The 57,671-nt window shown below is 46.3% G+C and carries 38 protein-coding genes, 8 tRNA genes and 6 rRNA genes (1 of these 52 running past the window's edge); 36 read left to right on the forward strand and 16 right to left on the reverse strand.

What is annotated here, in order from left to right; translation table 11 throughout:
* Window positions 1–430: 430 nt before the first annotated feature.
* Window positions 431–1,771: a CDP-diacylglycerol--serine O-phosphatidyltransferase gene (pssA, locus tag MTR11_RS22250; RefSeq protein ID WP_031780707.1), complete on the reverse strand. Its 1,341-nt coding sequence runs from the start codon at window positions 1,769–1,771 to the stop codon at window positions 431–433.
* Window positions 1,772–1,842: 71 nt separating this feature from the next.
* Entirely contained in the window at window positions 1,843–2,274 is a 432-nt protein-coding gene (locus MTR11_RS22255; RefSeq protein ID WP_243328470.1) for a GNAT family N-acetyltransferase, read from the reverse strand.
* A 101-nt stretch (window positions 2,275–2,375) separates the two neighbouring features.
* Here MTR11_RS22255 and murB point away from each other — a divergent pair, with 101 nt between their 5' ends.
* Both murB and birA read left to right on the forward strand, forming a co-directional pair.
* Entirely contained in the window at window positions 2,376–3,419 is a 1,044-nt protein-coding gene (gene murB / locus MTR11_RS22260; protein WP_046874694.1) for a UDP-N-acetylmuramate dehydrogenase, read from the forward strand.
* Window positions 3,416–4,381, forward strand: coding sequence for a bifunctional biotin--[acetyl-CoA-carboxylase] ligase/biotin operon repressor BirA (birA, locus tag MTR11_RS22265; RefSeq protein ID WP_243328437.1), 966 nt, complete (start codon window positions 3,416–3,418; stop codon window positions 4,379–4,381). Before murB ends, birA begins: the two co-directional genes overlap by 4 nt.
* Before the next feature lie 7 nt (window positions 4,382–4,388).
* Here the strand turns inward: birA and coaA are convergent, their stop codons facing one another.
* Complete coding sequence (coaA, locus tag MTR11_RS22270; RefSeq protein WP_005398335.1) at window positions 4,389–5,312, reverse strand: type I pantothenate kinase; 924 nt, start codon at window positions 5,310–5,312, stop codon at window positions 4,389–4,391.
* 205 nt (window positions 5,313–5,517) lie between these two features.
* Here coaA and MTR11_RS22275 point away from each other — a divergent pair.
* The 13 genes from MTR11_RS22275 (at window position 5,518) to rpoC (ending at window position 19,509) form a co-directional block, all read left to right on the forward strand.
* A tRNA-Thr gene (locus MTR11_RS22275) sits at window positions 5,518–5,593 on the forward strand.
* A 36-nt stretch (window positions 5,594–5,629) separates the two neighbouring features.
* Window positions 5,630–5,714, forward strand: a tRNA-Tyr gene (locus MTR11_RS22280).
* Between the two features lie 35 nt (window positions 5,715–5,749).
* Window positions 5,750–5,824 (forward strand) — tRNA-Gly (locus MTR11_RS22285).
* 13 nt (window positions 5,825–5,837) lie between these two features.
* Window positions 5,838–5,913: transfer RNA gene (locus MTR11_RS22290), tRNA-Thr, on the forward strand.
* A gap of 102 nt (window positions 5,914–6,015) precedes the next feature.
* On the forward strand, window positions 6,016–7,200 hold the full coding sequence (tuf, locus tag MTR11_RS22295; protein WP_012841309.1) for an elongation factor Tu: 1,185 nt from the start codon (window positions 6,016–6,018) through the stop codon (window positions 7,198–7,200).
* Between the two features lie 266 nt (window positions 7,201–7,466).
* The gene (gene secE, locus MTR11_RS22300; RefSeq protein ID WP_005397258.1) at window positions 7,467–7,847 is read left to right on the forward strand and encodes a preprotein translocase subunit SecE; all 381 of its coding nucleotides are present in this window, start codon (window positions 7,467–7,469) and stop codon (window positions 7,845–7,847) included.
* Window positions 7,848–7,860: 13 nt separating this feature from the next.
* Complete coding sequence (gene nusG, locus MTR11_RS22305) at window positions 7,861–8,409, forward strand: transcription termination/antitermination protein NusG (RefSeq protein WP_005384681.1); 549 nt, start codon at window positions 7,861–7,863, stop codon at window positions 8,407–8,409.
* Between the two features lie 164 nt (window positions 8,410–8,573).
* Window positions 8,574–9,002, forward strand: coding sequence for a 50S ribosomal protein L11 (gene rplK / locus MTR11_RS22310; protein WP_005384682.1), 429 nt, complete (start codon window positions 8,574–8,576; stop codon window positions 9,000–9,002).
* A gap of 4 nt (window positions 9,003–9,006) precedes the next feature.
* Window positions 9,007–9,708 carry a 50S ribosomal protein L1 gene (gene rplA / locus MTR11_RS22315; RefSeq protein ID WP_005384683.1) on the forward strand — a complete coding sequence of 234 codons (702 nt, stop codon included), beginning with the start codon at window positions 9,007–9,009 and terminating at the stop codon, window positions 9,706–9,708.
* Window positions 9,709–10,001: 293 nt separating this feature from the next.
* Window positions 10,002–10,496 (forward strand): 50S ribosomal protein L10, encoded by a 495-nt coding sequence (gene rplJ / locus MTR11_RS22320; protein ID WP_005397270.1) that lies wholly within the window; start codon window positions 10,002–10,004, stop codon window positions 10,494–10,496.
* Between the two features lie 57 nt (window positions 10,497–10,553).
* A complete protein-coding gene (gene rplL / locus MTR11_RS22325; protein ID WP_005397273.1) occupies window positions 10,554–10,922 on the forward strand; it encodes a 50S ribosomal protein L7/L12 in 369 nt (122 codons plus the stop codon).
* 252 nt (window positions 10,923–11,174) lie between these two features.
* Window positions 11,175–15,203 carry a DNA-directed RNA polymerase subunit beta gene (gene rpoB / locus MTR11_RS22330; protein ID WP_005397275.1) on the forward strand — a complete coding sequence of 1,343 codons (4,029 nt, stop codon included), beginning with the start codon at window positions 11,175–11,177 and terminating at the stop codon, window positions 15,201–15,203.
* Between the two features lie 103 nt (window positions 15,204–15,306).
* Window positions 15,307–19,509 carry a DNA-directed RNA polymerase subunit beta' gene (gene rpoC / locus MTR11_RS22335; protein WP_005397277.1) on the forward strand — a complete coding sequence of 1,401 codons (4,203 nt, stop codon included), beginning with the start codon at window positions 15,307–15,309 and terminating at the stop codon, window positions 19,507–19,509.
* A gap of 187 nt (window positions 19,510–19,696) precedes the next feature.
* Here the strand turns inward: rpoC and MTR11_RS22340 are convergent, their stop codons facing one another.
* Window positions 19,697–20,188, reverse strand: a complete 492-nt coding sequence (locus MTR11_RS22340; protein ID WP_031780615.1) for an Rsd/AlgQ family anti-sigma factor — start codon at window positions 20,186–20,188, stop codon at window positions 19,697–19,699.
* A gap of 177 nt (window positions 20,189–20,365) precedes the next feature.
* Between MTR11_RS22340 and nudC the strand changes: the two genes are divergently transcribed.
* Window positions 20,366–21,163 carry an NAD(+) diphosphatase gene (gene nudC / locus MTR11_RS22345; RefSeq protein WP_006743187.1) on the forward strand — a complete coding sequence of 266 codons (798 nt, stop codon included), beginning with the start codon at window positions 20,366–20,368 and terminating at the stop codon, window positions 21,161–21,163.
* A 247-nt stretch (window positions 21,164–21,410) separates the two neighbouring features.
* Complete coding sequence (gene hemE / locus MTR11_RS22350) at window positions 21,411–22,478, forward strand: uroporphyrinogen decarboxylase (RefSeq protein WP_006743188.1); 1,068 nt, start codon at window positions 21,411–21,413, stop codon at window positions 22,476–22,478.
* Between the two features lie 239 nt (window positions 22,479–22,717).
* On the opposite strand, the gene MTR11_RS22355 is transcribed toward hemE, so the two are convergent.
* Window positions 22,718–23,290, reverse strand: coding sequence for a uracil-DNA glycosylase family protein (locus MTR11_RS22355; protein WP_243328438.1), 573 nt, complete (start codon window positions 23,288–23,290; stop codon window positions 22,718–22,720).
* A gap of 2 nt (window positions 23,291–23,292) precedes the next feature.
* On the reverse strand, window positions 23,293–24,216 hold the full coding sequence (locus MTR11_RS22360; protein ID WP_243328439.1) for a D-2-hydroxyacid dehydrogenase: 924 nt from the start codon (window positions 24,214–24,216) through the stop codon (window positions 23,293–23,295).
* Between the two features lie 66 nt (window positions 24,217–24,282).
* Between MTR11_RS22360 and MTR11_RS22365 the strand changes: the two genes are divergently transcribed.
* Window positions 24,283–24,870 carry a YjaG family protein gene (locus MTR11_RS22365; RefSeq protein WP_005382520.1) on the forward strand — a complete coding sequence of 196 codons (588 nt, stop codon included), beginning with the start codon at window positions 24,283–24,285 and terminating at the stop codon, window positions 24,868–24,870.
* 79 nt (window positions 24,871–24,949) lie between these two features.
* On the opposite strand, the gene MTR11_RS22370 is transcribed toward MTR11_RS22365, so the two are convergent.
* Window positions 24,950–26,083: a hemolysin family protein gene (locus MTR11_RS22370; protein WP_243328440.1), complete on the reverse strand. Its 1,134-nt coding sequence runs from the start codon at window positions 26,081–26,083 to the stop codon at window positions 24,950–24,952.
* Window positions 26,084–26,336: 253 nt separating this feature from the next.
* Between MTR11_RS22370 and hupA the strand changes: the two genes are divergently transcribed.
* Both hupA and MTR11_RS22380 read left to right on the forward strand, forming a co-directional pair.
* Complete coding sequence (hupA, locus tag MTR11_RS22375; RefSeq protein ID WP_005382524.1) at window positions 26,337–26,609, forward strand: nucleoid-associated protein HU-alpha; 273 nt, start codon at window positions 26,337–26,339, stop codon at window positions 26,607–26,609.
* Between the two features lie 39 nt (window positions 26,610–26,648).
* The gene (locus tag MTR11_RS22380) at window positions 26,649–27,347 is read left to right on the forward strand and encodes a DUF1481 domain-containing protein (RefSeq protein WP_046874617.1); all 699 of its coding nucleotides are present in this window, start codon (window positions 26,649–26,651) and stop codon (window positions 27,345–27,347) included.
* 82 nt (window positions 27,348–27,429) lie between these two features.
* Here MTR11_RS22380 and purD read toward each other — a convergent pair whose 3' ends face one another.
* Both purD and purH read right to left on the reverse strand, forming a co-directional pair.
* A complete protein-coding gene (gene purD / locus MTR11_RS22385; RefSeq protein ID WP_167426156.1) occupies window positions 27,430–28,719 on the reverse strand; it encodes a phosphoribosylamine--glycine ligase in 1,290 nt (429 codons plus the stop codon).
* Between the two features lie 293 nt (window positions 28,720–29,012).
* A complete protein-coding gene (gene purH, locus MTR11_RS22390; RefSeq protein WP_085344624.1) occupies window positions 29,013–30,605 on the reverse strand; it encodes a bifunctional phosphoribosylaminoimidazolecarboxamide formyltransferase/IMP cyclohydrolase in 1,593 nt (530 codons plus the stop codon).
* A gap of 265 nt (window positions 30,606–30,870) precedes the next feature.
* On the opposite strand from purH, the gene zntR reads away from it, so the two are divergent.
* The 16 genes from zntR (at window position 30,871) to MTR11_RS22470 (ending at window position 52,477) form a co-directional block, all read left to right on the forward strand.
* The gene (gene zntR / locus MTR11_RS22395; RefSeq protein WP_005397290.1) at window positions 30,871–31,269 is read left to right on the forward strand and encodes a Zn(2+)-responsive transcriptional regulator; all 399 of its coding nucleotides are present in this window, start codon (window positions 30,871–30,873) and stop codon (window positions 31,267–31,269) included.
* A 163-nt stretch (window positions 31,270–31,432) separates the two neighbouring features.
* Complete coding sequence (cadC, locus tag MTR11_RS22400; RefSeq protein WP_243328441.1) at window positions 31,433–33,001, forward strand: lysine decarboxylation/transport transcriptional activator CadC; 1,569 nt, start codon at window positions 31,433–31,435, stop codon at window positions 32,999–33,001.
* A gap of 698 nt (window positions 33,002–33,699) precedes the next feature.
* The gene (cadB, locus tag MTR11_RS22405) at window positions 33,700–35,043 is read left to right on the forward strand and encodes a cadaverine/lysine antiporter (protein ID WP_053808506.1); all 1,344 of its coding nucleotides are present in this window, start codon (window positions 33,700–33,702) and stop codon (window positions 35,041–35,043) included.
* Between the two features lie 117 nt (window positions 35,044–35,160).
* Complete coding sequence (locus tag MTR11_RS22410; RefSeq protein ID WP_005481757.1) at window positions 35,161–37,296, forward strand: lysine decarboxylase CadA; 2,136 nt, start codon at window positions 35,161–35,163, stop codon at window positions 37,294–37,296.
* A gap of 817 nt (window positions 37,297–38,113) precedes the next feature.
* Window positions 38,114–39,666 (forward strand): 16S ribosomal RNA (locus MTR11_RS22415).
* Between the two features lie 278 nt (window positions 39,667–39,944).
* Window positions 39,945–42,834 (forward strand): 23S ribosomal RNA (locus tag MTR11_RS22420).
* A 93-nt stretch (window positions 42,835–42,927) separates the two neighbouring features.
* Window positions 42,928–43,044: ribosomal RNA gene (rrf, locus tag MTR11_RS22425) — 5S ribosomal RNA — on the forward strand.
* A gap of 316 nt (window positions 43,045–43,360) precedes the next feature.
* Window positions 43,361–44,913: ribosomal RNA gene (locus tag MTR11_RS22430) — 16S ribosomal RNA — on the forward strand.
* A gap of 90 nt (window positions 44,914–45,003) precedes the next feature.
* A tRNA-Glu gene (locus MTR11_RS22435) sits at window positions 45,004–45,079 on the forward strand.
* Between the two features lie 2 nt (window positions 45,080–45,081).
* Window positions 45,082–45,157, forward strand: a tRNA-Lys gene (locus MTR11_RS22440).
* Window positions 45,158–45,187: 30 nt separating this feature from the next.
* Window positions 45,188–45,263, forward strand: a tRNA-Val gene (locus tag MTR11_RS22445).
* Between the two features lie 323 nt (window positions 45,264–45,586).
* Window positions 45,587–48,476: ribosomal RNA gene (locus MTR11_RS22450) — 23S ribosomal RNA — on the forward strand.
* A gap of 93 nt (window positions 48,477–48,569) precedes the next feature.
* Window positions 48,570–48,686: ribosomal RNA gene (rrf, locus tag MTR11_RS22455) — 5S ribosomal RNA — on the forward strand.
* The 16S, 23S and 5S rRNA genes sit together here with 4 tRNA genes alongside, the layout of an rRNA operon.
* Before the next feature lie 46 nt (window positions 48,687–48,732).
* Window positions 48,733–48,809 (forward strand) — tRNA-Asp (locus MTR11_RS22460).
* A gap of 942 nt (window positions 48,810–49,751) precedes the next feature.
* Complete coding sequence (locus MTR11_RS22465; protein WP_005397832.1) at window positions 49,752–51,323, forward strand: ABC-F family ATP-binding cassette domain-containing protein; 1,572 nt, start codon at window positions 49,752–49,754, stop codon at window positions 51,321–51,323.
* The gene (locus MTR11_RS22470) at window positions 51,320–52,477 is read left to right on the forward strand and encodes an MFS transporter (RefSeq protein ID WP_114324040.1); all 1,158 of its coding nucleotides are present in this window, start codon (window positions 51,320–51,322) and stop codon (window positions 52,475–52,477) included. Before MTR11_RS22465 ends, MTR11_RS22470 begins: the two co-directional genes overlap by 4 nt.
* 74 nt (window positions 52,478–52,551) lie before the next feature.
* On the opposite strand, the gene fis is transcribed toward MTR11_RS22470, so the two are convergent.
* The 7 genes from fis to acs all read right to left on the reverse strand — a co-directional run.
* The gene (gene fis, locus MTR11_RS22475) at window positions 52,552–52,848 is read right to left on the reverse strand and encodes a DNA-binding transcriptional regulator Fis (RefSeq protein ID WP_000462885.1); all 297 of its coding nucleotides are present in this window, start codon (window positions 52,846–52,848) and stop codon (window positions 52,552–52,554) included.
* A gap of 23 nt (window positions 52,849–52,871) precedes the next feature.
* On the reverse strand, window positions 52,872–53,840 hold the full coding sequence (gene dusB, locus MTR11_RS22480) for a tRNA dihydrouridine synthase DusB (protein WP_005382505.1): 969 nt from the start codon (window positions 53,838–53,840) through the stop codon (window positions 52,872–52,874).
* Between the two features lie 139 nt (window positions 53,841–53,979).
* Window positions 53,980–54,867, reverse strand: coding sequence for a 50S ribosomal protein L11 methyltransferase (gene prmA, locus MTR11_RS22485; RefSeq protein WP_243328442.1), 888 nt, complete (start codon window positions 54,865–54,867; stop codon window positions 53,980–53,982).
* Between the two features lie 165 nt (window positions 54,868–55,032).
* Window positions 55,033–56,376 (reverse strand): acetyl-CoA carboxylase biotin carboxylase subunit, encoded by a 1,344-nt coding sequence (gene accC, locus MTR11_RS22490; protein ID WP_005397839.1) that lies wholly within the window; start codon window positions 56,374–56,376, stop codon window positions 55,033–55,035.
* Window positions 56,377–56,390: 14 nt separating this feature from the next.
* Window positions 56,391–56,855 (reverse strand): acetyl-CoA carboxylase biotin carboxyl carrier protein, encoded by a 465-nt coding sequence (gene accB, locus MTR11_RS22495; protein ID WP_005397840.1) that lies wholly within the window; start codon window positions 56,853–56,855, stop codon window positions 56,391–56,393.
* 61 nt (window positions 56,856–56,916) lie between these two features.
* Window positions 56,917–57,366: a type II 3-dehydroquinate dehydratase gene (gene aroQ / locus MTR11_RS22500; protein WP_243328443.1), complete on the reverse strand. Its 450-nt coding sequence runs from the start codon at window positions 57,364–57,366 to the stop codon at window positions 56,917–56,919.
* A 303-nt stretch (window positions 57,367–57,669) separates the two neighbouring features.
* A protein-coding gene (gene acs, locus MTR11_RS22505; RefSeq protein WP_006742998.1) for an acetate--CoA ligase crosses the window boundary here: on the reverse strand, window positions 57,670–57,671 show a 2-nt sliver of it. The gene runs 1,951 nt beyond the window's last position; only 2 of the gene's 1,953 nt are visible here; its start codon lies beyond the right edge, outside the window; its stop codon straddles the right edge of the window (only 2 of its three bases are visible, at window positions 57,670–57,671).

Here is a 57,671-nt window from a genome sequence, read left to right on the forward strand (position 1 = left end):
CCATTTCCATATTGAAACCTTGCATCGAGAGGCAGGTTTCCCTCTTCGCTATGCTTTCTAAGCTCTGTCATGAGTGAGGTGGTGCGTAGTTACTGCGGTTTCTGCTGAACCGGCTCCCAGTCTCGAGCGCTAGTTTTGAGCCCCTGTGCTGACTCATTAAAGCTCCCCTTTATTACGTGTTAGAAAGCTTATTCACTAGCGTAGTGTAAGAAAGAGTAAGATCGGAAGACTGAGTTATTAAGCACCTAGCCACTTACGCATGTATTGCCTTTCTAGATTCTAGGTTGTTGCGTTTGGGGTTACGTTGCGTCTCGCAAGCTTATTTACTGAAGTCTACTAATATAGAGGTCTAATAGAGTATTAAGCTGTTGGAGCTAGGAATAATAAAAAAGCCCAGCAGGAAAATGCTGAGCTTTGAAGTTAATTATGCTTACAGGATGCGTTTTAAAACCCCATCTGCTTTTAGGCGGGTTATTTTTCTTACTAACCGCTGCACCCCTATCGGATAATCTTCCACTTTTTCTAACTGTTTATAAGTACAGATAAGATGGGTATGCTCAAGGATACGCGAAACCTCATCTTCGAACTTATCAGTGAGTTTCGCATAATTGTCTTGGATGAGAAGTCCATTTTCTAGATCAAGTGACCAAGCCCGAGGATTTAAGTTATTCCCCGTCAGTAGCATATAGCGTTTATCAACCCAAATGCCTTTGAGATGGAAGCTATTATTGTCATGCTTCCAGAGGTGAATTGACAGTTTACGCGCAGCGATATTCGCTTCATTTGCTTTCGCAAAGCGGCGTAGGTTTACTTCATACAGATATGGAAGTCCGCCAATGGTTTTAAAGTCTTCCTCAGGGGCAATATAAAAGTCGTTTGCTGTCTTGTCGCCCACAACAATAGTTACTTTCACACCGCGTTTCATGGCTCGCTTCACTTCACGATGCAGCGCTTTAGGGAAGTTAAAGTAAGGAGTACAGATAAAAATTTCGTTTTGGGCGGCCGCTAGTAACTTTACAATCTGTTGATTGAGCAGATTGCGGCGTTTTCCTAGACCAACTAGCGGGGTGATTTTTACACTTTCCTCTGTTGCAGGTTGGTCTTCAAACTGATAATTAGCTTGAGCAAGTGAAGCTCTCAGTTGACGAATCGCCGACTTAATTTCTTTGGTTTCTGGCTTATCTTTTCCAGCAAGATCATTGACAGCTGGGTGAGCAATCATCTCTTCCTGAATGAATTGCACCATTGAATTAGCTAAAGACTCATGTCGAATCACATGGTAACGATCAAAGCGATAGCGTTCGTGATAGTGCAGGTAAACGTTATTTAAGCTTGCCCCACTGTAGATGACAGTATCATCGACAATGAAGCCTTTTAAATGCAGTACCCCAAAAACCTCTCTGCCACGCACAGGTATACCATAGACAGGGATCGGGTGTTGGTACTTATTGGCATACGCTTTGTAAAGCGCAGAATTACCCTCAGATGTTTCCGCACCAATCAGGCCACGCTGCGCTCGATGCCAGTCGACACAGATATTGATGTCCAACCCAGGATTGCGCTGTTTCGCTTCATAAAGCGCAGTGAGAATTTCACGTCCAGCTTCATCATCTTCCAGATATAGAGCGACTAGGTAAATTCGCGACGTTGCTTTGCTGATTGCATCCAAAAGACGAGTCCTGAATGATTCTGCTGAATACAGAACATCAAAGTCTTCCGGATTGACAGCGAGACTTGGCAACTGTTCGAATGGATTCCTACTTACTATCATATCGGTATGAGTACCTTAGTTTAGTGCAATATTGCGAACCTGCCATTTTATCAAAGATATGATTTACCTGGCTACAAAAGCGCGCGTTTTGATGTCGTTGAAGAGATGAATTGCATTGGAATGAGATCTTTACCGCTATCTACATAGCGTTGAAATGCCATTTTTAGCGGGTGTGGTAGCTCAGAGCAATCAATGGTTTTGAATCCATGCTTGGAATAATAGGATTCGAGATGTGTAAACGCGAAGCAATAATCGCCATCAGTGAAAACATTTTTTTTACAATGAGTTAGTAGTTCTTTTCCAATGCCAGTTCCCCTAAGTGTCGGAATGACCAGCATTCCCGTCAGCAACCGAGATCTATCTACGGTTTTTAAGCGTAGTAACGCAACAATTTCACCTTTATGGCTCGCTGTAATGATCAGTTCATCCTTTTTGGCTCGACCCGAAGGGTAATGCGCTTTGTACAACCTCTTAATGAGAGGGAGCTTGATAGGATTTAACACTTCTATGATTAATGAGTCAGGTATTGTCACTGCGGTTAAAAGATAACTAATGTAGAATGTCGACAGTTTAAGAGAATCTTATCTGACGTTGCAAACCTACTATGCAAATTAAAACAAATGCAAGCCTTAAGGCTTACCATACTTTTGGGATTGAACAGTCGTGTTCCTATTTAGCCACCATCGAGTCGCTCGAGGAGGTTATTCAACTATTTCAAGACCCGAGATTCACCCATTTACCGAAGCTTTTTTTAGGTAAAGGAAGTAATGTTCTTTTCACTGAGCATTTTGACGGGTTAGTGATCGTTAATCGAATCATGGGTAAAGATGTGACGGAAACGGATGACCAATACCTATTGCATGTTGCAGGTGGTGAAGACTGGCCTGAGTTGGTTTCCTGGTGTGTGAGTCAGGGAATTGGTGGGTTAGAAAACCTAGCCCTGATCCCTGGCTGTGCAGGCTCGGCTCCTATTCAAAACATTGGAGCCTATGGGCTAGAGCTAAAAGACATTTGTGATTACGTGGATGTTCTTGATCTAACTACATTTGAACATAGAAGAATGAGCGCCAGAGACTGTGACTTTGGCTACCGAGACTCCATTTTTAAACACGCTTTGCATGAAAAGTGCTTTATTACCGCACTAGGGCTTAAGTTGGCTAAGCAATGGCAACCGATTAATCAATATGGTCCTTTAAAAGATATTCCGGAAGAACAACTTAGCCCAGCCACAATTTTCGAGCGAGTTTGCCAAGTGCGAACGGAGAAACTGCCGGATCCAGTCAAAGTAGGTAACGCAGGGAGTTTCTTTAAAAACCCAGTGATCACTCAAGATCATTATGATCGGCTCATGAAGCAACATACTAATATCGTGGCCTATCCAACTCCTGGCGGAATGAAAGTCGCAGCTGGTTGGCTGATTGATCAGTGCGGATTAAAGGGGAAGTCTGTGCATGGTGCACAGGTCAATCCTATGCAAGCCTTGGTTTTGACCAACATGGACAACTGCAGTGCCGATGATGTTGTCGCACTTGCTTCCCTAGTGAAGCAGGCTGTGTGGGATAAATACCAAATAGAACTTGAGCATGAAGTGCGATTTCTGAACCGCACCGGGGAAACCAACCTGGCTCAGATCGAGGCGTTAAGATGAGAAAAGATCACTCTACGAAACTTCATATCTTAAAGTCATTAAGTAACGGCGAGTTTCATTCTGGAGAGGCGCTGGGCGAAGCCCTGAATGTATCCAGAGCGGCAATAGCTAAGCATATTAAAGGTCTTAGTGAGTGGGGCATTGATATTTATCGAGTGCAAGGGCGCGGTTACCAGTTGGCATCACCATTGCAGTTGCTAGATGAAGCTCTCCTTACTGCTAGTGCGGAGTCACTTATTGAGCTTGTTCCTGTGATTGACTCAACCAACCAGTATTTGCTTGATAGAGTCGCAGAGTCAGAAAAGGGCCGTGTTTGTATAGCTGAGTATCAAGCACAAGGACGTGGCCGCCGCGGTAGACAATGGATCTCTCCATTTGGCTCTAACTTATACCTATCCATGTACTGGCGATTAGATGCGGGAATGGCCGCGGCAATGGGCTTAAGCCTTGTTATTGGTATTGCCGCAGTGGAAGCACTAGAAGAAATGGGCATACAAGGCGTTAAACTCAAGTGGCCAAATGACCTGTATTATCAAGATAAAAAACTGGCAGGAATCTTAGTGGAGATGTCAGGGCAGGCCGGTGGTGCTGCTCATCTTGTGATTGGGATGGGGCTCAATATTGGAATGCCTGATGAGCAACCTGAGATTGATCAACCATGGACAACATTGAATCAGGTAAACGAGAGTCTCGTGATCGATAGAAATGTCCTAGCGACGACGCTTATCAAGCATTGGAATTCCGCACTTATCGAGTATGAACTGAAAGGACTTACCAGCTTTGTCGAACGTTGGAATCGATTAGATAACTTTCTCAATCGTCAAGTCAAGCTGCTCATCGGACCTAGAGAGGTGCACGGCATCGTACGCGGCATCGATCATCAAGGCGGGATATTACTCGAAACCTCCCAAGGGCTAGAGACTTACATTGGTGGTGAAATCTCGTTGCGTAAAAGCGATTGACGTTCAATTACTTTCGCAAAGATACCTTATCAACCAAGTGGTTGACGCCTTTGTGTAGAATCAAATGGGCTCTTTCTCGGGTTGGAAGAATATTCAGCTCCAAGTTGAGCCCATTAATATCATGCCAAATTTGTTTCGCTTTTTGCTTTGCTTCATCGACTGACAGTTGCGTGTAGTGACTAAAATAAGAACCGGGTTTAGTAAAAGCCCCTTGGCGAAACTTTAAAAATCGTTCCACATACCACTGTTCAATTGTCTCTGTTTCAGCATCGACATAGATCGAAAAATCCAAAAAATCAGAGACAAAGACGCGATGTGGATCATGCGGATAATCCATTCCACTTTGTAGAACGTTTAAACCTTCAATGATAAGAACATCGGGTCTATCCACTTTTCTTAGTTCATCGGTAATGTCATACGTGATGTGAGAATAGATGGGTACTTCAAGATCGGGTTTTCCCGCCTTTACGTCAGACATGAACTCGACTAAACGCTTGATATCATAGGATTCAGGAAACCCTTTACGATGCATGATACCGCGTTCTTCTAGTACCTTTTTCGGATATAGAAAGCCATCTGTAGTGACCAAGGACACTTTGGGATGATTCTCCCAACGAGAAAGCAATGCGGTCAGAATACGAGCTGTCGTACTTTTGCCTACAGCGACACTGCCGGCGATACCAATCACAAAAGGAGGGGCATGTTCTTCCGTATTCAAGAATTGTTGTAATACAGAGTTGCGGCTTTGACGCGCTTGGACGTAAAGATTCAAAAGACGAGACAAAGGAAGGTAGATTTCTACCGCTTCCTCCATGGTTAGGTTTTCATTAATGCCCTGAAGCGCAGTCAAGTCGTCTTCAGAAAGTGTCATCGGTACAGAGTTTCTTAACTCGGCCCAATTTGCACGGTCAAATGACAAAAATGGACTCATGGGTCTCTTTTATCCTTGGTTTAGTAGAAGCAAGAACATACATCAAGCGAACTTTAAAGCAAACGACAAAGGTCGAAGTTTACTTTAAAAAAGCCAAGTTTGTACGAATTTGCAGCAAACGAATCTAAAAAATCGAATTTTATGATTTTTTTTAAAATTACTATTGCAACCTCGAAAATCATTCAATAGAATGCGCACCACTTATGCCGACTTAGCTCAGTAGGTAGAGCAACTGACTTGTAATCAGTAGGTCACCAGTTCGATTCCGGTAGTCGGCACCATTCTTTCCTTTAGTAGTCTGAATGGCTTGAAAATTTGGAGGGGTTCCCGAGTGGCCAAAGGGAGCAGACTGTAAATCTGCCGGCACTGCCTTCGATGGTTCGAATCCGTCCCCCTCCACCATATTCTTTAGGAAATAGCTCTCAGAGTTACGTGTTGCGGGCATCGTATAATGGCTATTACCTCAGCCTTCCAAGCTGATGATGCGGGTTCGATTCCCGCTGCCCGCTCCACTCTAATTTGAGTGCTGATATAGCTCAGGTGGTAGAGCGCATCCTTGGTAAGGATGAGGTCGGCAGTTCGAGTCTGCCTATCAGCACCAGCTCTCAAGTTTATTTCCTTTTGATATTAGATTTACCAATTATCTTTTTTTGGTTGCGTGGTCAATTTGGGCCACCTAAATCCGTACCTAGAGGGACCACTCATGTCTAAAGAAAAATTTGAACGTACGAAACCGCACGTTAACGTTGGTACTATCGGCCACGTTGACCACGGTAAAACAACTCTAACTGCAGCTATCTGTACTACTCTTGCTAAAGTTTACGGCGGTGTAGCTAAAGACTTCGCATCTATCGATAACGCTCCAGAAGAGCGTGAGCGCGGTATCACAATCGCAACTTCTCACGTTGAGTACGACACTCCAACTCGTCACTACGCACACGTTGACTGTCCAGGACACGCGGACTACGTTAAAAACATGATCACTGGTGCTGCACAGATGGACGGTGGTATCCTAGTTGTTGCTGCGACAGATGGCCCAATGCCACAAACTCGTGAGCACATCCTACTAGGCCGTCAGGTTGGTATCCCATACATCATCGTATTCATGAACAAATGTGACATGGTTGACGATGAAGAGCTACTAGAACTAGTAGAAATGGAAGTTCGTGAACTTCTATCTGAGTACGATTTCCCAGGTGATGACCTACCAGTTATCCAAGGTTCTGCACTAGGCGCACTAAACGGCGAAGAGCAGTGGGAAGCGAAAATCGTTGAACTAGCTGAAGCTCTAGATACTTACATCCCTGAGCCAGAGCGTGCGGTAGATCAGCCATTCCTAATGCCTATCGAAGACGTATTCTCAATCCAAGGTCGTGGTACAGTAGTAACTGGTCGTATCGAGCGTGGTATCCTAACTGTAGGTGACGAAGTTGCTATCGTAGGTATCAAGGAAACAACTACTACAACATGTACTGGTGTAGAGATGTTCCGTAAGCTTCTAGACGAAGGCCGTGCAGGTGAGAACGTTGGTGCACTTCTACGTGGTACTAAGCGTGACGAAGTTGAACGTGGTCAAGTACTAGCGAAGCCTGGTTCAATCACTCCACACACTAAGTTCGAATCAGAAGTATACGTACTGTCTAAAGATGAAGGTGGTCGTCACACTCCATTCTTCAAAGGCTACCGTCCACAGTTCTACTTCCGTACAACTGACGTAACTGGTGACATCCAGCTACCAGAAGGCGTAGAAATGGTAATGCCAGGTGACAACGTACAGATGACTGTTGAGCTAATCGCACCAATCGCAATGGACGAAGGTCTACGTTTTGCGATCCGTGAAGGTGGCCGTACAGTAGGTGCTGGTGTTGTTGCTAAGATCTTCGACTAATTCATAGCGAATTAGCGATGCTTTCGGAAAATCTTGAATTAGATTTGACGAACCAGTAGCAAAAAGGGCATCATTTGATGCCCTTTTTCTGCACTCAACATTATTTTTGCTGTTTTCTTGTTCAGAAGTGGGTTGGGCGCAGAGCAAGATTAAGCAAAGATGCTTAATCTTAAGAAGAGTACGCTGATTTTTTCAGCGATATGGAGTTTGCCCTGCAACAGCGGGGTTGTTGTCGTCTATATTAAGACTTGTAACAGGTTGGTTTTATGAAAGCAAATAATGCTGAAACTCCTGATAGCTCAAACGCAGCAGATACGTTTAAGTGGTTAGCCGCTTTCGTATTGGCAGCTGCCGCTGTTGTGGGTAATTACCTGTATGGTGAAATGTCTGTAGTGGTTCGTGCTGCAGGCGTTGTTGTTCTTATTGCAGCTGCCTTAGGCGTTGCAGCAACAACGACTAAAGGTAAAGCAGCGATCAGTTTTGCAAAAGAATCGCGTATGGAAGTACGTAAAGTTGTTTGGCCTACTCGCCAAGAAACCATGCAAACAACACTGATCGTTTTAGCTGTAAGTATTGTAATGGCTCTAGTGCTATGGGGTATTGACGGAATTATGGTTCGTCTAGTAGCTCTAGCAACTGGGGTATAGAGGGTTTTTATTCATGAGTGAAGCTCCAAAAAAACGCTGGTATGTGGTTCAAGCCTTCTCTGGATTTGAAGGTCGTGTAGCTCAATCTCTGCGCGAGCATATCAAAATGCACGGCATGGAAGAGCTATTCGGTGAAGTACTGGTTCCTACTGAAGAAGTAGTGGAAATGCGCGCCGGTCAGCGTCGCAAATCTGAGCGTAAGTTCTTCCCAGGTTACGTCCTTGTTCAGATGATTATGAACGATGAATCATGGCACCTAGTACGCAGTGTGCCGCGTGTCATGGGCTTCATTGGTGGTACCTCAGACCGTCCGGCACCTATCACGGATAAAGAGGCTGACGCGATTCTTAATCGTCTTGAGAAAGCGAGTGAAGCGCCTCGTCCACGTACAATGTACGAAGCGGGTGAAGTGGTACGTGTTAACGAAGGTCCATTTGCTGACTTCAACGGCACTGTTGAAGAAGTGGATTACGAGAAGAGCCGCCTGAAAGTGTCTGTCTCGATCTTTGGTCGTGCGACACCAGTTGAGCTTGAATTTGGTCAGGTTGAAAAGCTGGACTAAGACTCTTCGTTAAAGAGTATAAAAAATCACCTTTTTAGGGTTGTATAAGGCGCGGATTATGACTATAATTTCGCGCCTTTTTACTTCAAGTGAAGTAAAAAGTTTCTTACACAAACGGGGAGCTGATCCGCGATTAGCGTTTGTACCCAAACTTAGGAATTATCATGGCTAAGAAAGTTGAAGCTTACATCAAGCTACAAGTTGCTGCTGGTATGGCTAACCCTAGTCCACCAGTAGGTCCTGCACTAGGTCAACACGGTGTGAACATCATGGAATTCTGTAAAGCGTTCAACGCAAAAACAGAATCTATTGAGAAAGGTCTACCAACTCCAGTAGTTATCACAGTATACAGCGACCGTTCTTTCACGTTCGTAACTAAGACTCCACCTGCTGCTGTTCTTCTTAAGAAAGCTGCTGGCGTTAAGTCTGGTTCAGGTCGTCCAAACACTGAAAAAGTTGGTACTGTAACTGACGCTCAAATCCAAGAAATCGCAGAAACTAAAGCTGCTGATATGACTGGTGCTGACATCGAAGCGATGAAGCGTTCTATCGCTGGTACTGCTCGTTCAATGGGCCTAGTGGTAGAGGGTTAATAAGATGGCAAAACTAACTAAGCGCATGCGCGTAATCCGCGAAAAAGTTGACGTAACTAAAGAATACGAAATCAACGAAGCTGTTGCTCTTCTTCAAGAACTAGCGACTGCGAAATTCGTTGAGTCTGTAGACGTTGCTGTTAACCTAGGCATTGATGCTCGTAAATCTGACCAGAACGTACGTGGTGCAACTGTACTACCTCACGGTACTGGCCGCGAAATCCGCGTTGCAGTGTTCACTCAAGGTGCTAACGCTGAAGCAGCTAAAGAAGCTGGCGCAGACATCGTAGGTATGGAAGATCTTGCTGAGCAAGTTAAGAAAGGCGAAATGAACTTTGACGTAGTTGTTGCTTCTCCAGATGCAATGCGCGTTGTAGGTCAACTAGGTACTATCCTAGGTCCTCGCGGTCTTATGCCAAACCCTAAAGTTGGTACTGTAACTCCTAACGTTGCTGAAGCAGTTAAAAACGCTAAAGCTGGTCAGGTTCGTTACCGTAACGACAAAAACGGCATCATCCACACTACTATCGGTAAAGCAAACTTCTCTGCTGAGCAGATCAAAGAGAACCTAGAAGCACTTCTAGTTGCTCTGAAGAAAGCTAAGCCATCTTCAGCGAAAGGTACTTTCCTGAAGAAAGTAAGCATCTCTACTACTATGGGTGCTGGTGTTGCTGTTGATCAGGCTAGCCTGAACACTCAAGCATAATTTATTTGCTTAGGCGCAAAATTAGTGTATAATTTTGCGCCTAATATTTGTGGTTGGGGCTGAACTTTGGTTCTTTGAACTGTCTCCTAGTTCGAAATGAATTAAGACCCAGTCTCCGTCCAAGACCGTAGGTGTTTGTGTAAAAGCAAACTTAATTATCCTACGTAGATGGTGCCCGAACTGACAGAAAGCTCTATGTAATATAGTTAACTTTCTTCTGGGGAAGCACCTCAATAGCTCTCACTGTCGTGATGATAGTGAGTGGTGTAACGACAACCAGGAGTAAATCCAAGATGGCTTTAAACCTTCAAGACAAAAAAGCAATTGTTGCTGAAGTCAACGAAGCTGCCAGTGGTGCACTTTCTGCAGTTGTAGCTGATTCTCGTGGCGTTCAAGTTGGCGCGATGACTTCTCTACGTAAACAAGCTCGTGAAGCTGGCGTTTACATGAGAGTTGTTCGTAACACTCTTGCTCGTCGTGCGGTTGAAGGTACTGAGTACGAGTGTCTAACTGACACTTTCACTGGTCCTACACTAATCGCATTCTCTAATGAGCACCCAGGTGCTGCAGCGCGTCTTTTCAAAGACTTCGCTAAAGAGAACAAAGATTTCGAGATCAAAGCTGCTGCTTATGAAGGCGCTTTAACTGACGCTGAAGTACTAGCAACACTACCAACTTACGACGAAGCAATTGCACGCCTAATGATGTGCATGAAAGAAGCTTCGGCTGGCAAGCTGGCGCGTACTATCGCAGCTATCCGCGATCAAAAACAAGAAGCAGCGGCATAAGCCTTGCTTTTTACTGGTTGCTTAATAAACTTATTGTTGACTTAAAAGAGAATTGTTATGTCTATTACTAACGAGCAAATCCTAGACGCAGTTGCAGAAATGTCTGTAATGCAAGTTGTTGAACTAATCGAAGCAATGGAAGAGAAATTCGGTGTTTCTGCTGCTGCTGCTGTTGTAGCTGGCGGCGCTGCTGGCGGCGAAGCTGCTGCTGAGCAAACTGAATTCGACGTAATCCTAGAAGCTGCTGGCGGTAACAAAGTTGCTGTAATCAAAGCAGTACGTGGCGCAACTGGCCTAGGTCTTAAAGAAGCTAAAGCTCTTGTAGACGGCGCTCCAGCACCTCTTAAAGAAGGTGTTGAGAAAGCAGAAGCTGAAGCTCTTAAAGCTCAGCTAGAAGAAGCTGGTGCAACTGTTGCTGTTAAGTAATTATTGCATAGTTTCTTAGCCTAACGGCTAATTGGCTGGTGGTTTTTTAACCACCGGCCTTTTTGCGCTGTAGGGTATAGGCGAATTTTCCCGCTGTTTAAGCGCCTGATATCCATGCAAAAAACATTTCATTCTTACGAAATGAAATGTCACTACAGTAAACAGCTATATTAGTCACTGTCCCTTACCCCCCTTAAGTAACTAGGAGCGGGCGGACAGTTTGGGTCACTTATCAGCGAGCTGAGGAACCCCATGGTTTACTCTTATACCGAGAAAAAGCGCATCCGTAAGGACTTTGGTACTCGTCCACAAGTTTTGGACATTCCATACCTGCTATCGATCCAGCTCGATTCGTTCGACAAATTCATCGAACAGGATCCTGAAGGTCAATACGGTCTTGAAGCCGCTTTCCGTTCTGTATTCCCGATTCAGAGCTACAACGGCAATTCTGAGCTGCAATACGTTAGCTACCGTCTTGGTGAGCCAGTTTTTGACGTTAAAGAATGTCAAATCCGCGGTGTAACTTACTCAAAGCCACTACGTGTAAAACTACGCCTAGTTATCTTTGATAAAGACGCGCCAGCAGGTACTGTAAAAGACATTAAAGAACAAGAAGTCTACATGGGTGAAATTCCACTCATGACAGACAATGGTACCTTCGTAATTAACGGTACCGAGAGGGTTATCGTATCCCAGCTGCACCGAAGCCCAGGCGTGTTCTTCGACAGCGATAAGGGTAAGACCCACTCTTCAGGTAAAGTTTTATACAACGCACGTGTTATTCCTTACCGTGGTTCATGGCTTGATTTCGAGTTTGATCCTAAGGATAACTTGTACGTTCGTATCGACCGCCGTCGTAAGCTACCAGCATCGATCATCCTTCGTGCACTAGGTAAGTCGACAGAAGAAATCCTAGATCTCTTCTTCGAGAAAGTGAACTTCGAAGTGAAAGACCAAACTCTATTGATGGAGTTGGTTCCAGATCGTCTACGTGGTGAAACTGCGTCGTTCGACATCGAAGCGAATGGTAAAGTTTACGTTGAGCAAGGTCGTCGCGTAACAGCTCGTCATATCCGCCAACTAGAAAAAGATGGTGTTGATCACATCGAAGTACCAGTTGAGTACATCGTAGGTAAAGTTGCATCAAAAGATTACATCAATGAAGCAACTGGCGAGATCATTGTTAACGCTAACCAGGAAATCAGCCTGGAAGCACTAGCGAACCTATCTCAGGCTGGCCACAAAGCGCTAGAAGTTCTATTTACGAACGATCTAGACCACGGTCCATTCATGTCAGAAACACTACGTATCGACAGCACGGTTGATCGTATTTCTGCATTGGTAGAAATCTACCGCATGATGCGCCCTGGTGAGCCGCCAACAAAAGAAGCTGCAGAAGCTCTATTCGAAAGCCTATTCTTCTCTGAAGAGCGTTACGATCTATCGACTGTTGGTCGTATGAAGTTCAACAGCTCTATCGGCCGTGAAGATGCTCAAGAGCAAGGCACACTTGATGAAACTGATATCATCGAAGTGATGAAGAAGCTGATCGCGATCCGTAACGGTAAGGGCGAAGTGGACGATATCGACCACTTAGGCAACCGTCGTATCCGTTCTGTAGGCGAAATGGCTGAGAACCAGTTCCGTGTAGGTCTAGTACGTGTTGAGCGTGCAGTTAAAGAGCGTCTAAGCCTAGGCGATCTTGACGCAATCATGCCTCAAGACTTGATCAACGCGAAGCCAATTTCTGCGGCAGTTAAAGAATTCTTTGGCTCTTCACAGCTTTCACAGTTCATGGACCAAAACAACCCGCTATCAGAAGTAACGCACAAGCGTCGTATTTCTGCATTGGGTCCTGGCGGTCTAACTCGTGAACGTGCTGGCTTCGAAGTACGTGACGTACACGTAACTCACTACGGTCGTCTATGTCCTATCGAAACGCCTGAAGGTCCAAACATCGGTCTGATCAACTCTCTATCTGCGTTTGCGCGTTGTAACGAGTACGGTTTCCTAGAGACACCATACCGTCGCGTTGTAGATGGCGTAGTAACAGACGAAGTAGATTACCTATCTGCAATCGAAGAAGGCCAATTCGTTATCGCTCAGGCGAACGCTAAGCTAAACGAAGATGGTACTTTTGCAGATGAGCTGATCACAGCTCGTCAGAAAGGTGAATCTGGTCTACACCCTCGTGAGCACGCTCAGTACATGGACGTTGCGACAAACCAGGTTGTATCTATCGCTGCATCGCTTATCCCGTTCCTAGAACACGATGATGCGAACCGTGCATTGATGGGTGCGAACATGCAACGTCAGGCAGTTCCGACACTGAAAGCTGACAAACCGCTTGTTGGTACTGGTATTGAACGTAACGTAGCAGTTGACTCAGGTGTAACTGCAGTTGCGAAACGTGGTGGTGTAATCCAGTCAGTAGATGCTTCTCGTATCGTTGTTAAAGTAAACGAAGAAGAGCTAGTACCAGGTGAAGCTGGTATCGATATCTACAACCTAACTAAATACACACGTTCTAACCAGAACACATGTATTAACCAACGCCCATGTGTGATGCCAGGTGAACCTGTATCACGCGGTGACGTGCTTGCTGATGGTCCTTCGACAGACCTAGGTGAGCTAGCGCTTGGTCAAAACATGCGTATCGCGTTCATGCCTTGGAACGGTTACAACTTCGAAGACTCGATCTTAGTATCTGAGCGCGTAGTTCAAGAAGACCGCTTCACGACAATCCACATTCAAGAACTTACTTGTGTGGCGCGTGATACTAAGCTGGGCTCTGAAGAGATCACAGCTGATATTCCAAACGTAGGTGAATCTGCTCTGTCTAAACTAGACGAGTCAGGTATCGTTTACATCGGTGCTGAAGTTAAGGGTGGCGACATCCTAGTTGGTAAAGTAACACCTAAAGGTGAAACTCAGCTAACGCCTGAAGAGAAGCTACTACGTGCTATCTTCGGTGAAAAAGCATCTGATGTTAAAGATACTTCACTACGTGTACCTAACTCTGTATCAGGTACGATCATCGACGTTCAAGTCTTCACTCGCGACGGCGTAGAGAAAGACAAGCGTGCGCTTGAAATCGAACAGATGCAGCTTAAAGAAGCGAAGAAAGACCTAACTGAAGAATTCCAGATTCTTGAGGGCGGCCTTCTAAACCGTGTTAAAGCTGTATTGATTGAAGGCGGTTACTCTGAAGCGAAACTAGACACTACTGATCGTAAGAAGTGGCTAGAACTAACGCTAGAAGATGACGCACTACAAACTCAGCTTGAGCAACTTGCTGAGCAGTGGGACGAGCTAAAAGCTGACTTCGATAAGAAGTTCGAAACTAAACGTCGTAAGATCACTCAAGGTGATGATTTAGCACCTGGCGTACTGAAGATCGTTAAGGTTTACCTAGCGGTTAAACGTCGCATTCAGCCTGGTGATAAGATGGCGGGTCGTCACGGTAACAAGGGTGTAATCTCTAAGATCAACCCTGTTGAAGACATGCCATACGATGAAAAAGGTCAGCCTGTAGACATCGTACTTAACCCACTGGGTGTACCTTCGCGTATGAACATCGGTCAGATCCTAGAAGTACACTTAGGTCTGGCAGCGAAAGGTATCGGTGACAAGATCAACCAGATGGTTAAAGAGCAGCAAGAACTAGCGAAATTCCGCGAGTTCCTACAAAAAGTTTACGACCTAGGCGACACTCGCCAGAAAGTAGACATTGCTTCTCTATCTGATGATGAAGTACGTACTCTGATCAAGAACTTGCGTGGCGGTCTACCAATCGCGACTCCTGTATTTGATGGCGCTCCAGAAGAGTCAATCAAAGCACTTCTTGAGCTAGCCGATCTACCAACATCAGGTCAGTTAACACTGTTTGATGGTCGCACAGGTGATGCGTTTGAGCGTCCTGTAACTGTTGGTTACATGTACATGCTGAAACTGAACCACCTTGTTGATGACAAGATGCACGCTCGTTCAACTGGTTCGTACAGCCTAGTAACTCAGCAGCCACTAGGTGGTAAAGCTCAGTTCGGTGGTCAGCGTTTCGGTGAGATGGAAGTATGGGCACTAGAAGCATACGGTGCTGCTTACACGCTACAAGAAATGCTAACGGTTAAGTCGGATGACGTTAACGGCCGTACTAAGATGTACAAAAACATCGTAGACGGTAACCACAGCATGGAACCTGGCATGCCAGAATCGTTCAACGTACTGTTGAAAGAGATCCGCTCGCTAGGTATCAACATCGAGCTAGAAGACGAAGAGTAATCCTTTCTCTCTTGATGAAAGTCGAGAGAATCAAAGCGATTATTTGGAAGAAGGTGCTCACTTTAGCGAGTGAGCTCCTTTTAACTCCTTACAGGAGCTGATTGTGAAAGACTTATTAAACTTTCTAAAAGCACAGCATAAGACCGAAGAATTTGATGCAATCAAAATCGGTCTATCTTCACCAGACATGATCCGTTCATGGTCTTTCGGTGAAGTTAAAAAACCTGAAACGATCAACTATCGTACGTTCAAACCTGAACGCGATGGTCTGTTCTGTGCGCGTATCTTTGGTCCAGTTAAAGACTACGAATGTCTTTGTGGTAAGTACAAGCGCCTGAAGCACCGTGGTGTTATCTGTGAGAAGTGTGGTGTAGAAGTTACACAAACTAAAGTTCGTCGTGACCGTATGGGCCACATTGAACTGGCTTCACCAGTAGCTCACATCTGGTTCCTAAAATCGCTACCGTCTCGTATCGGTCTACTAATGGATATCCCTCTACGTGATATCGAACGTGTTCTGTACTTCGAAATGTACGTAGTAACAGAGCCTGGTATGACTGATCTAGAAAAAGGTCAGATGCTTACGGAAGAAGAGTATCTAGATCGTCTAGAAGAGTGGGGCGACGAGTTCACTGCTAAGATGGGTGCGGAAGCTATCAAGGACCTACTAGGTTCTATGGATATGCACGCTGAAGCAGAACAAATGCGTGAAGAGTTAGAGACAACAAACTCTGAAACTAAGCGTAAGAAAGTAACTAAGCGTCTTAAGCTGGTAGAAGCGTTCATCGCATCGGGTAACAATCCAGAGTGGATGATCCTAACTGTACTTCCAGTACTTCCGCCAGATCTACGTCCTCTAGTACCTCTAGATGGCGGTCGCTTTGCGACTTCTGATCTTAACGATCTATACCGTCGTGTGATCAACCGTAACAACCGTTTGAAGCGTCTTCTAGAGCTAGCTGCTCCGGACATCATCGTACGTAACGAAAAACGTATGCTGCAAGAGTCTGTTGATGCGCTACTAGATAACGGTCGTCGTGGTCGTGCGATCACAGGTTCTAACAAGCGTCCTCTGAAATCTCTTGCTGATATGATCAAGGGTAAACAAGGTCGTTTCCGTCAGAACCTTCTAGGTAAACGTGTAGACTACTCTGGCCGTTCTGTAATCACAGTAGGTCCATACCTTCGTCTACACCAGTGTGGTCTTCCTAAGAAGATGGCACTTGAGCTATTCAAACCATTCATCTACAGCAAGCTAGAGACTCGTGGTCTTGCGACTACAATCAAAGCTGCTAAGAAAATGGTAGAGCGTGAAGAAGCGGTCGTTTGGGATATCCTAGACGAAGTAATCCGTGAACACCCAGTACTATTGAACCGTGCACCGACACTTCACCGTCTCGGTATCCAGGCGTTCGAACCAGTACTAATCGAAGGTAAAGCGATTCAGCTACACCCACTTGTATGTGCGGCGTACAACGCGGACTTCGATGGTGACCAAATGGCGGTTCACGTACCTCTAACTCTAGAGGCACAGCTTGAAGCTCGTACTCTGATGATGTCGACAAACAACATTCTGTCGCCAGCGTCAGGTGATCCGATCATCGTACCTTCTCAGGACGTTGTATTGGGTCTGTACTACATGACTCGTGAAAAGATCAACGTGAAAGGTGAAGGCATGTACCTTTCTGGCCCAGAAGAGGCTGAGAAAGCATACCGCACTAAACAAGCTGAGCTTCACGCACGCGTTAAAGTACGTATTACAGAAACCGTTGTAGACGAAGACGGCAACAGCACTACAGAAACCAAGATGGTAGACACCACTGTTGGTCGTGCAATGCTATGGCAAATCGTGCCAGCTGGTCTACCGTACAGCATCGTTAACCAAAAGCTAGGTAAGAAGCAAATCTCTAACCTACTTAACGAGGCGTACCGTAAACTAGGTCTGAAAGACACTGTAATCTTCGCTGACCAAATCATGTACACCGGTTTTGCGTACGCGGCACTTTCTGGTGTATCTGTTGGTATCGACGATATGGTTGTACCAGCAGCTAAGTACACTGAAATCGCAGAAGCGGAAGAAGAAGTACGTGAAATCCAGGAACAGTACCAATCAGGTCTTGTTACTGCGGGCGAACGCTACAACAAAGTTATCGATATCTGGGCATCGACCAACGACCGTGTTGCGAAAGCAATGATGGAAAACCTTTCATCTGAAACGGTAGTTAACCGTGACGGTGAAGAGGAACAGCAAGAGTCATTCAACAGCATCTACATGATGGCGGACTCGGGCGCTCGTGGTTCTGCAGCACAGATTCGTCAGCTTGCGGGTATGCGTGGTCTGATGGCGCGTCCAGATGGTTCAATCATCGAAACGCCGATCACAGCGAACTTTAAAGAAGGTCTAAACGTACTTCAGTACTTTATCTCAACGCACGGTGCTCGTAAGGGTCTTGCGGATACGGCACTGAAAACAGCGAACTCGGGTTACCTAACTCGTCGTCTAGTAGACGTTGCTCAAGACGTTGTTGTAACTGAACATGACTGTGGCACTCACGAAGGTGTCGACATGATGCCTCACATCGAGGGTGGTGATGTTAAAGTTGCACTTTCTGAGCTTGCTCTTGGTCGTGTTGTTGCTGAAGACGTACTAAAACCTGGCACTGAAGACGTTCTTATTCCACGTAACACCCTGATCGATGAGAAGTGGTGTCAAATCATGGAAGAGAACTCAGTAGACAGCATGAAAGTGCGCTCTGTAGTAACGTGTGATTCTGACTTCGGTTGTTGTGCACAGTGTTACGGTCGTGACCTAGCACGTGGCCACCTAGTGAATCAAGGTGAAGCAGTAGGTGTTATCGCTGCTCAGTCTATCGGTGAACCAGGTACACAGCTTACCATGCGTACGTTCCACATCGGTGGTGCGGCATCGACAGCAGCGGCAGAGAACAGTGTTCAAGTTAAGAACAACGGTTCTATCAAGCTACACAACGCTAAATCTGTACTAGCAGATGACGGTAAGATCGTTATCACTTCTCGTGCGACAGAGCTAACTATTATTGATGAGTTTGGTCGTACGAAAGAGAAACACAAACTGCCTTACGGTACGCTACTAAGCAAAGGCGATGGCGATACAGTTCAAGCTGGCGAAACAGTTGCAAACTGGGAAGCGCACACACTACCTATCATTACTGAGGTAGCAGGTCGAATCCAGTTTGTAGATATGATCGACGGCGTAACAGTATCTCGTCAAACTGATGACCTAACTGGTCTATCTTCAAGCGAAGTAACTGACCCAGCAGCTCGCCCTTCAGCAGGTAAAGATATGCGTCCAGCTATCAAACTTGTTGATGAGCAAGGTAACGATGTAATGATCCCTGGTACTGATATGCCAGCTCACTACTTCCTACCTGGTAAAGCGATTGTGAACATCGAAGATGGCGCAGCAGTAGGTGTTGGTGCGACACTAGCACGTATTCCTCAGAAGTCTGGCGGTAACAAAGATATCACCGGTGGTCTTCCACGAGTTGCTGACCTATTTGAAGCACGTAAGCCGAAAGAGCCTGCGATCCTTGCTGAGCACACAGGTACTGTGAGCTTCGGTAAAGAGACCAAAGGTAAACGTCGCCTAGTGATCACACGTGAAAGCGGTGAAGCTTACGAAGAGATGATTCCTAAGCATCGTCAGTTGAACGTATTCGAAGGTGAAAAAGTTGAACGTGGTGACGTGATCGCAGATGGTCCAGAGTCTCCACACGACATCCTACGTCTACGTGGCGTACACGCGGTAACGCAGTACATTGCTAACGAAGTACAGGAAGTTTACCGTCTACAAGGCGTTAAGATTAACGATAAGCACATTGAAACTATCGTTCGTCAGATGCTACGTAAGTGTACTATTACTCACTCTGGTGACTCTGAGTTCCTACCTGGTGAGCAGATTGAGTACTCACAAGTTAAGATTGCTAACCGTAACCTAGAAGCTGAAGGCAAAGAGCCTGCACGTTTCGAACGTGAACTACTAGGTATCACTAAAGCATCTCTAGCGACTGAGTCGTTCATCTCTGCGGCATCGTTCCAGGAGACAACTCGCGTACTAACAGAAGCAGCAGTTTCTGGTAAGCGTGACGACCTACGTGGTCTGAAAGAGAACGTAATTGTTGGTCGTCTGATCCCAGCTGGTACTGGTTTCGCATACCACCAAGAGCGTCAAGCTAAACGTTCTGAAGCGCAAGATGGTCCTTCTGCTGAGCAAGCAACGGACAACCTAGCGGCACTTCTAAACGCTGGTTTCTCTTCTGAAGAGTAAGCCATTTAAAGAGTAATCATTAGAAGCTTAAGAAAAAAGGCACCTTCGGGTGCCTTTTTAGTTTTTATCCTGCCTTTTTCTTCGAGAGGGTTCTTAGAGAAGGTAATAGTGATAAGGCTAGAAACAAAAAAGACCGACGATGATCGTCAGTCTTTTCTATCCTTCAGTCTCTGAATGTTCGCAAACACTAAGCCCCTGGGGGCATAGACAGACTTTCTGCGATCTGCTGTATCAGATAGTCCTCGACTTCAAATCGAGTCTCAAGAATTTCGCCAATGAGACACATATCAGAATCGAAATCATCTAATTCATCATCTTCAGTAACTTCTGAGTACTTATCGTTAAAGTTCAATAGTGGTTCAGTTGTCAGGACTATTTGACCATAAGTTTGATTGATTTCATTGGTCACGACAAAGCCAGTCGCTTTCCAGCGATCCATAACCATGTCATAGATTTTAAAATGGCCCTCGGAGATGTAATCAACGAGATGCTGACAGAAATCCTGCAATTCGGAAGGAGATGGGAGTTCAATAACATTGGTTTTCGAACAAGGTTGCAGTGCTGCAAGCTTACAATATTCAACAATCAGGGATTGTCTTGTCTCTAACCAGTGATCAATGACATCACTTGAGCCACCCCACTGGTCTTGTGTTTGTTTGAATTTTTTTAGCATGACCATGCCCTCATGATCTGATCGCCTGTTGGCGAACGTATCCTTTGCAAAGCAAAGTTAGTAAAGTTATTACAAACTCTTGTCCTTACTAGAATTTAGAGTGCGAATTTACTTAACGACAAACTCTAGTATGAAATTAGATTGCCAGTAAAATGAACGAACTTCAAGCAAAGGGATGGTGTAATGTTAAGAAAAGGTGATGTTAACCGCGCGATAAATGCATACTGGTGTGTTGTTGCAGGAAGTGAAATTTGGCTGGTGGATGGTGCTGTGCCTTTCGGGTCTGCAGAGCAGTTATCACTGCCTGAAGTGAGTGCAAGACCCATTGGTGAGTATTCTGGTTCGCCCGTCATGTGGCTTAATTTGTCTGATTTGGAGCATGATCTACCATTAGTCTCACTACGCGACTGCCTGCATTTTCCTGAGCCATTATTTATGTTGTTAAGTAAAGCGGTTCAGTATGGGCACATGACGCAAAGTCTGCGTTTTTGCCCACAGTGCGGTGGAAGAAACTTTCTTAATAATAACCAGCTAGCTATGCAGTGTGGCGAATGCCGTACCCTCCATTATCCTCGAATATTTCCGTGTATTATCGTTGCTGTACGTAAAGAAAATCAGATCTTATTAGCCCAACATCCAAGGCATCGAAATGGTATGTATACGGTTATTGCTGGCTTCTTAGAAGTCGGTGAGACATTAGAAGAGTGTGTGGCTCGAGAAATTCATGAAGAAACGGGAATTCTCGTTAAAAATATTCGTTACTTTGGCAGCCAGCCTTGGGCTTTCCCATCGAGTATGATGATGGGGTTTTTAGCTGACTATGAATCGGGAGAGTTAAGTCCAGACTACACTGAGCTATCTGATGCACAATGGTTTGGTATTGACGAGATGCCGCCTGTTGCGCCTAAAGGAACGATTGCAAGAGCGCTTATCGAACAAACGCTACAAGATATTGACTCTAATTATCTGATAAATAGATAAAAAAAACCCTCCGAGAGGGAGGGGGTAAGTAAGATGTCGTTATGAGATGCTGAGTACTGGGTACTCAGTTTATAATTGTAGTTTTCGCTAGCGAACAAATTTTTAACACTGATACCGATTGGGTGCAAATTAAGCATTGATTTAAAAGTTAATAACTTGATCCAGGTTGCAAAGCACACAGCTATTGGACTTAAATCAGTGATAGAATACCCCCTTTCACAGAAAGCCTAACAGTTGGAATTACGGAATGACTGAATTAAAAAATGATCGTTATCTGCGTGCGCTTTTAAAAGAGCCGGTAGATTACACGCCAGTATGGATGATGCGCCAGGCAGGTCGTTACCTACCAGAATACAAAGCGACTCGTGCAGAAGCGGGTGATTTCATGTCTTTGTGTCGAAATGCAGAATTAGCATCCGAAGTGACACTTCAACCATTACGCCGTTTTCCTCTTGATGCCGCGATCTTATTCTCGGACATCTTAACGATTCCAGATGCAATGGGGCTTGGTTTGCGTTTTGCTGCGGGTGAAGGACCTGTTTTTGATAACCCAATTACATGCAAAGCTGACGTGGAAAAAATTGGTTTGCCAGATCCAGAAGGTGAACTGCAATACGTAATGAACGCAGTACGCCAGATCCGTAAAGACCTGAAGGGTGAAGTGCCGCTGATTGGTTTTTCGGGTAGTCCTTGGACTCTTGCGACGTACATGATCGAAGGTGGTAGCTCTAAAGCGTTTACCAAGATCAAGAAGATGATGTACGCGGAACCACAAACTCTGCACTTACTTCTAGATAAGCTAGCAGACAGCGTTATCGAGTACCTAAACGCGCAAATTAAAGCAGGCGCGCAGTCGGTAATGGTATTTGACACATGGGGTGGCGTACTGACGCCTCGTGACTACAACCTGTTCTCACTGCAATACATGCACAAGATTGTAGATGGTCTGATTCGTGAAAACGATGGTCGTCGCGTGCCAGTCACACTGTTTACTAAGAATGGCGGTATGTGGCTTGAGCAAATCGCAGCAACGGGCTGTGATGCGGTTGGTCTAGACTGGACAATCAACATTGCAGACGCGAAAGCACGTATCGGTGATAAGGTGGCGCTGCAAGGTAACATGGACCCATCAATGCTTTACGCTTCGCCAGAGCGCATCCGTGAAGAAGTAGCGGATATCCTAGAAGGATTTGGTGATACGGGGACTGGTCATGTGTTCAACCTAGGTCACGGTATCCACTTGGATGTACCGCCAGAAAACGCGGGCGTATTTGTGGAAGCGGTACACGAGTTATCTAAGCCATACCACAAGTAAGTTAGATTTTTTACAATCAAATGCCGGCATTCAGTGCCGGTATTTTTTTTACCTAAAATTCAATTTTTTATCTGAAACTCAAGGCTGTACAGCTCTAGTAGTATTTGGCCTACTATGATCTAATTACTATTTAGTCTGTACGCTTATTGTTTAATCTTATTATAAACAACAGCTTAGCGGTTTGTGTTTGTGTGCTCATTTTCTTGTACAGATAAAAAAGCAATTAGATCATGGGTAACCTAAATCATCGAGTGAGCGCGTTTTTTAAGGTATGGCACGACTTCAGATTCAAACCAAGGATTCTTCTTTAACCACAATGTATTGCGTGGAGAAGGATGAGGAAGCGGGATAAAATCAGGTTCCCAATCCTGCCATTGCTGAACGGTTTGCGTGAGTGTCTTTGGTTTGTTGGTGAGATAGTACTGCTGCGAGTACTGACCAATTAATAGAGTCAGCTCTATATTGGGCAGCTGCTCAAGAATCTTTTTATGCCAAGTGGGCGCACATTCTTTGCGAGGCGGCAAATCACCAGAGTTCCCTTTGCCTGGATAACAGAATCCCATTGGGACAATGGCAATTTTATTTGGGTCGTAGAAAACGCCTTTGTCGATATCGAGCCATTGGCGTAATCGGTCACCACTTGGGTCATTCCAAGGTATCGAGGTTTTGTGTACACGTGTGCCTGGGGCCTGACCGATGATTAGGATGCGTGCCCCTTTTGCTGCTTGTACGACAGGGTTTGCGCCCAAAGGTAAATTATCCGCGCAGATCTGGCAGGCCCTCACTTGCTGCAATAGCTCGTCTAACGACATTCTTAGTAACCCTTTTCGAAGTCCACTTGATAATTTAATGAAAACCCATCACGCCAGCGTAGATAGTTGTCAGCAAAAATCTCGATGACTTGCTCGGGAAAACTCAGCGCAGCAATGTGTGGAGTGATGGTGACTTGCGGTAGTTTCCAAAACGGATGTTCTACCGATAACGGTTCTTGCTCAAATACATCTAAGAAGGCGTGTTCTACCCAACGGTTTTTCAGAGCGAAGAGCAACCCTGCCTCATCCAGTACGTCGCCACGACCTACGTTAAACAATAACGCCTGATTTAGTTGGCTGAGCTTTTGACGATTAAGTAACTGTTGCGTCTCCGGTGTACTTGGTAGGGTATTCACAACAATGTCGGCTTGTTCAAATGCCTTACTTAGTTCACTGATATGAAAGATCTGATTAAATTCACCACCTGAGGTCGGAATACCTGTGCGATTCATACCGATGGTTTTTATTCCCATTGCTTTAGCGGCATTGCCCAAATAACACCCAATGCTACCAGTACCGAGAATCACCATGGTTTTACTTTGTAATGATGTATAGAGGTGAGGCTGCCATTGTTTGTTTTGTTGCTGCTGGTGGTATCGGGCAAAGTGGCGGTAATGGGCAATACTGTAACCCCAAACATATTCAGCAATCAGTGGACCAAAGATGCCTCGAACGTTAGTTAGAGTATAGTCCTGACGAAGGCTAGGGGATGTTAAGGCGTTGACACCAGCAAACGTGGATTGCACCCATTCAAGCTGTGAAAATTCGTCTAAGCTTTGTGATAGTAAGGGCGGGTCCGCTAGTACGATCTGAGCGGCTTCTGGTTCGTCGGTGAGGCAAAGATCGGGCAGATTTTTCTCTGCCAGTAACGTTTTGTAGGTGTCGCGATGCTCTGAGAGCAGGAAAATCTGATTTGAATGCGGCATTAACTTTTTTCCCTGTGATGAATCAAGTACACTTTCGCTGTTTTTTTCTTCAATGATTGAGTGACTATGCTTAAGAATCCTCTTCAGGTTCGTTTAGAAAAACTAGAACCTTGGCAACAAATTACCTTTATGGCGTGTCTATGTGAACGCATGTATCCAAACTATGCGATGTTTTGTGAGAACACAGAATTTGCTGACCCGCGTGCTTACCGAGCGATTCTTGATAGTGTATGGGAAATTTTGACAGTTAAGAACGCGAAAATTAACTTCGAACGTCAATTAGAGAAGTTAGAAGAGTTGTTCCCAAGTGCGGATGAGTTCGATTTTTACGGCGTTTACCCAGCGATGGACGCGTGTCAGGGTTTGTCTACGTTACTGCATGGTCTATTGGACCGCGACTACCTTTTCGATTCAATGCTTAAAGTGAGCCAACAGTCGGTACAAACCGTTGCTGATCTAGAGCAAGCGCAAGGTGCAGAGCCAATAACCAACGACAACCAGAAAGAAAATGAAGCCGTATGTGAAGAATGGGACGTGCAGTGGGCTATTTTCCGTCCACTGCGTGAAGCGGTAGAGCGTGACATCAGCTTGATTAAAGATTTACGTGAAGAGTTACGTGAAGAAGGCGTGAGCAATATCGGTATCGCACTTTAATCGTTGAATAGATAGAAAAAGGCATCCTAAATGGATGCCTTTTTGTTTGCGGCGTTTGAGCGGTTATGCCCAATGCTGATTACGATTCTTTAGAATCTGGTTTTGTCGCTTCTTGAGCTTCTGGCTCCTTGTGATGCTTCTCCAGTTCTTCCTCTTCTTCATCGTCATCGCGGCTTTCGATTACGCCGTGCATCTCTTTCCAACTTTCCCAACGTTGGTAAGCCAGTTCTTGCATGTCGGTACTTTTATCCGCTTCATCGATGATTTCTTCACCCACGAGGTGTTCAAAAATATCCTCCAACGTCACCAAGCCTTGCACAGTACCGTATTCGTCAACGACAAGGGCTAGCTGTAGGCGATGAGTCATCATCTGGTCAAACACTTTCGGTAACGTCGTGTTGTTTAGCACCACTTGAATCGGGCGCATGATTGCTCCCAGTTGTTTCTGTCCACAACCTGATTGTTGCAGTTTGAACAACTCAAGGCGGTGCACAAAACCAATGATGTTGTCTTTCTGCTCGCTATAAACCAATGGGCGTGAGAAAGGTGTATCCTTGTGTTTTTCTAGGAACTCATTGATGGTCATCGTGGCATCGATACGGAATACCACAGGACGTGGCGTCATAACCTGCGTTACAGGTACATCTTGGATGCCCAGCAGGTTGCTTAAGATTTTTGATTCACCCTCGGCAAATTCACCGCTTTCACGTGCCAGAATCGCCATTGCCGACAGTTCATCACGCATCTTGGGTGCTTCGTGGTTACGAGCAAGACGCTTGGTGATTTGCTCTGAAAACCATACGAATGGCGTTAGCGCCCATACCATCCAGCGTAATGCGACTGCCGCGGTTGGCGCCAATTGACGCCAGTAAGTTGCGCCAATTGTTTTCGGTACGATTTCTGAAAGCACCAAGATCGCCAGTGTGAGCACTGCCGAAAAGATACCTAACGCTTCGCTACCAAATACCACCGCAGCTTGTGCACCAGCAGTGGCCGCGCCGATGGTATGAGCGATGGTGTTTAGAGTCAGAATGGATGCCAATGGTCGGTCGATATCTGATTTTAGCTTAGCCAGTTGCCCAGCTGCGGGATGCCCCTGTTGATTGAGCTGCGCAATGTAGCTCGGACTGATACTCAGCAGTACCGCCTCCAGCACCGAACAGATAAACGAAATGCCGATTGCAATAGAGATATAAATGGATAACAGCAGCATAGTTGCCCTTGAATGTAGTTTGATAGTGGTTATTTGCAGCTATTATAACCGCAAAAGTGCCTTATAAATTGGTCCAAATACCTTGGAAGGCAAGGGTTTTCAGGGGGTATGTGGTAACAAATTGTGAGTTATTACTCATATTATGGCTAAAAGTACGTCAGAAAATCGAAAGATCGCTTACAAACCTTTGCCAGATGGGGCATTTATGTTTTAGAGTGAGACGAATTCGATAACCTATGAGAAGGGAAACCTAATGAACAAGACCCAATTAATCGACTTTATCGCAGAGAAAGCAGACCTATCAAAAGCACAAGCAAAAGCTGCTCTTGAAGCGACTCTTGATGGTGTAACTGGTGCACTTAAAGAGGGTGACCAAGTTCAACTAATTGGTTTTGGTACATTCAAAGTAAACCACCGCGCTGCACGTACTGGTCGTAACCCTAAGACTGGTGACGAGATTCAAATCGCAGCAGCTAACGTACCTGCATTCGTAGCAGGTAAAGCGCTGAAAGAATCAGTAAACTAAGTTAGAATGCACCGAGGTATCCTGCCTCGGTGCAACTTCATGAAAAAACATCTACTCGCTTCACTTCTCTTATCTAGCTTTACCCTTTTTGGCTGTTCGTCGGTTGAAACTCCTAATTTAGAACAATTCACTCACTTCTCTGGCGGCAAAGTTGCTGGAGACGCAAGTAGCTTGTACTGGATGACCGAGAAACTCACTCGCGTGAGTACGGCTGCTGATTACGTAACGATGGGGGATAATGGCTGGTTTCAAAGTGACTACCGTTGGGATGAAGGTGAGCTTCGAGAGTTGATTCGAAAAGGTGAGCAAGTTGATACCAAGCAAGAGTTGGTGCCTTTTCAAATCCACATCCGTTTTAATAAAGATGGCGAAGCGGTTTACCAACAATATCGCGTTAATCGTAAAGTCTTACCACTTCAGCATGAACAATTAGAACGTTACAAGACAGAAGCGAATGATGTAGTGGCGTCGGTTAAGGCGCAGTCTCGTAACAGTCAGAGCCTCATTCAAGGTTATTGGAATGGCCAATCGTTTGAAACCTGCAAAGGTAAAGCGTTCTCGACACTCGAGTTTAATCAGACGTTGCCAAAATTTATTATCGAGCGTCTCTCATCTGTAGACAGTTACGTGGCTTTTGTCGGCAAGCAGTCGCGAAATAAAGCAACGGTTGATGAACTGTTGATGCTCAATGATGATGACTTTGATTGTGTACCACGACCAGCATTACTCGCAGAGTAAGCTTGGTGAGACTTACTTGCTGACAGAGTAATAAAAAAGGCGCTGAATGCGCCTTTTGTTTTTTAGCCAACTTAAGTTGTTTTTATTTTTCTTGCTCACGTGCAATCGCACGGTAGCCGATGTCACTGCGATGGAACATGCCGTCCCAACTGATCTGTTTTGCAAGCTCGTAAGCGCGTTGCTGCGCTTCTGATACGCTGTTGCCCAACGCAGTTGCACACAATACGCGACCACCATTTGTTACGATGTTGCCATCTTTATTGTCTGTACCCGCGTGGAAGACTTTCTCGCCTTCAATTTCAACTTGTGGCAGACCAGAGATCACATCGCCTTTGTTGTACGCTGCTGGGTAACCACCGGCTGCGAGCACGATACCAATCGACGCACGTGGATCCCATTTTGATTCCACTTGATCCAGTTTTTGGTCAATCGCAGCCAAGCAAAGATCAACCAGATCCGATTCCATACGCATCATGATTGGTTGTGTCTCTGGATCACCGAAGCGGCAGTTGTACTCGATCACTTTAGGCGTACCATCTTTGTCGATCATCAGACCCGCGTATAGGAAACCTGTGTATGGGTTACCTTCAGACGCCATACCACGTACTGTTGGGTAAATGACTTCTTCCATGATGCGGTTGTGAATTTCTGGTGTTACCACAGGAGCTGGCGAGTACGCGCCCATACCGCCAGTGTTTGGGCCAGTATCTTTGTCACCCACGCGTTTGTGATCTTGGCTGGTGGCCATTGGCAGAACGTTCTCACCATCCACCATCACGATGAAGCTTGCTTCTTCGCCATCTAGGAACTCTTCGATAACCACGCGGCTGCCTGCGTCACCAAATGCGTTGCCTGCTAGCATGTCTTTGATTGCGTCTTCGGCTTCTTCTAGCGTCATTGCCACAATCACGCCTTTACCAGCCGCAAGGCCGTCGGCTTTCACCACAATCGGCGCACCTTGCTCACGCACGTAAGCAAGCGCTGGTTCAATTTCTGTGAAGTTTGCGTATGCACCGGTTGGGATTTGGTGACGAGCAAGGAAGTCTTTAGTAAACGCTTTAGAGCCTTCAAGCTGCGCTGCGGCTTGGGTAGGACCAAAGATTGGTAAGCCCGCTTCGCGGAACGCATCCACCACACCAATAACCAGCGGTGCTTCTGGGCCAACGATAGTCAATTCAATCGCCTTCTCTTTTGCAAAAGCAACCAGACTATCGATGTCTTCCACATCAATGTTTACGTTCTCTAGTTTTGGCTCTAGTGCCGTACCTGCGTTGCCTGGAGCAATGAAAATAGTCTCAACATTTGGGTTTTGCGCCGCTTTCCAGCCTAGCGCATGTTCACGGCCACCTGAACCAATGATAAGTACATTCATTTTATTTATCCTTTGATAGCTGCGCCATATTGCTAATCTCTGCGTCGAGCTTGCTCATTTATACTTATAAACTCCGCGAGCTCTCCTTGACCTTATCAATATGGCTTTGCTCTAAAATGAAAATTTCTAAAACTAAGAGTATTTCAAATTAGCTAAATTAAATAAGTCTTGCTCAAAGTAGTTGATGATGTGGCTAGGCAACAATTGAGCCCATCCCGGAAACATAGCCAGCTACGTAACTGGGGTGGGCGAAAGCAGTTAACAACGCCACAGTGCCAAATACGATGAGGAAATTAGTGGCGGAAGTGACGCATACCCGTGAAGATCATCGCCATGCCGTGCTCATCTGCTGCTGCGATAACTTCGTCGTCACGCATAGAGCCACCTGGCTGAATTACGCACTTAATGCCGGCTTCTGCTGCGGCATCGATACCGTCGCGGAATGGGAAGAAAGCGTCAGATGCCATTACGCTACCGGCAACTTCTAAGCCTTCATCTGCGGCTTTGATGCCGGCAATTTTCGCTGAGTAAACGCGGCTCATTTGGCCTGCGCCTACACCGATAGTCATGTCGCCTTTCGCGTAAACGATCGCGTTAGATTTCACGTATTTCGCTACTTTCCAGCAGAATAGGGCGTCTTTTAGCTCTTCTTCTGTCGGCTGACGTTTAGACACGACTTTAAGATCGTCTAGGCTTACCATGCCTTGGTCGCGGTCTTGAACCAGTAGACCACCGTTGACGCGTTTTACGTCAAAGCCCGTTGTCTTCGTTGACCACTCGCCACACTCTAGTAGACGTACGTTCTTCTTCGCTGCAACGATTTCAATCGCTTCAGCAGAAACAGAAGGTGCAATGATCACTTCAACGAATTGACGCTCAACGATAGCGCTAGCCGTTTTTGCATCTAGCTCTTGGTTGAATGCAATGATGCCGCCGAACGCTGACGTTGGGTCAGTTTGGTAAGCGCGGTTGTACGCTTCGAGGATGTCTTTACCTAGCGCAACGCCACATGGGTTGGCGTGTTTTACGATTACACATGCAGGCTCGTTGAACTCTTTCACACACTCAAGTGCTGCATCAGTGTCTGCAATGTTGTTGTAAGAGAGGGCTTTACCTTGGATTTGGCGAGCAGTAGAAACAGATGCTTCTTGTGGGTTTGCTTCAACGTAGAATGCGGCTGCTTGGTGGCTGTTCTCACCGTAGCGCATGTCTTGTTTTTTCTCGAATTGCTGGTTGAAAGTACGTGGGAATTTAGACTCTTCATCACCTTCTTTGTTCTCACCGTAAGATGGAACCATAGTGCCGAAGTAGTTTGCGATCATGCCATCGTAAGCAGCAGTGTGCTCGAATGCTGCGATAGCAAGGTCGAAACGAGTCTCTAGTGTTAGAGATTTCTCGTTCGCGTCCATTTCAGCGATAACGCGATCGTAATCATGAGCGTTCACAACGATAGTCACGTCTTTGTGATTTTTCGCTGCAGAGCGAACCATCGTTGGGCCGCCGATATCGATGTTTTCAACCGCGTCAGCTAGTGTACAGCCTTCTTTTGCAACGGTTTCTGCGAATGGGTATAGGTTAACAACGACCATGTCGATTGGATTGATGCCATGTTTTGCCATCACGTCGTCATCTTGACCACGACGACCAAGCACACCACCGTGAACTTTCGGGTGAAGCGTTTTAACGCGGCCGTCCATCATTTCTGGGAAACCTGTGTAGTCAGAGACTTCTGTTACTGCGATGCCTTGTTCGGCAAGTAGGCGTGCTGTACCACCAGTAGATAGGATATCGACACCGCGCTCAGCAAGAGCTTGTGCAAACTCAACAATACCTGTTTTGTCTGATACGCTGATAAGCGCACGGCGAATAGGACGAGCGTTATTCATGCTTCCATTTTCCTCAAATTCACGGAGTTAAAGATGTTTGCCAAAAATGAACTTGTTTTTACCTCTTGGGGTAAAATATTGGCCAGTTTTGGTAAAGACCTTTGCCGGATGTTTTCTGGTTAGAAAACAGTCTCCACATTTGATGGCGCGTATTCTAACCAATTTATTACAAAAAAGCTCGCGCAATCGTTTGGCATCTCAAAAATAATTGTGAAAAAGAGGTTCTTTAGCTTTAAAAGTAACGAGATAGTTAATAGGGAAAGTTATGTTTCAGATAGGTGAACTGGCAAAACGTTGTGGTGTGACTGCAGATACGCTGCGTTTTTATGAGAAAAACGCGCTGATAAAGCCCGCAGGTCGAAGTGAATCAGGTTATCGTCTCTATAATGAAGAGAATCAAAAGCAGGTACACTTCATCCTTAAAGGTAAAGAGCTGGGCCTGAGCTTGGATGAGATTAAAGAGCTACTAGAAATCAAACTAGAAGCAACAGAACACAGCTGTGCAGAGGTTAAAGCTATTACTTCTGCTAAGTTAGAGCTGATTGATGGAAAAATTAACGAGCTAACGAAAATTCGTCGAGCTTTGAAGAAGATCAATGATGCTTGCTGCGGTCATACGGACGATGATGCTACGCATTGTTCTATCCTTGCAGCACTTGAGTAGTCTCATTTCTGCATCACTTAACTTAAGTTTGCATTTTTGGCGGCTTGCTTTTCTAGGTGCACGCCGTTTTCCCACCTATAATCTCGCCTTTAGTTACCTGTAGGAATTGACCATTGTTTGATTCCTGCCGTAGCGCTGTCTGTAGATACGAGAGTTTTCATACATGGTTGGAGTCTATTTTCAAATCAATGACTGGTTTTTAAGCGTTGATGAAAATAAGCTGTATCGACAAGATAGGGAAGTTACTGTTGAGCCACGCTTAATTAATCTTCTGCATTTCCTAGCGGAGCATGCGAATGAGGTGTTCAATCGTGAGGAATTGATCCAATACGTTTGGGCAGGGGCGATTGTGACCGATCAAGTGGTGACTCAGTCCATTTTTGAGTTGCGTAAATTACTGCGGGATGGTCGGGAAGAAAATACCAGCTACGTCATTACAGTGCCGAAACGTGGTTACAAGCTGGTGGCGAATGTGACCCCAATGACACTCGAGGAATTCCTCGCAAGTCGTCATTGTGATTCAGAAACTCTTCCTCCTATTGTTGAAGAATCAGAAGAAGATACTCTACCTATCGCACCTGCCGTCACCTTTCCTGCTGGCCCTCTGACTCGCGCGGTCTGTGAGATGTCTAAAGAGAAAAAGGCCCCTCAGAAAAAAAATAAAATCAGTCCGTGGCGCCTGGGGATCATGAACTTCATCTGGATCAGTGTCTTGGTTGTGGTGATGGGCGTGTTTACCTACAAGCAATCGGAAGTGCGTATTACTCAAGCCATCGATACTCACCTTATCGAATTCAAGTTTCAAGATAACTTCACAAGCGAAGGGTTAAGCTACGACTTGGCAGACGGGTTTGCCCAAAAGTTGATGTCCGACATTGCTCAAGTGAGCGATTACCGAGTCATGCTAAAGAAGGCGTCGTTTACCTCGGGTATTGTGCCGGGCAAATCGGTTGTGGTGCGGGTTCGTGAAAATGATGGTGGCAGCTTTTTAGAGGTGGAATATCGCAATAACTCATCTGAAAAGGTGTTGTTTAGTCGTCAATACGCGTTAACCAGCAGCCATTTAAAGACAGTGCTTCAACAAGCGTCGTTGGATTTGATGCAAGTCCTGAAAGTGCCGGATGCCAAGCTGAAATCCACGATGCTAGTAGCGGGAATGCCAATTAACGCGGAAGCTTTGGAGCTGTTTGTTCAAGCTAACCATTATCTCAATGTCTCGGATGCCAAGCAGTTTCGCCAAGGCGTCAACTTGATGGAAAACATTTTAGAAATTGAGCCAGATAATGCTTACGTTCAGGCAGAGTTATTGATTGCTTACCACGTGCAGAAGGTGCTCGATTTTTCACAGGAGTTGAAGAAAGGGCGAGTGCAGCAGTTGAGTGATGCACTAGAAACTAACGTAAAAATGATGGTTGGGCCAATTCAACCGCGAATTTATGAAGCTTTAGCCCTGCACGAAACCATTATTGGTGACATGGCCTCAGCCAAGCAGCATCTTGGGCAGGCTTTGAGGTTACGTGATTCGGTGCTTTCTTATGTGATTCGTGGTAAGCACGCTGAATTGGATGGTGATCTGGATTTGGCCAGTGAGTCTTACAGCGAAGCTTTCTATATTGATACGTCGGTTGAGACGTACCTGCTGTGCGAAAACTTGGTCTTCCCAAGTAACATGAAGGCGATTGATTACGCCATGTATCGCGCTGTTCACCCTTCTGTCGTTCGAATGCTTTAATTCTCTCGTACTCTACGTCAGTTTAATACTAGCCCCTCATTTCGGTGAGGGGCTTTTTTGTAGCTGTCGAAAAGTGAAAAGGGTGGGCGGTGGGGTAATGACTTACGAAGGAGCCAGTAACGCAAGCTTGCAACGGGAAGACATATCCGGTTTTCTTCTCTATCTCTATCTCTATCTCTATCTCTATCTCTATCTCTATCTCTATCTCTATCTCTATCTCTATTGATTGTATGGAGTGTCTGGCTGGGTTATTTGGCGAGAATGATTCTGATGCTTTCTTGCAGGCGAGATGAATATTGATGTGGGTCAAAAAGCGCGATCAGGGAGAGGTTTATGAAATCAACAGGTTCAGGGAATCAACCCTTCGGGGCGGGGAAGTTGATAGAGGTTGATAACTTTTGCCGCGATTACCAACGAGTTGATGAGAGTTTATCTATCGGTAGAAGGTTTGATGTTTTTCTTATAACTATATGAATAATATAGTTTTATATTTTTGTGTTCATCATGTTTATCTCAACTTGATGTTGATGAACTAATCATTTTATTGATAACGCCAAGTTTATTTTTTTCCCAGTTTTTGGGCGTAGTCTTCACTTCGAAATTTAGCGAGGTCGAGCAGGTATCTACTTCATAGCATCTCGCTAATAACCGTTCAGTTTGAGTCACGTTGACTTGAGTAGAATAGATTTGGAGATGTTATGTCATCGAATACGAAAAAAATCGGCCTAATTGCCTGTACGGGTGTAGTCGCCGGTAACATGATGGGTAGTGGTATTGCACTGTTACCTTCTAGCCTAGCTTCAGTAGGCTCTGTTTCAATTTTCAGCTGGCTGATCTGTTTGATCGGTGCACTGAGCCTTGCGTTTGTTTACGCTCGTCTGGCAACCAAAAACCCTCAAGAAGGTGGTCCTATCGCTTATGCGGGCGAAGTTTCCCCAGTCTTTGGTTTCCAAACGGGCGTGCTGTATTACCACGCGAACTGGATTGGTAACCTAGCTATTGCTATTACAGGTGTTTCTTACCTTTCAGTATTCTTCCCTGTGCTTAATGACCCAATCCCAGCAGGTATTGCGACGATTGCATCGGTATGGATCTTCACTTTCGTCAACCTACTTGGTGGTAGCTGGGTAAGCCGTCTATGTACGCTTGGTCTTGTTCTAATCCTCATTCCAGTTGTTGGTACAGCGGCGTTTGGTTGGACGCACTTCGACACTGCGCTATACAGCCAAAACTGGAACGTATCTGCGGGTACGGATAGCCATGCGATTGTGACAGCGGTTCTTATCTGTCTATGGTCATTCGTTGGTGTGGAATCAGCCGCAGTATCAACAGGCATGGTAGAAAATCCTAAACGTACTGTACCGCTAGCAACCATGCTGGGTACTGGTATCGCAGGTGTGATTTACATCCTATCAACTCAAATGATCAGCGGCATGTTCCCTGCTTCTGAAGTTGCGGCATCAGGTGCGCCATTTGCATTGGCAACCACTGAGCTATTCGGTAGCTGGACAGCCCCATTTGTATCAGCATTCACAGCACTAGCATGTTTCACTTCGCTAGGTTCTTGGATGATGCTGGTGGGCGAGGCTGGTAAACGTGCAGCAAGCGATGGCAACTTCCCTAAAATCTACGGCGAAACTGACAAAAACGGTGTGCCTAAGAAAGGTCTAATCCTTGCGTCAATCAAGATGACAGCATTAATGGTTGTACTCATGTTCTTCAGCTCTAAAACAGCACACGCATCAGACCTGTTCAACCAGCTAACGACTGATGCAGTTCTACTAACTATGCTGCCTTACTTCTACTCAAGCATTAACTTGATTCGCTTCGAAGGTATGACAACACGTAACGGCTTCGTAATGTTGTTCTCTGGTGTGGCTTGTCTGTTCTGCTTCATCGCACTAGCAGGTGCAGAGGGCGGTACGCTAACAGCAACCTTCATCGTTTCTCTCGTTATCTTGATGTTCTACAGCAAAAAAGCAGGTCTTGCTCAGTACGTGAAAATGCACGCTGACGACATGCCTGCCCAAGCAAGCAACTAATCCCCAAAACGCTGGCACTACGGTGCCAGCCCATAAACCCCAAATTCACGCGGCGCTCACCTTACTCATTGCCTGTAAATGGCAAAGAGCGCCCTCATTCGCCTTGGAGATGTCCAAATGAATATATTCGCTATCTTGAACCACATGGGTGTGTTCTTTAAAGAAGAGCCAGTTCGTCAACTTCACGCTGCTCTTGAGAAAGCGGGCTACGAAGTGGTTTACCCAGTAGATGATAAAGACTTGATCAAAATGATTGAGATGAACCCACGCATTTGCGGTGTGCTGTTCGACTGGGATAAATACTCACTAGAGCTATGTGAACGTATTAGCCAAATCAACGAAAAACTGCCTGTTCACGCATTTGCTAATGAACAGTCTACTCTCGATATTTCACTAACAGACCTACGTCTAAACGTGAGCTTCTTCGAGTACGCTTTAGGTATGGCTGACGACATCGCTATCAAAATCAACCAAGCGACTGAGGCATACAAAGATGCCATCATGCCTCCATTCACTAAAGCGCTATTCAAATACGTAGAAGAAGGTAAATACACCTTCTGTACTCCAGGTCACATGGGTGGTACTGCATTCCAGAAAAGTCCTGCTGGTAGCATCTTCTACGATTTTTACGGTCCAAATACATTCAAAGCGGACGTATCAATCTCAATGCCTGAACTAGGTTCTCTACTAGACCACTCAGGTCCACATAAAGATGCAGAAGAATACATCGCACGTACCTTCAATGCAGACAGCTCTTACATCGTAACGAATGGTACGTCTACATCGAACAAAATCGTCGGCATGTACTCAGCACCTGCGGGCAGCACAGTACTGATTGACCGTAACTGTCACAAATCTCTGACTCACCTAATGATGATGAGCGACGTGACACCAATCTACTTCCGTCCAACTCGTAACGCATACGGCATCCTTGGTGGTATTCCACAAAGCGAATTCAGCCGCGATGTAATCGCAGAGAAAGTTGCGAAAACACCAGGTGCAACAGCGCCAAGTTACGCAGTAGTGACTAACTCAACTTACGATGGTCTGTTGTACAACACACAATTCATCAAAGAGTCGCTAGACTGTAAACACATCCACTTCGACAGTGCTTGGGTGCCTTACACTAACTTCAACCCAATTTACGAAGGTAAATGTGGTATGAGTGGTGAAGCGATGCCAGGCAAAGTGTTCTACGAGACACAATCAACACACAAACTGTTGGCAGCGTTCTCACAAGCTTCAATGATTCACGTGAAAGGCGACTTTGATAAAGAATCTTTCAACGAAGCATTTATGATGCACACTTCAACTTCACCTCAGTACGGCATTGTTGCTTCTACTGAAACTGCAGCGGCAATGATGCGCGGCAACACTGGTAAGAAGTTGATGCAAGACTCTATCGATCGCGCAATCCGCTTCCGTAAAGAGATCAAACGTCTAGAAGCAGAAAGCGACAGCTGGTTCTTCGATGTATGGCAACCAGAAAACATCGATACCACAGAATGTTGGAAACTAGACCCTAGCGACACATGGCACGGCTTCAAGAACATGGATGACAACCACATGTATCTTGACCCAATCAAAGTAACGCTACTGACTCCAGGGATGAATAAAGAAGGCGAACTAGAAGAATCAGGTATTCCTGCTTCGCTGGTGGCTAAATTCCTAGACGAGCGCGGTATCGTGGTAGAGAAAACAGGTCCATACAACTTGTTGTTCCTATTCTCAATCGGTATCGACAAATCAAAAGCAATGCAATTGCTACGCGGTCTAACTGAATTTAAACGTGGCTACGACTTGAACCTAACCATCAAGAGCTTCCTACCTTCGCTATACAACGAAGACCCAAGCTTTTATGAAGGCATGCGCGTTCAAGAACTAGCACAAGCAATTCATGACCTAACTAAGAAATACAACCTACCTGAGCTAATGTACAAAGCGTTCGATGTTCTTCCAGAAATGAAAGTGACACCACACGCAGCATGGCAAGAAGAGCTTCGCGGTAACGTAGAAGAAATCAAACTGGAAGAAATGGTTGGCCGCGTAAGTGCGAACATGATCCTTCCTTATCCTCCAGGTGTGCCACTAGTACTTCCTGGTGAAATGGTGACTCAAGAGTCTCGCCCTGTGCTGGACTTCCTAGAGATGCTTTGTGAGATCGGTGCGCATTACCCAGGTTTCGAAACCGACATCCATGGTCTGTACCAACAAAAAGATGGTAGCTACACCGTAAAAGTATTGAAGAACTAAGTTCCTCTCGAAGATGACGCCATTGGGAATGCAAGCATGCTCCACTCTTACGAGCTCAATGTGTCATCGAACAACCACGACATTTAGATATACCCCTAGCTAATCTGTCGTAAAAGAGAAGGGCAAGGATGCTCTGATCTTTTCATCTATATAGAAGAAGTAATTTCCAAGACTTCACCTGAAGTACCCAAGTAAAAAGCAAAGACCAAAGAGCAGTTCATTATCGTTCTGCTCTTTTTTTATCTTTTATACAGCAGGCAGAAAAGAAAAAGCGCGTTGAGCGAATATCATTTACTTCAATTACATCAAATTTGAAGATCGTAATTCAGGTAGAAACGCCCTTTTTCTTGAGGAAAGATCCTTTTAAATGAGAGAAAATAGCCAAGATCGCTTGATATACACACAAAGTGATTGCTATTTGTTCGGTTGAAAGTTTTTTTGCAAAAAACGCTTGTACTAATTTCTCAACTCCCTATACTGCGCATCCACCGACACGGAGTGAGACGAAAGTCACACAGCGAGTCGGAAGTGAGAGAAAAAGAAATTTGAAAAAAATGCTTGACTCTCTCACGGTGCGGAGTAAGATACGCACCCCTAACGACGAGCAACTAAGTTGCTGGATAAGTTAGAAAAGCTCTTTAAAAATATAAACCTATCAATCTGTGTGGGCACTCGTTGATGATAATCCAATTAGTTTCTTCGGAAACAATTTAGGTTTCAATGAAACGAAGTGACCATTGAATCTTCGGATTCAGCACAGTCAATTCAAACATTACTTTATGTAATGTTCAGTATTCATTGAGCCGAACAAAATCTTAAATTGAAGAGTTTGATCATGGCTCAGATTGAACGCTGGCGGCAGGCCTAACACATGCAAGTCGAGCGGAAACGAGTTATCTGAACCTTCGGGGAACGATAACGGCGTCGAGCGGCGGACGGGTGAGTAATGCCTAGGAAATTGCCCTGATGTGGGGGATAACCATTGGAAACGATGGCTAATACCGCATGATGCCTACGGGCCAAAGAGGGGGACCTTCGGGCCTCTCGCGTCAGGATATGCCTAGGTGGGATTAGCTAGTTGGTGAGGTAAGGGCTCACCAAGGCGACGATCCCTAGCTGGTCTGAGAGGATGATCAGCCACACTGGAACTGAGACACGGTCCAGACTCCTACGGGAGGCAGCAGTGGGGAATATTGCACAATGGGCGCAAGCCTGATGCAGCCATGCCGCGTGTATGAAGAAGGCCTTCGGGTTGTAAAGTACTTTCAGTCGTGAGGAAGGCGTTGTCGTTAATAGCGGCATCGTTTGACGTTAGCGACAGAAGAAGCACCGGCTAACTCCGTGCCAGCAGCCGCGGTAATACGGAGGGTGCGAGCGTTAATCGGAATTACTGGGCGTAAAGCGCATGCAGGTGGTTTGTTAAGTCAGATGTGAAAGCCCGGGGCTCAACCTCGGAATAGCATTTGAAACTGGCAGACTAGAGTACTGTAGAGGGGGGTAGAATTTCAGGTGTAGCGGTGAAATGCGTAGAGATCTGAAGGAATACCGGTGGCGAAGGCGGCCCCCTGGACAGATACTGACACTCAGATGCGAAAGCGTGGGGAGCAAACAGGATTAGATACCCTGGTAGTCCACGCCGTAAACGATGTCTACTTGGAGGTTGTGGCCTTGAGCCGTGGCTTTCGGAGCTAACGCGTTAAGTAGACCGCCTGGGGAGTACGGTCGCAAGATTAAAACTCAAATGAATTGACGGGGGCCCGCACAAGCGGTGGAGCATGTGGTTTAATTCGATGCAACGCGAAGAACCTTACCTACTCTTGACATCCAGAGAACTTTCCAGAGATGGATTGGTGCCTTCGGGAACTCTGAGACAGGTGCTGCATGGCTGTCGTCAGCTCGTGTTGTGAAATGTTGGGTTAAGTCCCGCAACGAGCGCAACCCTTATCCTTGTTTGCCAGCGAGTAATGTCGGGAACTCCAGGGAGACTGCCGGTGATAAACCGGAGGAAGGTGGGGACGACGTCAAGTCATCATGGCCCTTACGAGTAGGGCTACACACGTGCTACAATGGCGCATACAGAGGGCGGCCAACTTGCGAAAGTGAGCGAATCCCAAAAAGTGCGTCGTAGTCCGGATTGGAGTCTGCAACTCGACTCCATGAAGTCGGAATCGCTAGTAATCGTGGATCAGAATGCCACGGTGAATACGTTCCCGGGCCTTGTACACACCGCCCGTCACACCATGGGAGTGGGCTGCAAAAGAAGTAGGTAGTTTAACCTTCGGGGGGACGCTTACCACTTTGTGGTTCATGACTGGGGTGAAGTCGTAACAAGGTAGCGCTAGGGGAACCTGGCGCTGGATCACCTCCTTAAACGATGATTATTGCGATGAGTGTTCACACAGATTGATGGTTTTGAAGCGAAAGCTTCGAGCTATTATTGCTCTTTAACAATTTGGAAAGCTGACAAAACAACAATTTATTGTTGTTTGTAAAGTTCTCAAAGTATTCATTTATGAATACAACTAAAAACACATTCAAGTGTTCTTGGAATTTGAGTCCGGCAAAATCGATATGTCTCTCGCTCATTCAAATAATGAGAGACAACTTTGGTGATTTGAACATCAACTCGAAACTCCTTCGGGTTGTATGGTTAAGTGACTAAGCGTACACGGTGGATGCCTTGGCAGTCAGAGGCGATGAAGGACGTATTAACTTGCGATAAGCCCAGATTAGGTAGTAAAAACCACTTGAGTCTGGGATTTCCGAATGGGGAAACCCACTTACATAAGTAAGTATCGTTATGTGAATACATAGCATAACGAGGCGAACCGGGGGAACTGAAACATCTAAGTACCCCGAGGAAAAGAAATCAACCGAGATTCCGAAAGTAGCGGCGAGCGAAATTGGACTAGCCCTTAAGCTTTATAGGCGTTAGGTGAACAAGCTGGAAAGCTTGGCGATACAGGGTGATAGCCCCGTAACTGACGACGCATATTCAGTGAAATCGAGTAGGGCGGGACACGTGATATCCTGTCTGAATATGGGGGGACCATCCTCCAAGGCTAAATACTACTGACTGACCGATAGTGAACCAGTACCGTGAGGGAAAGGCGAAAAGAACCCCTGTGAGGGGAGTGAAATAGAACCTGAAACCGTGTACGTACAAGCAGTAGGAGCAGGCTTGTCCTGTGACTGCGTACCTTTTGTATAATGGGTCAGCGACTTATATTCAGTGGCAAGGTTAACCATCTAGGGGAGCCGTAGGGAAACCGAGTCTTAACTGGGCGTTCAGTCTCTGGATATAGACCCGAAACCAGGTGATCTAGCCATGGGCAGGTTGAAGGTTGAGTAACATCAACTGGAGGACCGAACCGACTAATGTTGAAAAATTAGCGGATGACTTGTGGCTAGGGGTGAAAGGCCAATCAAACCTGGAGATAGCTGGTTCTCCCCGAAAGCTATTTAGGTAGCGCCTCGGACGAATACTACTGGGGGTAGAGCACTGTTAAGGCTAGGGGGTCATCCCGACTTACCAACCCTTTGCAAACTCCGAATACCAGTAAGTACTATCCGGGAGACACACGGCGGGTGCTAACGTCCGTCGTGGAGAGGGAAACAACCCAGACCGCCAGCTAAGGTCCCAAATTACTACTAAGTGGGAAACGATGTGGGAAGGCTCAGACAGCCAGGATGTTGGCTTAGAAGCAGCCATCATTTAAAGAAAGCGTAATAGCTCACTGGTCGAGTCGGCCTGCGCGGAAGATGTAACGGGGCTAAGTAGTAAACCGAAGCTGCGGCAATGCACTTTAGTGCATTGGGTAGGGGAGCGTTCTGTAAGCGGTTGAAGGTGTGTGGTAACGCATGCTGGACGTATCAGAAGTGCGAATGCTGACATGAGTAACGATAAAGGGGGTGAAAAACCTCCTCGCCGGAAGACCAAGGGTTCCTGTCCAACGTTAATCGGGGCAGGGTAAGTCGACCCCTAAGGCGAGGCCGAAAGGCGTAGTCGATGGGAAACGGGTTAATATTCCCGTACTTCTTACAATTGCGATGGGGGGACGGAGAAGGCTAGGTGGGCCTGGCGACGGTTGTCCAGGTTCAAGTGCGTAGGCTGAAGAGTTAGGTAAATCCGGCTCTTCTTAAGGCTGAGACACGACGTCGAGCATCTACGGATGTGAAGTCATTGATGCCATGCTTCCAGGAAAAGCCTCTAAGCTTCAGATTGTAAGGAATCGTACCCCAAACCGACACAGGTGGTCGGGTAGAGAATACCAAGGCGCTTGAGAGAACTCGGGTGAAGGAACTAGGCAAAATGGTACCGTAACTTCGGGAGAAGGTACGCTCTCGACGGTGAAGTCCCTCGCGGATGGAGCTATTGAGAGTCGCAGATACCAGGTGGCTGCAACTGTTTATTAAAAACACAGCACTGTGCAAAATCGCAAGATGACGTATACGGTGTGACGCCTGCCCGGTGCCGGAAGGTTAATTGATGGGGTTAGACTTCGGTCGAAGCTCTTGATCGAAGCCCCGGTAAACGGCGGCCGTAACTATAACGGTCCTAAGGTAGCGAAATTCCTTGTCGGGTAAGTTCCGACCTGCACGAATGGCGTAATGATGGCCACGCTGTCTCCACCCGAGACTCAGTGAAATTGAAATCGCTGTGAAGATGCAGTGTACCCGCGGCTAGACGGAAAGACCCCGTGAACCTTTACTACAGCTTGGCACTGAACATTGACCCTACATGTGTAGGATAGGTGGGAGGCTTTGAAGCGCAGTCGCTAGATTGCGTGGAGCCGTCCTTGAAATACCACCCTTGTAGTGTTGATGTTCTAACGTCGACCCCTTATCGGGGTTGCGGACAGTGCCTGGTGGGTAGTTTGACTGGGGCGGTCTCCTCCCAAAGCGTAACGGAGGAGCACGAAGGTGGGCTAATCACGGTTGGACATCGTGAGGTTAGTGCAATGGCATAAGCCCGCTTGACTGCGAGAATGACAATTCGAGCAGGTGCGAAAGCAGGTCATAGTGATCCGGTGGTTCTGAATGGAAGGGCCATCGCTCAACGGATAAAAGGTACTCCGGGGATAACAGGCTGATACCGCCCAAGAGTTCATATCGACGGCGGTGTTTGGCACCTCGATGTCGGCTCATCACATCCTGGGGCTGAAGTCGGTCCCAAGGGTATGGCTGTTCGCCATTTAAAGTGGTACGCGAGCTGGGTTTAGAACGTCGTGAGACAGTTCGGTCCCTATCTGCCGTGGGCGTTGGAGAATTGAAAGGGGCTGCTCCTAGTACGAGAGGACCGGAGTGGACGAACCTCTGGTGTTCGGGTTGTGTCGCCAGACGCATTGCCCGGTAGCTAAGTTCGGGATCGATAACCGCTGAAAGCATCTAAGCGGGAAGCGAGCCTTGAGATGAGTTCTCCCTGATACTTTAAGTATCCTAAAGGGTTGTCGTAGACTACGACGTTGATAGGCAGGGTGTGTAAGCGTTGTGAGGCGTTGAGCTAACCTGTACTAATTGCCCGTGAGGCTTAACCATACAACACCCAAGGGGTTTTGATGGGCTCAATGAAAGAACGTTGAATGTGTAAGAACGAGAATTAAAAAACAGCTTTCCGAATTAAAGAATTTGCTTGGCGACCATAGCGTTTTGGACCCACCTGACTTCCATGCCGAACTCAGAAGTGAAACGAAATAGCGCCGATGGTAGTGTGGGGCTTCCCCATGTGAGAGTAGGACATCGCCAGGCTTTATTTTGCACTTGCTTAAGATTTAAGCAAGTCACCATAAAATTCTAATCTTTTTAGAGTTTTATGTTGACTTTCAAAGTGGAAAGCGTATTATACGCACCTCGCTTACGTGCTAAGGCACTGAAAGCCAAGCTCTTTAACAATATAGACCTATCAATCTGTGTGGGCACTCGTTGATGATAATCCAATTAGAAGCCTCGGCTTCAAATTAGGTTTCAATGAAACGAAGTGACCATTGAATCTTCGGATTCAGCACAGTCAATTCAAACATTACTTTATGTAATGTTCAGTATTCATTGAGCCGAACAAAATCTTAAATTGAAGAGTTTGATCATGGCTCAGATTGAACGCTGGCGGCAGGCCTAACACATGCAAGTCGAGCGGAAACGAGTTATCTGAACCTTCGGGGAACGATAACGGCGTCGAGCGGCGGACGGGTGAGTAATGCCTAGGAAATTGCCCTGATGTGGGGGATAACCATTGGAAACGATGGCTAATACCGCATGATGCCTACGGGCCAAAGAGGGGGACCTTCGGGCCTCTCGCGTCAGGATATGCCTAGGTGGGATTAGCTAGTTGGTGAGGTAAGGGCTCACCAAGGCGACGATCCCTAGCTGGTCTGAGAGGATGATCAGCCACACTGGAACTGAGACACGGTCCAGACTCCTACGGGAGGCAGCAGTGGGGAATATTGCACAATGGGCGCAAGCCTGATGCAGCCATGCCGCGTGTATGAAGAAGGCCTTCGGGTTGTAAAGTACTTTCAGTCGTGAGGAAGGCGGCGTCGTTAATAGCGGCGTTGTTTGACGTTAGCGACAGAAGAAGCACCGGCTAACTCCGTGCCAGCAGCCGCGGTAATACGGAGGGTGCGAGCGTTAATCGGAATTACTGGGCGTAAAGCGCATGCAGGTGGTTTGTTAAGTCAGATGTGAAAGCCCGGGGCTCAACCTCGGAATAGCATTTGAAACTGGCAGACTAGAGTACTGTAGAGGGGGGTAGAATTTCAGGTGTAGCGGTGAAATGCGTAGAGATCTGAAGGAATACCGGTGGCGAAGGCGGCCCCCTGGACAGATACTGACACTCAGATGCGAAAGCGTGGGGAGCAAACAGGATTAGATACCCTGGTAGTCCACGCCGTAAACGATGTCTACTTGGAGGTTGTGGCCTTGAGCCGTGGCTTTCGGAGCTAACGCGTTAAGTAGACCGCCTGGGGAGTACGGTCGCAAGATTAAAACTCAAATGAATTGACGGGGGCCCGCACAAGCGGTGGAGCATGTGGTTTAATTCGATGCAACGCGAAGAACCTTACCTACTCTTGACATCCAGAGAACTTTCCAGAGATGGATTGGTGCCTTCGGGAACTCTGAGACAGGTGCTGCATGGCTGTCGTCAGCTCGTGTTGTGAAATGTTGGGTTAAGTCCCGCAACGAGCGCAACCCTTATCCTTGTTTGCCAGCGAGTAATGTCGGGAACTCCAGGGAGACTGCCGGTGATAAACCGGAGGAAGGTGGGGACGACGTCAAGTCATCATGGCCCTTACGAGTAGGGCTACACACGTGCTACAATGGCGCATACAGAGGGCGGCCAACTTGCGAAAGTGAGCGAATCCCAAAAAGTGCGTCGTAGTCCGGATTGGAGTCTGCAACTCGACTCCATGAAGTCGGAATCGCTAGTAATCGTGGATCAGAATGCCACGGTGAATACGTTCCCGGGCCTTGTACACACCGCCCGTCACACCATGGGAGTGGGCTGCAAAAGAAGTAGGTAGTTTAACCTTCGGGGGGACGCTTACCACTTTGTGGTTCATGACTGGGGTGAAGTCGTAACAAGGTAGCGCTAGGGGAACCTGGCGCTGGATCACCTCCTTATACGATGATTATTGCGATGAGTGTTCACACAGATTGATATGGTTTATGAAGTTTAAGAGATAGAACATCCCCCAAGATGTTCAACTTAGTGTCCCGTTCGTCTAGAGGCCTAGGACACCGCCCTTTCACGGCGGTAACAGGGGTTCGACTCCCCTACGGGATACCATTGGGTCGTTAGCTCAGTTGGTAGAGCAGTTGACTTTTAATCAATTGGTCGCAGGTTCGAATCCTGCACGACCCACCATTCTTCTCCACGAAGAATTAAAACTTATGTGGGCGATTAGCTCAGTTGGGAGAGCACCTGCCTTACAAGCAGGGGGTCACTGGTTCGAGCCCGGTATCGCCCACCATTCTCTAAGTATTTTTGGAATAAAACGTCCAAACCAGAACAAGCAATTGATACTGGTTGGCATTTTTGACTCTGAAAGTCTTTAGAAAATGTAACTTCCTTGTGAAGCAACATAGCTCTTTAACAATTTGGAAAGCTGACAAAACAACAATTTATTGTTGTTTGTAAAGTTCTCAAAGTATTCATTTATGAATACAACTAAAAACACATTCAAGTGTTCTTGGAATTTGAGTCCGGCAAAATCGATATGTCTCTCGCTCATTCAAATAATGAGAGACAACTTTGGTGATTTGAACATCAACTCGAAACTCCTTCGGGTTGTATGGTTAAGTGACTAAGCGTACACGGTGGATGCCTTGGCAGTCAGAGGCGATGAAGGACGTATTAACTTGCGATAAGCCCAGATTAGGTAGTAAAAACCACTTGAGTCTGGGATTTCCGAATGGGGAAACCCACTTACATAAGTAAGTATCGTTATGTGAATACATAGCATAACGAGGCGAACCGGGGGAACTGAAACATCTAAGTACCCCGAGGAAAAGAAATCAACCGAGATTCCGAAAGTAGCGGCGAGCGAAATTGGACTAGCCCTTAAGCTTTATAGGCGTTAGGTGAACAAGCTGGAAAGCTTGGCGATACAGGGTGATAGCCCCGTAACTGACGACGCATATTCAGTGAAATCGAGTAGGGCGGGACACGTGATATCCTGTCTGAATATGGGGGGACCATCCTCCAAGGCTAAATACTACTGACTGACCGATAGTGAACCAGTACCGTGAGGGAAAGGCGAAAAGAACCCCTGTGAGGGGAGTGAAATAGAACCTGAAACCGTGTACGTACAAGCAGTAGGAGCAGGCTTGTCCTGTGACTGCGTACCTTTTGTATAATGGGTCAGCGACTTATATTCAGTGGCAAGGTTAACCATCTAGGGGAGCCGTAGGGAAACCGAGTCTTAACTGGGCGTTCAGTCTCTGGATATAGACCCGAAACCAGGTGATCTAGCCATGGGCAGGTTGAAGGTTGAGTAACATCAACTGGAGGACCGAACCGACTAATGTTGAAAAATTAGCGGATGACTTGTGGCTAGGGGTGAAAGGCCAATCAAACCTGGAGATAGCTGGTTCTCCCCGAAAGCTATTTAGGTAGCGCCTCGGACGAATACTACTGGGGGTAGAGCACTGTTAAGGCTAGGGGGTCATCCCGACTTACCAACCCTTTGCAAACTCCGAATACCAGTAAGTACTATCCGGGAGACACACGGCGGGTGCTAACGTCCGTCGTGGAGAGGGAAACAACCCAGACCGCCAGCTAAGGTCCCAAATTACTACTAAGTGGGAAACGATGTGGGAAGGCTCAGACAGCCAGGATGTTGGCTTAGAAGCAGCCATCATTTAAAGAAAGCGTAATAGCTCACTGGTCGAGTCGGCCTGCGCGGAAGATGTAACGGGGCTAAGTAGTAAACCGAAGCTGCGGCAATGCACTTTAGTGCATTGGGTAGGGGAGCGTTCTGTAAGCGGTTGAAGGTGTGTGGTAACGCATGCTGGACGTATCAGAAGTGCGAATGCTGACATGAGTAACGATAAAGGGGGTGAAAAACCTCCTCGCCGGAAGACCAAGGGTTCCTGTCCAACGTTAATCGGGGCAGGGTAAGTCGACCCCTAAGGCGAGGCCGAAAGGCGTAGTCGATGGGAAACGGGTTAATATTCCCGTACTTCTTACAATTGCGATGGGGGGACGGAGAAGGCTAGGTGGGCCTGGCGACGGTTGTCCAGGTTCAAGTGCGTAGGCTGAAGAGTTAGGTAAATCCGGCTCTTCTTAAGGCTGAGACACGACGTCGAGCATCTACGGATGTGAAGTCATTGATGCCATGCTTCCAGGAAAAGCCTCTAAGCTTCAGATTGTAAGGAATCGTACCCCAAACCGACACAGGTGGTCGGGTAGAGAATACCAAGGCGCTTGAGAGAACTCGGGTGAAGGAACTAGGCAAAATGGTACCGTAACTTCGGGAGAAGGTACGCTCTCGACGGTGAAGTCCCTCGCGGATGGAGCTATTGAGAGTCGCAGATACCAGGTGGCTGCAACTGTTTATTAAAAACACAGCACTGTGCAAAATCGCAAGATGACGTATACGGTGTGACGCCTGCCCGGTGCCGGAAGGTTAATTGATGGGGTTAGACTTCGGTCGAAGCTCTTGATCGAAGCCCCGGTAAACGGCGGCCGTAACTATAACGGTCCTAAGGTAGCGAAATTCCTTGTCGGGTAAGTTCCGACCTGCACGAATGGCGTAATGATGGCCACGCTGTCTCCACCCGAGACTCAGTGAAATTGAAATCGCTGTGAAGATGCAGTGTACCCGCGGCTAGACGGAAAGACCCCGTGAACCTTTACTACAGCTTGGCACTGAACATTGACCCTACATGTGTAGGATAGGTGGGAGGCTTTGAAGCGCAGTCGCTAGATTGCGTGGAGCCGTCCTTGAAATACCACCCTTGTAGTGTTGATGTTCTAACGTCGACCCCTTATCGGGGTTGCGGACAGTGCCTGGTGGGTAGTTTGACTGGGGCGGTCTCCTCCCAAAGCGTAACGGAGGAGCACGAAGGTGGGCTAATCACGGTTGGACATCGTGAGGTTAGTGCAATGGCATAAGCCCGCTTGACTGCGAGAATGACAATTCGAGCAGGTGCGAAAGCAGGTCATAGTGATCCGGTGGTTCTGAATGGAAGGGCCATCGCTCAACGGATAAAAGGTACTCCGGGGATAACAGGCTGATACCGCCCAAGAGTTCATATCGACGGCGGTGTTTGGCACCTCGATGTCGGCTCATCACATCCTGGGGCTGAAGTCGGTCCCAAGGGTATGGCTGTTCGCCATTTAAAGTGGTACGCGAGCTGGGTTTAGAACGTCGTGAGACAGTTCGGTCCCTATCTGCCGTGGGCGTTGGAGAATTGAAAGGGGCTGCTCCTAGTACGAGAGGACCGGAGTGGACGAACCTCTGGTGTTCGGGTTGTGTCGCCAGACGCATTGCCCGGTAGCTAAGTTCGGGATCGATAACCGCTGAAAGCATCTAAGCGGGAAGCGAGCCTTGAGATGAGTTCTCCCTGATACTTTAAGTATCCTAAAGGGTTGTCGTAGACTACGACGTTGATAGGCAGGGTGTGTAAGCGTTGTGAGGCGTTGAGCTAACCTGTACTAATTGCCCGTGAGGCTTAACCATACAACACCCAAGGGGTTTTGATGGGCTCAATGAAAGAACGTTGAATGTGTAAGAACGAGAATTAAAAAACAGCTTTCCGAATTAAAGAATTTGCTTGGCGACCATAGCGTTTTGGACCCACCTGACTTCCATGCCGAACTCAGAAGTGAAACGAAATAGCGCCGATGGTAGTGTGGGGCTTCCCCATGTGAGAGTAGGACATCGCCAGGCTTTAAATTTTGGACACTTGCTGATTACAAGCGAGTGATACCACTGCGGAGTGGTAGTTCAGTTGGTTAGAATACCGGCCTGTCACGCCGGGGGTCGCGGGTTCGAGTCCCGTCCACTCCGCCATTTATATTAAGCCTCAGTCGAAAGACTGGGGCTTTTTTTGTTTTGATTACCCGACTTACCTTAACCCCATTTCCATATTGAAACCTTGCATCGAGAGGCAGGCTCTTCTCTCGCTATGCTTTCTAAGCTCTGTCATGAGTGAGGTGTTGCGCAGTTCCTGCGGTTTCTGCTGAGCCGGGTCCCAGTCTCGAGCGCTAGTTTTGAGCCCTTGTGCTTACTTACCAAAGCTTCCTTTATTATTACCTGGAAAGTTTATTCACTAGGTTATGTTATTTTCGGGGAAGATTTCTCTGCTTTAGATGTTTTGATTTAGCCACAGGCGCTCATTAAAATAAACTCAGCGCATTTAAAACTTTCCGAACATGGATTTTGTTTGCAGATCTATTTAAGCCAGTGCCTGCCTTAAAGGATATTCGCTACTTCTTCCTTCTAACCCTCTCCAACCTACAAAGCCACCACTACGTTCGTATAACGTGAGCGGTATAGCTGCTCTCATAGCTGTGCTTGCTGAGTAAGTCGTTCACCTAGCACATTGACTGAGGAAAGGTCTTCTTTCAGTGGATCTTCGTCTAAGTCACGATAGTTTTTAATAATTATCTGGTACTTTTTATTCTAAAGGTGTACGCTTCACATCGAATGTTTTTTCGACAGTAAACCATGTTATATCTCTTGTTTAAAAGCTTTGTAAGAAGGCTGAACTCCGTGCAAAAAACGCGATGAAGTGTTGCTCGGAGTCTTAAATTAATCTTCATCAGGTGTTTTATGCGTGAGCAACTTCGCTGAAGTTATACGCAGGCGTTTGTACACCTGATAAAAGAGAAGAGATGGCCGGTGATATTTCATCATCGGCCTTTTTGTATCTGTTAAGCAGCTACAAAGCATTATCCAGTATTGAAATAAGGGCCGGTATAGATCACCGGCCCTTTTTATTTGGTTAAAAACATGAGTATTTTACAAGTTAAAAATTTGTCTTATCAGATCGCTGATAAGAGTTTATATAACAACGCGACATTTCGAATTAACGAGGGAGAGAAAATAGGTATCACCGGAGCGAATGGCGTTGGAAAAAGCACCTTATTAAAACTGCTTATCGGTGAATTATCTGCAGATAAGGGCTGCATTGACTGGTTACCAAACCTTGAGGTGGGGTATTTAGAGCAACATTTTAAGATGGATAATGCGCTGACGGTTTATGAATGCTTAAAGAGTGCTTTTGAGAACTTATACGCTGCCGAGCAGAAGCTTTGGACTTTGTATCAGGCGATGACCGATTCTCACTCTACATCTCTTTTAAGCCAAGTCGCCCGACTACAGGCATATTTAGAAGATGAAGACTTCTATGCAATTGATACCAAAATTGAACAAGTTGCTGTAGGTCTTGGCATTTATCAATTTGGCTTAGATACACCGCTTGTCTCGCTAAGTGGGGGGCAAAGACACAAGGTCCTTTTAGGGAGGTTGTTACTCCGCAACCCCGATGTGTTAATTCTCGACGAGCCGACAAACTATCTTGATGCTCTGCACATTGAATGGTTGGTCACGTTTCTCAACGATTACACTGGCACTGTTTTACTGGTTTCTCATGATATTGACTTCCTTAATCAAGTAGCGACCAGTATTTGTGATATTGATTATCAAACGGTCCGAAAATACAGCGGCACTTATGTCAAAGCAATGCAGCAAAAGCATCACGACGGTGCTTTGTTAGAAAAGCAATATAAGGCTCAGCAAAATGAAATTCGAAAGTTAGAGCAATTTATTGCCAAAAATGGCGCTGGAGTTAACGCGAGTCTTGCTAAGGGACGCAAGAAAAAACTGGATAAAATCGAACGTATTCAACTGAATTGTATAGAGAAAGTTTCGATGTTTGACTTTGCTCACCAGCCTATTGGGCAACAGTATGTGATTGACGCAAAAGCGTTGATGATAGGTTATCAGCAGCCTCTGCTTCCTGCGCTTGATATCACGTTAGCGCGCGGGGAGAAGTTGGTCGTTTCTGGTTTTAACGGCGTAGGTAAGTCGACTTTAATTAAAACCCTTATGGGGGAGATCGAGCCGCTCTCTGGTGAGGTGGTATTGGCAAAAGGTGCAATGATTGGGTATTTTTCTCAAGATTTGTCTTGGCGTCACCCTCAGCACACGCCTGAGCAGGAGCTATGCTCTTGTGATCCAACGATATCAAGCAAAGAATCACGCAAGCTATTAGCTCGCTTTGGGGTCACCGGAGATAAGACGCAGCGCCACCTAGATACATTAAGTGGAGGTGAGCAAACTCGCGTGAAACTTTGTTGTTTATCAGTCCAGAAATGCAATGTTTTGCTGTTGGACGAGCCAACGACACATTTGGATAGCAGCAGTAAAAATGCGCTTAAAGAGGCTCTCCAGCGCTTTTCTGGTAGTGTGATTGTGGTATCTCATGAGAAGGCGTTTTTACAATCTTGGCCTGATAGAGTTTTAGATATTTCGTTGCTCACTTATGCTGAATCGGAAACAGAACAGGAGGTGGCGCTATGATGCAGTCCATGATCCTATTTCTTGTTGCTTTTCTTGTTGGTGCTGATGAGTTGATGCTTGGATCTATTCTTGAACCTATCGGAAATGATTTAAGTGTTCAACCGAGTCAGGTTACGTTATTTATTACGGCATATAGTTTAGCTATAGCAATTTGTGCTCCTTACCTGGGACGTTTATCAGACCGGGTTGGGCGTATTCGTATCATGTTGCCTGCTTGCTTCGTATTTGGGGTTGCGTCTATTACGACGGGCATAGTTCATGATTTTGAACTTGCGATTGCAAGTCGAGTGATCACAGGTATTGCAAGTGCAGGCATGTTGCCAATTGCATTCGCGTTGGCGGGAGACGCGAAGGGTAATAGAGCGATGCGTCAAATTGTGATGGTTCAGGCGGGATTAACGCTGGGTATGATAACCAGCCCGGCGATCGGAGCATTGTTGACCCAGCTTTTATCATGGCGTGCCGCTTTTATTATTTTGGGCGTTGCGGCTCTTCTTGTCGGTGCCATGAGCGTAGTGTTCATGAACAACAAGCATAATGAGTCCAAGAAGTCAGATACTCTACCACCTATCACAGACGTCATTCATCTTCCAGGCGCGTTGAGGGCGATTCTAGCGATGTGTTTAGGCCTAGGGGGAGGTATTGGTGTATTTAACCTGATAGGCCTTCATATTCGAGATACCAGCGAGTTGGCGCTCGGTTGGGTGGGCGCTATTTATGCTGCTCTAGGGATCGTGAGTGTGGTTGGAAATATGTGCGTGGGGAGAGCTTGCCGTTGGCTTGGTAGCTCTCGAGCCGTTATGCGAGTGGCTTTAATGGTGTGCATACCTTGCAGTGCATGGGTGTTCTCAAATGAGATGAGTACGGTGACCGCTTATCTTCCAGCTCTAGTGCTCTGGTCTCTTGCTGGAGGGGTAGGCTCTCCGGCGTTACAAGCACATATAGCAAGCTTATCTGATGAACATCGAGGTGTGCTGATGTCTTCTGGAATGAGTATGATGCACTTTGGTGTCGCGATTTGGTCTGCCTTGGCGGGTTTCGCTTATTCTGTAGGTAATGAATGGGTCGCTTTCGTGGCTTTGCTATTGTTTGGCTCAGCAGTTGTTATCTTAAAGCCAGTTGGTAATGCTGAACAAAGTGAGCGTTATTCGTAGTGTTTTAGTAGATAAAGAAAAGCCGTTACCTAAAAAGGTAACGGCTTGTTCCAAATACTTTTTGAAAGCCGGTCTTAGTTCATGCCGTATTTCTTAAGTTTTTTGCGAAGAGTACCGCGGTTGATACCCATCATAGTTGCCGCGCGAGTTTGGTTACCGCGAGTGTACTGCATGATAGTATCTAATAGTGGCTGTTCAACTTCAGCTAGAACTAATTCGTATAGTTCTGTTACTTCCTGGCCGTTTAGTTGAGCAAGGTAGTTTTTAAGAGACGCTTTAACAGAGTCACGTAAAGGCTTCTGAGTAATCTGGTCTTGTGACGTTACTGTAGTTACTGTTAATGCTTCTGAAGTCAGATTTTGTTCGAACATATTCGGTCTAGCTCTTCTCTTAATTATGATGCAACGTTATCAAAATAACCTTCTAACGCCTCAATTTGCAGCGGAGCTGCGTCGATAGCGTTGAAGGTACGGCGAAACTCACTTGCCTGTTCATGCTCTTTCAGGTACCACCCAACGTGCTTGCGCGCGATACGTGGACCTAAGAACTCCCCATAAAATTCATGCAGAGCATTCACATGACCAAGCATAATGGTTTTCACTTCCTCAGTTGGAAGCTCCTCCATTGTGGTGCCGTTTTCCAAATAGTGATGGATTTCCTGGAAAATCCAAGGACGACCCTGGGCAGGGCGTCCAATCATTAAAGCGTCCGCACCGGTGTACTCCAGTACAAATTTGGCTTTCTCCGGGCTATCGATATCACCGTTCGCGATAACCGGAATTGAAATCGCCTCTTTTACCGCTTTAATGCTGTCGTATTCGGCCTCACCTTTGTACATACATGCTTTCGTTCTGCCATGCAGAGCAAGAGCTTGTATGCCGCAGTTTTCGGCTAATTTAGCGATCTGGACACAGTTCTTGTTGTCTGTATCCCAGCCAGTTCGAGTCTTTAACGTTACAGGAACGTCCACTGCATTCACGACCGCTTTCAAAATCTCTTCGATAATGTTTGGGTATTGAAGCAGAGCAGAGCCCGCTAGCTTCTTATTCACTTTTTTTGCCGGGCAGCCCATGTTGATGTCGATGATTTGTGCACCGTTCTCAACACTGAATTGAGCTGCGTCCGCCATAAGCTGTGGATCGGAACCCGCAATCTGTACAGAGCGAATGCCCGATTCGCCCTCGTGTACCATGCGCTGTTTCGACTTTGACGTTCCCCATAGTTTTGGGTTAGCAGACATCATTTCACTGACGGCCATTCCCGCACCATAGCGAAGACACAACTCGCGAAACGGTCTATCCGTTACACCAGCCATAGGGGCTACGATTAGATTGTTCTTAAGTTGATAGTTTCCGATTTTCAAAACGTCATCACAGTTCTGTACCAGCAAGGGCGCGCATTTTACGCATTTTTTCACTGCGTGAAAAGACTAATATTTGAGCATTTACAAATTGTTTTTGTAAATTGTATGAATTTCAAACAATTAGCTCTGAAAACCTTGTCTAGCCTTGCTTACGACCAGAGATGCGACACCATTCACTTTGCTCAACAATCGGGTCAATGTGAAGCTCGTCACGGTAATAGTTCGCAACATCTTCGGCTTGAGTGTCTAATACGCCAGACATAGCGAGGTCGCCATGTGGCTTAACTAGGCCTTTAATGATTGGTGCAAGTTCACGCAATGGGCCAGCAAGAATGTTAGCAACAACCACGTCTGCAATCAGACCTTCTGGTTGGTTTTGCGGTAAGTAAACTTCTAGTTTGTCTACAACGCCATTACGCTCAGCATTGTCTTTTGAAGCAAGCAGGGCTTGAGGATCAATGTCGATCCCTATCACTTTTTTAGCGCCCAGTTTGATCGCCGCGATCGCCAGAATGCCAGAGCCACAACCGAAGTCGATAACGGTCTTACCGCTAAGATCCATGCTTTCTAGCCACTCAAGACAAAGTGCTGTTGTAGGGTGAGTACCCGTACCGAATGCAAGGCCAGGATCCAACATAACATTAACAGCGTCAGGATCTGGAATGTCGCGCCAGCTTGGACAAATCCATAGGCGTTCACCAAATTTCATTGGGTGGAAGTTTTCCATCCATTCGCGTTCCCAGTCTTTATCTTCAAGCTGTTCTACTTTGTAAGCAAAATTGTCAGCCAGCATATTGCTCGCTTTAATTTGATTGATGATGAAGTTGGTGTCTGCTTCTGCATCGTACAGTGCCAGAATGTCAGTATCGCCCCATAAGCGAGTTTCGCCAGGTAGAGGTTCGAATACAGGTGTATCCTGCGCGTCTAAGAATGTAACAGACAGCGCGCCAGTCTCTTCCATTAGCATATCGCCGATTTGCTCAGCGTTTTCATTGGTCGCGTTGAGTTTGATTTGAATCCAAGGCATTGGTTTTTGCTCTTAAAGTGAATGAAGTGGCGCAGAGTTTACCAGAACTCTACGATTTGTTTGAGTATATACCCAAATAAGCCTACGTATTTGTTGAATGCTTAGAGTCCATACAAAACAAAAATGCCCACGGGTGTGGGCATTTTGTAAGACGTTAGCTAAGGCTTATTGTAAGCCGAGCTTCTTCTCTAGGTAGTGGATGTTTGCACCACCATGCTGGAAGTTTTCGTCATTCATAATGGAGAATTGCAGTGGCACGTTGGTTTTGATGCCTTCGATGATCATCTCACCCAGAGCATTCTTCATGCGCGCAATCGCCACATCACGGTTTTCACCGTACGTGATTAGCTTACCAATCATTGAATCGTAATGAGGTGGTACTGTGTAACCAGAATAGATGTGTGATTCCCAACGCACACCCATACCGCCAGGAGCGTGAAAACGCTCGATCTTACCTGGAGATGGTAGGAAGCGTTCTGGGTCTTCTGCGTTGATACGGCACTCAATCGCATGGCCACGGATCTTAATGTCATCTTGAGTGAATGACAGAGGTTGACCCGCTGCAACGCGAAGCTGTTCTTTGATTAGGTCGATGCCGGTAACCATTTCTGTTACTGGGTGTTCTACCTGAATACGAGTGTTCATTTCGATGAAGTAGAATTCACCGTTCTCGTATAGGAATTCGAACGTACCTGCGCCGCGGTAACCAATTTCGATACATGCACGAGTACAACGTTCACCGATGTACTTACGCATCTCTTCAGTGATACCTGGTGCTGGCGCTTCTTCCACTACTTTTTGGTGACGACGTTGCATTGAACAATCACGTTCACCAAGGTGGATTGCGCCGCCTTGACCGTCAGCGATAACTTGCACTTCAACGTGACGAGGGTTTTCTAGGAATTTCTCCATGTAAACCATATCGTTGTTGAACGCCGCTTTTGCTTCAGCGCGCGTCATTGCAATCGCTTGGATTAGGTCTTTTTCTGCGCGAACGACACGCATACCACGGCCACCGCCGCCACCAGACGCTTTGATGATGACTGGATAACCAATGCGTTTAGCAAACGCCTTGTTTTTCTCTTCGTCGTTGTCCAGAGGACCGTCAGAGCCAGGTACACAAGGAACGCCAGCTTTCTTCATTGCGTTGATAGCCGACACTTTGTCACCCATCAGGCGGATAGTGTCTGCTTTTGGACCAACGAAGATGAAACCACTGCGCTCAACTTGCTCAGCGAAGTCTGCGTTTTCTGACAAGAAGCCGTAACCAGGGTGAATGGCAACGGCCCCTGTTACTTCTGCTGCAGAAATAATTCGTGGGATATTTAGGTAGCTGTCGATACCACGAGCAGGGCCGATACACACGGTTTCGTCTGCGAGTAGTACGTGCTTAAGATCGCGGTCAGCTGTAGAGTGAACAGCGACGGTCTTAATACCTAATTCTTTACAAGCGCGAAGAATACGAAGTGCAATTTCACCTCGGTTCGCGATGACTACTTTGTCTAGCATAAGGCAAGCCCCGCTTATTCGATTACAACAAGAGGTTGGTCGAATTCAACTGGTTGGCCGTCTTCAGCTAGGATCGCTGTAACAACGCCAGATTTGTCCGCTTCGATTTGGTTCATCATTTTCATTGCTTCAACAATACATAGCGTATCGCCAGCATTTACTTTCTGACCCACTTCTACGAATGCTTTAGAGTCTGGGCTTGGAGAACGGTAGAAAGTACCAACCATTGGAGAAAGAACTTGGTGACCTGCAGGCGTTGCAGCTGCTGGAGCTTCTGCTGCTGGCGCTTCTGCTACTGGTGCCGCTGCTGCTGGAGCAGGTGCCGCTACTGGAGCTGCTGCGTAGTGAACTGGTGCTTGAGGGGCTGCAGTGCCGTGACGACTGATGCGTACTGACTCTTCACCTTCAGAAATCTCTAGCTCAGCAATGCCAGACTCTTCAACTAACTCAATTAGCTTCTTGATTTTACGAATATCCATCTTTTCTTTCTCTTTTATCTTGTGATTAAGACAACCCTCGTGGGGTTGCAGAGTGTTAGGGTTACTTTGCCTGTAGCTTATTAATCGCGGCAGACAGAGCGAATTCATAACCTTGTGCGCCTAAACCGCAAATCACGCCTTCTGCTTTATCTGACAGATAAGAGTGATGACGAAATGGTTCACGTGCGTGCACATTTGATAAGTGCACCTCAATAAATGGGATGGCGACGCCAAGTAATGCATCTCGCAGTGCCACACTGGTATGAGTGAAAGCCGCTGGATTGATGATGATGAAGTCAATCTTGCCATAAGCAGCATGAATGGCTTCAATCAGTTCGTACTCACGATTTGATTGTAGGTGCTCCAGTTCCACCCCTGCGTTATGAGCTTGCTTCGTAAGAGCATTCACAACTTGTGCTAGGGTGCTGTGACCATAGTGTGTCGGTTCGCGCAGACCCAATAGGTTAAGATTTGGTCCGTTTAGAACAAGAATCCGTGACTTTGCAGACATTATGTTGCTATCTTCCCTTATCGTGAGTGGAACGTTTATATTCCCAAATATACGATAGTTCAGCACGATTTTTTTGTTAAAACCGAGCAAATTTTAAAAAATCGACCAAGATTATAGCTAATTCATAGCAATTAGCAGCAATTTACTGGTCTAATCTCCTAATAGCCACCTTCGTTTCTGTAACCAAGTTAACAAAAACAACATAATTGCCATGTTCTTTGTGTGGCTAATTTGTGCGCAAAAGCAAAAAACCGCCATGAGTGATGGCGGTTTTTAAAGTGCTTTTAAAACAGTTGGTTGAATTT

The sequence above is a fragment of the Vibrio sp. CCB-PB317 genome (assembly GCF_022808245.1).
Classification (GTDB): Bacteria; Pseudomonadota; Gammaproteobacteria; order Enterobacterales; family Vibrionaceae; genus Vibrio; species Vibrio diabolicus.

Excerpts from the sequence above, each read along its gene's own strand:
- pssA (WP_031780707.1), bottom strand. The coding sequence starts at position 1,771 with ATGATAGTAAGTAGGAATCCATTCGAACAGTTGCCAAGTCTCGCTGTC.
- murB (WP_046874694.1), top strand. The coding sequence starts at position 2,376 with ATGCAAATTAAAACAAATGCAAGCCTTAAGGCTTACCATACTTTTGGG.
- birA (WP_243328437.1), top strand. The coding sequence starts at position 3,416 with ATGAGAAAAGATCACTCTACGAAACTTCATATCTTAAAGTCATTAAGT.
- coaA (WP_005398335.1), bottom strand. The coding sequence starts at position 5,312 with ATGAGTCCATTTTTGTCATTTGACCGTGCAAATTGGGCCGAGTTAAGA.
- tuf (WP_012841309.1), top strand. The coding sequence starts at position 6,016 with ATGTCTAAAGAAAAATTTGAACGTACGAAACCGCACGTTAACGTTGGT.
- secE (WP_005397258.1), top strand. The coding sequence starts at position 7,467 with ATGAAAGCAAATAATGCTGAAACTCCTGATAGCTCAAACGCAGCAGAT.
- nusG (WP_005384681.1), top strand. The coding sequence starts at position 7,861 with ATGAGTGAAGCTCCAAAAAAACGCTGGTATGTGGTTCAAGCCTTCTCT.
- rplK (WP_005384682.1), top strand. The coding sequence starts at position 8,574 with ATGGCTAAGAAAGTTGAAGCTTACATCAAGCTACAAGTTGCTGCTGGT.
- rplA (WP_005384683.1), top strand. The coding sequence starts at position 9,007 with ATGGCAAAACTAACTAAGCGCATGCGCGTAATCCGCGAAAAAGTTGAC.
- rplJ (WP_005397270.1), top strand. The coding sequence starts at position 10,002 with ATGGCTTTAAACCTTCAAGACAAAAAAGCAATTGTTGCTGAAGTCAAC.
- rplL (WP_005397273.1), top strand. The coding sequence starts at position 10,554 with ATGTCTATTACTAACGAGCAAATCCTAGACGCAGTTGCAGAAATGTCT.
- rpoB (WP_005397275.1), top strand. The coding sequence starts at position 11,175 with ATGGTTTACTCTTATACCGAGAAAAAGCGCATCCGTAAGGACTTTGGT.
- MTR11_RS22340 (WP_031780615.1), bottom strand. The coding sequence starts at position 20,188 with ATGGTCATGCTAAAAAAATTCAAACAAACACAAGACCAGTGGGGTGGC.
- nudC (WP_006743187.1), top strand. The coding sequence starts at position 20,366 with ATGTTAAGAAAAGGTGATGTTAACCGCGCGATAAATGCATACTGGTGT.
- hemE (WP_006743188.1), top strand. The coding sequence starts at position 21,411 with ATGACTGAATTAAAAAATGATCGTTATCTGCGTGCGCTTTTAAAAGAG.
- MTR11_RS22355 (WP_243328438.1), bottom strand. The coding sequence starts at position 23,290 with ATGTCGTTAGACGAGCTATTGCAGCAAGTGAGGGCCTGCCAGATCTGC.
- MTR11_RS22360 (WP_243328439.1), bottom strand. The coding sequence starts at position 24,216 with ATGCCGCATTCAAATCAGATTTTCCTGCTCTCAGAGCATCGCGACACC.
- MTR11_RS22365 (WP_005382520.1), top strand. The coding sequence starts at position 24,283 with ATGCTTAAGAATCCTCTTCAGGTTCGTTTAGAAAAACTAGAACCTTGG.
- MTR11_RS22370 (WP_243328440.1), bottom strand. The coding sequence starts at position 26,083 with ATGCTGCTGTTATCCATTTATATCTCTATTGCAATCGGCATTTCGTTT.
- hupA (WP_005382524.1), top strand. The coding sequence starts at position 26,337 with ATGAACAAGACCCAATTAATCGACTTTATCGCAGAGAAAGCAGACCTA.
- MTR11_RS22380 (WP_046874617.1), top strand. The coding sequence starts at position 26,649 with ATGAAAAAACATCTACTCGCTTCACTTCTCTTATCTAGCTTTACCCTT.
- purD (WP_167426156.1), bottom strand. The coding sequence starts at position 28,719 with ATGAATGTACTTATCATTGGTTCAGGTGGCCGTGAACATGCGCTAGGC.
- purH (WP_085344624.1), bottom strand. The coding sequence starts at position 30,605 with ATGAATAACGCTCGTCCTATTCGCCGTGCGCTTATCAGCGTATCAGAC.
- zntR (WP_005397290.1), top strand. The coding sequence starts at position 30,871 with ATGTTTCAGATAGGTGAACTGGCAAAACGTTGTGGTGTGACTGCAGAT.
- cadC (WP_243328441.1), top strand. The coding sequence starts at position 31,433 with ATGGTTGGAGTCTATTTTCAAATCAATGACTGGTTTTTAAGCGTTGAT.
- cadB (WP_053808506.1), top strand. The coding sequence starts at position 33,700 with ATGTCATCGAATACGAAAAAAATCGGCCTAATTGCCTGTACGGGTGTA.
- MTR11_RS22410 (WP_005481757.1), top strand. The coding sequence starts at position 35,161 with ATGAATATATTCGCTATCTTGAACCACATGGGTGTGTTCTTTAAAGAA.
- MTR11_RS22465 (WP_005397832.1), top strand. The coding sequence starts at position 49,752 with ATGAGTATTTTACAAGTTAAAAATTTGTCTTATCAGATCGCTGATAAG.
- MTR11_RS22470 (WP_114324040.1), top strand. The coding sequence starts at position 51,320 with ATGATGCAGTCCATGATCCTATTTCTTGTTGCTTTTCTTGTTGGTGCT.
- fis (WP_000462885.1), bottom strand. The coding sequence starts at position 52,848 with ATGTTCGAACAAAATCTGACTTCAGAAGCATTAACAGTAACTACAGTA.
- prmA (WP_243328442.1), bottom strand. The coding sequence starts at position 54,867 with ATGCCTTGGATTCAAATCAAACTCAACGCGACCAATGAAAACGCTGAG.
- accC (WP_005397839.1), bottom strand. The coding sequence starts at position 56,376 with ATGCTAGACAAAGTAGTCATCGCGAACCGAGGTGAAATTGCACTTCGT.
- accB (WP_005397840.1), bottom strand. The coding sequence starts at position 56,855 with ATGGATATTCGTAAAATCAAGAAGCTAATTGAGTTAGTTGAAGAGTCT.
- aroQ (WP_243328443.1), bottom strand. The coding sequence starts at position 57,366 with ATGTCTGCAAAGTCACGGATTCTTGTTCTAAACGGACCAAATCTTAAC.